We start from the raw sequence: 57671 nt of genomic DNA on the forward strand, positions 1-57671 counted from the left end.
GTAATACAGTTTTCCACAATAAAAATTGTACCATAAATATTCGATTTGAATAACTAATTTTTATCAAATTACTTTTTTTATATTATTTTTTTCGACATAATGGAACTTCTCATTATTCAAAATTAGGGGCTGCTAGCCAATTTATAGGGCTAAGAGCATGTAGTTATTTTACCCCGAATATGAGTACAAAATTAAAATCGAATAAGTAACTGTCAAAGTTAACTCTTAGTAAGCTTGGCTCTCCTATAAATTAGCTTCTATATAAAGTTAGCTTCTATAAAAATTACCTCTAAAAAAATACATTCCACGTCTTTCTTGTTTTCCCTTCCATGATTACATAAATAATCCAAGAATAATCAACAATATTAGTTTTCATCAAGAATTCTTTAGTATTTAAAAGTATGCTGTGGAATGCCCCCGAAAAGGAGAATGAAATGGGATCTGTAATTGAAGTCTCGAAACTGAACAAGAAGTATAATAATACAAGGGCAGACTAATCAGAAATTACGGGTTAGCCTGCCCTTTGTTGATCCAGTCATAAGGAGTCTTGTTCTCAAGGAATTTAGAATAAATGGTTATTAATTGTTAGCGCCTTGAGGCAATGGCACTGGCCTAAAACTAGTCGAAAGTTCACAGGGGATGATTAGAGGTGTATTTACCCCAACCAGATTACCATTTTCAAAACTAAACGTTTGCTGAAAAATCTCCGTGGATTTATACGAAGGATTTGAATTACCTCCAAATACAAAGTTCCCCAGACTATAAACGATGCTTTTTCCTTGATATACTTCGAGTGGTTGAAGAACATGAGGGTGATGCCCAAGAACTAAACTTGCCCCTTGCTCAACTGCCAGCCGTCCAAGTTCACGTTGCTCTGATGTTGGTGTGCTTATGTTTTCCGTACCCCAGTGGAAACTTACTACTATTAAAGTTGTCTGATCTTTAAGTGATTGTATTTTATTTGCTAAATCAAACTCAAGATTGATTAAGTTAACTCCTTCTTCCAATTTACCTAAAGTGTTAACCCCTATCAACCCTATCTTTGTCTCATTTTTTTCGTAAATGGCCACTTTATCATAACCAAAACTTTTTATTCCCGTCTTGTCTAGTGCCGTTACAGTGTCCCTAAATCCTTGATCTAAATAATCCATACTATGGTTATTTGCTAAGTCAACCGCTTCTATGCTGCCATCTTTTAATATAGCGGTATAGGATGGATTTCCCTTAAAGAAAAATGCTTTATCACCTTGGAAACGTTTATCAGGTTTCTCAGTTGCTTCTGTCAATGTTCCTTCTAAATTAGCAATCGTTAAATCATCCTCACTCAGTATTTTCTTTACGTCCGAAAAAAAATACCCTGCTCCCTTTTGTTTGAAATACTGATTAAAGCTCCCTGGATATAGGAACCTGTCATCCTGACCAAGAGTAACATCGCCAATGGCACTCAAAGTTATCTCATGTCTTTCATTTTTCGGCGGTTCTGATGGGGATGTTATCTTAGCTGTTTCGGTCGGCTCATAGACATTCGTATCATCGAAATGCCACCACTCCGTTGCCAAGGGTTTAAACCCATGCTTGACCATGATTTTTCCCAAGTATTTAGCGTTAGCGTTCGCATTGGTCCTTGCTGCTGCGGTTGTGAAGTTATCAAAGTCCGTAGGCATCTTAATTTCATTTCCTGCAAGGTCTACTAGAGATAGGTCAATGGCTGATCCCCGCGAGTGGTTGGAATACCCTCTATAAGGATTGGCGACATAACGAGAATCGGGTACAAGTTTCCACATTTTAAACTGGGCTTGAGGAATACGATACGCATCCCAAACTTTGAGGCGGAATCCTTTCTTTGCAACTTCATCAGCAACTTTTTTAAGTTTCTCAGCAGTCCCACTGCGCAGAAGAGCTTGCGAACTCTCATAAAGCTTCGTGTGCGTAAAATTATCCGTCGTCGCATATTTCATGTCCAACATCACAGAAGGAATAATTTGCTGAATCTCAACAAAATCAGTTTTCTTGCTTGTTTGTGTATCTGCCCGAGCTTGGTTTGTCAGTCCAAAAATGAAGGTTAAGGTTATTAGGATAGTCAGGAATCGGTTGAACACAAAAGACCACCTCCAGATTAAATGTGGCTTCTGAGACGACTGGTACCTGTGTGTAACTAAAAACCAAATTAAAACTGACTCATCGACTATATTTTCAAAAAGCAAACAAAACACATAATTAAAGTCCCCTAAAAGATGATACATTATCTTGTTATTGCATAGGTAAAATAAAGGCCAGATTGATATTTTAAACATTTCTAACAAGTTTTGATTTGATGTAAATAACACAATCTGAATATATGAATAATTATTGAGCTTGATTGAAATTTTCTTTGGAAAAATTTGAACCTCCTGATATGATTACACGTAGAAAGATAATCATATCAGGAGGCGAAAGTTATGAAACGTTTAAGGGTTCTCCTTTTAATTCTTGTTGTTACCTTAACAACAATCGGCTGCACTAAAACACCCCAATCAGCCCCCATCGATCAGAAGCCTCCCCAGACTGAAATAAGGCAGACGACTCCCCCACCCGAGGAACCCTCAACACAGACTGCTCAGGAAGTCCAGGTCAAAATCTTTCTTATTGCTTTAGACGATAAGGGAAAAAGCGGCCAAGACATCGGCACCGGTGATAGCCTAGTACCTGTAGTAAGAACAATTCCAACTCCTAACGCACCTTTAATGGGCGCCTTTGATGAACTATTAGCACTAAAAGAACCTTACTATGGACAATCCGGCTTATATAACGCTTTATATCGATCCGATTTAAAGTTGGTTAAGTCTATGATTACTAATGGAAAAGCCGAGATTTATCTCTCCGGTTCACTGACTTTAGGAGGAATCATGGATAATCCCAGAGTTGAAAACCAACTCAACGCGACTGCTCTTCAGTTTTCTACTGTCCACGAGGTACAAATTTATTTAAATGACAAGACCTTAAAGGATGCTCTTTCACTAAAGTAAATGTCTAATGAGGGCAGCGAGACCATTAATATTGGTCTCGACTGCCATTCCCATTTTTTACAGAACCTTTAGAGGTATTTGCAGCGATCCGTTCCTATATTACTTGGGTTTCCCCCAAGGACAGGCTGAAATACAAACCCCGCAGATGGGTTTGCCAATTTCAGGCCGTTTGGCAAAATCTTCATTCACTTTTTCCACACAGCGCGAGAAATAAAGGGCATCCTCCCTCGTTTGAGGATGGTCTTCCCATGAACCCCCTTTAATAGCAGCTGCTGGACAGGCATCATGGCATCTTTGACATGTACCGCATCGATTAGCCAACATAGAATCAGGCTCAAGAGGTGCATTGGTTAGTAAAGTAGCTAAGCGTACGCGTGGGCCATACTTTGGTGTTACAAGCAAAAGACTTTTCCCCTGCCAACCGAGACCAGCAGCTTTTGCTGTCGCTTTATGTGAGATATGCCCCATCCAGTTACCCTTATCTACAATTTGAGAAGCAGGGACAGCAAGAGCGCGGAAACCTGCGCGCATGATCTCTCTTTGTAGACGTAGGTTAATATCATCTAAAAGGATATTCGCAGCTAGATAATGATGAAGGTAAAGTGGAGTTGGTTCAGTGGCAATTTGTTCAAAAACATCTGGAGAAATGGCCACAGCAATCACGACTGCATGAGTGTAAGACTCCATAAGATCTTGAGGTACCGTAGGTAGCCCCTCAACGCGCTGCAAATCTGCAATGCCGACCAAATCTGCCCCGAATTCAATGGCTTTTCGTTTAATCTCTAAAGTACTAACCACAATATCACACTCCAATTAATATTTCTCAGATTTTAAATAGGCACGTTTTCCTGGTAATGAACGTACTTTGATAAATCCCATTGACCGATGTTTGTAATTACATAATAATCAAGCACCCGGGAAATATATCTTTAGCATTATATTGCAGAGGAGATTGATAAAAAAATGGACCGAGTCGAAGGCATAATAATGAGCAAAGATGATTTTCTCAATAACGTCCCGTACACTAAGGAACCCTATGAGGGAATTCTAGTCAGCGCAGACACTGGGCATAATCAGTACAAGATTGCTGTGCAGTTAAGTGAAAACCAAGTATTGCTAGTAGATCAAGTAAATGATAAGGAAGTTCTAGAAAAATTACGAGAATGGGTGCCCCGTGTCAATGAAATTCAGATGCAATATGGTGTGAATAATGATCCAGGAAACTATTCGTAGTGTAGTTTCTATAGTAAACAGGCACTGCTCAGAAGCGATTAAGCCCTTTAGACCATACGTACGACGATCTTATGTAACACGTCGGTTGTATAACCTAAGTAAACCTCTGCATCTTTAATATGGTGGTAAACTTCTCGATATTTCAAAGCACGCATCGGATCTGAACCATTAAATAATGCCACCATACCTGCTCGATATTCATCTTCTATCGTTAACTGGACCTTGCGAATTTTCCCTATTTGTATCTGAGACTTGCGTGGATCTTCTTTTAAGAGATGGATTGCTTCAGTTAGCTGATCTGTTCCTACTTGTAATTGTTGAACCATGTTTTGAATTATTGAATCTTCAACCACTCCGAAAGCTTCCATTTCAGTTAGTGTCGATTTCGCATACTCTACAATCCTATCCATTTCAACGGAAAGAGAATAGATATCCTGTCGATCAAACGGAGTGGCAAAGGCTTCGATTAGATTATCTTCCATAGTAAACCGACATTGATCAGCTGCGTCCGCTTCGCGTAACAAATTCCGGTAATCTTCTTCTGATCGACTATTAAGCCAATGACTTAAATATCCTACCACATTGCTAGATGCTTCTGCCTGATCTGCTATCATCTTATAAAAATCTCGTTTTACAGGAAACAATCTCTCCCAAAAATTAGATCTAGCCATGATTTCTACCTCTCCCCTGTCTACGATTTACCCCACAATACGCATCAAGTAAAAAACCATTGCTGCAACGATTGCTGAAGCTGGTATTGTAATACACCAAGCAATAATTATTTCTTTACCGATCTTCCAGTTAACCATTCGAAATTCATCTGCTCCACCAACTCCTGCAACGCTCCCTACCACAACATGAGTAGTGGAAACAGGTGCCCCAAGGGTTGTCGCTAAAACAATACAGCCACCCGAAGAAAGCTGAGAATTCAAACTATGAATTGGACGAATCGTGTAGATACCTCTCCCAATGGTTTTCATAATAGGCCAACCACCAAGCAACGTACCAGCAAACATGACTGCGCCGGCAAAACCTTTAATCCAGATGAGCCCAGCCTGACCACCTGAATAACTTGCTGACGCTAAAGCTAGTGCTATAATCCCAACCGTCTTTTGAGTATCATTAGCACCATGACTATAAGCTAATAACCCGGCCATTAGCCATTGTATCTTTTTGATCCAATTGTTGATTGAGAAGTTAGCATTTCGCAAAACAAGGTTTGATATTAACTGAAGAATAAACGCAGCGATGAATCCTAGAGCAGGAGACAATATTAAAGCTGCAACGATTTTTGTTACTCCCAGTAATTGATGACTTGGGCCAATCAGCTCACTCCATCCCCACAAAATATAATCCGAACCACGAGCAACCCAAACCGCCCCCACTAATCCACCAACCAAAGCATGAGTAGAACTTGATGGGAAACCAAATTTCCAAGTAATTAGGTTCCACACGACGGCTCCAATCATAGCTGCTAATAATACTTTAAGTAAGGATGCTTCCGTAGGTATTGTTACAATTCCTGAGACAGTATTTGCTACAGCGCTACCACTTGTCAATGCACCGAAGAAACCACAGATTGCCGCCAAAGAAATCGCATGAATCGGGTTTACAGCCCCACAGGAAATAAACGTTGCCACAACAGAACTAGCATCATGAAGACCATTAGTTAACGTAAAAATAAGCGTAGCAAAAATAACAATAGCTAGAATCAGTACCGTAGAAATTGTCATTTTCCCCTCCTACAAGCTAATTTATTCTCTTATGTAATATTTTGGTCAAGTATTCTTCTTATTTTACTTCATCCTATAAGGAATATAAAGCCGTATGTATTTTCTTTGTATTGAAACTTTAAAAATCACATTTCTATTTAATAAATTTACTTAGCTGTTCAGTGCACAATAGTTGTAATATAAATAATAGTTTGGTAGAGTCTTATTTAGAAAGGAACGTTTGGTATTATGTAAAATTGAAAGGTTATGTTGTTAGTGTTGGATATTGCGATAACAGGTGGTTTAGTATTGGATGGAACAGGTAACCCACCCAGTCAAACTAATGTTGGCATCAAGGATGGGATAATTGTAGAGATAGGTAAAAGTCTGTCAACTGAAGCTGGGCTCATCATTGATGCCACTCACCAAATGGTTACTCCGGGATTTATTGATGTGCATAGTCATTGTGACTTGGTACCGTTTATGTCTGGTTCAATCCGTGAAAGTAGGATTCGACAAGGAGTTACCACGGAATTGGTTGGTCAATGTGGTCTCGGGTCGGCTCCGTATAAGGAAGCTATGCAAGACTGGCGAAACTACCTAACTCCAATCTTAGGAAATAGGCCACAAAATTGGAATTGGCCTGATTTTTCAACGTTTATGAGCGACTTAAATATACAAAGGATGCCAAACAACTCTGCCGTATTAATCGGTCATGGAGCTGTTAGGGCCCACGTTTTAGGGCTAAAAAACATCTACCCTTCCACAAAAGAACTCACAACCATGAGTAGGATCGTGGAAGAAGCTATGTCACATGGCGCATTAGGAATTTCCTATGGTTTAGCTTACCTGCCAGGAATGTTTGCCCCAAAACAAGAACTTATAGCGCTCAGCTCGGTAGTGGCGGCTCATAATGGTATTATGATGATTCATATTCGCAGCCACTCTCGCCAAGTTCGTGAAGCAATGACCGAAGCCCTAGCCATAGCAAAAGAGTCTGGGGTTAAACTGCAAATTTCCCACATGCGTTCTTACGGAAATCTAACGTTTGGTATCACTGCTCAAGAATTAATTGAGATGGTAGAACAAGCAAAGTTTGAAGGTGTCGATGTAACTTTCGATGAACACCCATATCAAGCTGGCAGTACACTTTTATCTCAAATTCTACCTCCTTGGGCTAAAGAAGGCGGTAGTCCAGAAATCGTTCGTAGACTAAAAGATCCACAACTGCGGGCAAGGTTAAAGAAAGAATTAACTGATCAAGGACCCGATTATCCTGGTTGGGATAACTTTGTTGGTATGGTTGGATGGTCTAATATTATGATCAGTTCGACATTTAAGCAACAAAATAAATGGGCAGAAGGTCAGTCAGCAGTTCAGCTAGTCCCCAGAACATGCTTAGCGCCAACAGAACTCGATGCTAAAATCATTGATCAAATAGCCGAACTATTGATTAGCGAGGATTGTCGGTGTTCCATGGTCATGCACAACCTTTTTGCCGAAGAAGATATTGTTGCTTTGATCAAACACCCATTATGTCAAATAGGGTCGGATGGAATTCCTACTGGGAAATCTCATCCTCGTTTATATGGCACCTACCCTAAGTTTTTGGGTGAATATGTCCGGGATAAAAAGCTAATGACTTGGGCGGAAGGTATTAAAAGAATAACTGGCGACCCAGCCCGTAGGTTGAACCTAATTAATAAAGGCTTTATTAAAACGGGGTATTGTGCCGATCTAGTAGTCTTTGATCCGGAAAAAATTAATGCACCTGAAGACTATACCAAGTCTTTCAATTTACCTATAGGAGTTAATTTTACTTTAGTTAACGGCCATGTCGCTGTGTCAAATGGAGAAATTCTTACTACAGAAGCCGGGAAATTAATCTATCATACTATTTAAATACGATAAAAAGTTGGCATAATTCTCGTTTTACCAAATTGATTTTCCAGTTAGTATGTCCTAATATATTATATTAGGCACATGTACAACATGCTGAAGGATGTAACAACTTGACATTGAATTACGAAAGGAGCGCAAAACCTATGTTTGCTACAGTAAATGCAGATTGTATCGGGTGCGGTGCCTGTGAAACGATATGTCCTCAAGTTTCAGGATGAATAGCTATGAAATTGCCGAAGCCTACTTAAATCCGGTTCCTCTTGATGCCGAAGATTGCACTAAAGTAGCAGCAAAAAGTTGCCCTGTAGCAGCAATTATTTGGGAATAACGGTTATTACATTAATGGAGGTGGAAAATTGAATATAGCAATTACGACAGATGGTGAAAGTCTGGATAGTCCAGTGTCTGAAAAATTCGAACGATGCTTATACATGTTAATTGTTAATATGAATGATTTGAGCATTACTGCTATAAACAAAGACCAACTAATTGGGACAGCCCTCGAAGAAAGTCTCGCTCTCAAAGTTTTAGAGTATGATTGTGAAGCCATAATTACCGGAAATATTAATCAAACGGCATTCAATATACTTGCAGATGCTTATGTAACCAGATATTTTGGGGCGGGACATTCCGCAAAGGACGCTCTTGAACTATCTGAAAAACAATTATTAAAATTGATTAAAGAAGATTGTACTAGCCACCATCAATAAATTAATATTTAATTAAAAAAGAAGACCATCGGTCTTCTTTTTTAATTATCGAGTCCAATAATTAATACCGTAAGAACATTGAATATCACTTTTAATACAAAACAGAGTTCTAAATCTAGGTAGGCAACGGCTTGGGAATTTGGTAAACTATTGAAAAACAGGAAGAGGTGGTCCCGATGCCGGACGAAAAAATTATGGCTCTTCCCCAGGAACTCTTACTCATTGGTGCGGCAGTGAAAACAGGAATGGTCGAGGCTTTGCGACAAGACACTACTTGCGCTGGTCTGGCTGAAAAATTAAACCTTAACGCCCGAGCCGTTTGGATGGTTGTTGAAGCTTTGGCCGCTCTTGGTTATGTGAGCAAGCAAGGGGAAGTAGTAACTCTATCAGAAGAGGCGCGAAAAATGATCTTTGACCCTACAGCGCCCAATTATTTAGGATTTGCATTCATGCACCGCTATAATATTATCCGTTCCTGGGCCCATTTACCTGAGGTTCTGGCCAGTGGACAACTAGCATCCAGAGACCAGGACCCTGAAAACACTCGCTATTTTATGGAGGGCATGCGTCATGGCGCCGAAAAACATGCTCCGGTCATCGCAGATTTTCTGCTTAAGGACACCGTCAGTGGGACACGGGTTCTGGATATCGGCGGTGGCCCACTGATATACGGTAGTGCCTTTATTGCCCGAGGGGCTAAAGTGACTGTGCAGGATCTGCCTCCAGTGGTGCAATTAATGCAGGAGAAAGCAGAAAAGGTCGGTATCACAATGATCTCGGGTGACTTTAATCAGGGGTTAGCACCCGGGCCCTTCGATCTGGCTTATCTCGGGAATATTTGTCATATTTTTGGCGAGACAGAAAACCGAGAACTGTTCAAAAAGGTAAGCCAAGTAGTAGTTACCGGCGGACGTATCGCTATAGTTGACATGGTACGTGGTACGAATCCCTTTGCAGCTGTTTTTGGAGTGAACATGCTGATCAATACCACCAACGGCGGCACCTGGACCTTAGAGCAATATACCACTTGGCTGTCTGACGCTGGCTTTGGAGATGTGAAATTCAACGAAGTTGCGGGCTTGCAAATCATAACCGCGGTGCTGTAACATGAAAAACAACGGTCGGTTTATAAACTGACCGTTGTTTTTCACATCACCCATTCGTTTTTGAGAAAATCTCTTCCTTTTACATTTACCTTATCAGCAAAAACTTCTACATATAAGCCCTCGCTTTTATTAGGGACTAGGGTGTATTTCATATCAAGAGTCCGGCATGTGGAAGAATCATTGTACTGCGTAAAAACATCTTGGATAACCGATGCTTCGCTACCCAACTCCAAATGTAAATGACCGGAAAATTTTATGACCTCGGGATACTGTTTAAGAATATCATTCAATTCTTCATGCTGTATTACAAAGTGATTTTTGTTATTTGAAGTACCTAAAGCTGGTTGATGCAGAAAGATAAAGATCGGCTTACCAGGAACATAGTTTTCTCGTAGTTTTTCTTGTAACCAGTTTAGCTGCTCAGAGGAAAGATAGGCTGTATCACCAATACTTTTATTAGACATAGCCGATTTTTCAGAACCAAGAAAGATTAAATGATACCCTTTAATATAGGTGTCAGTGTACACTTTGTCACGTTGTGTAAATTGGAGAAAACGTTCGATTGCCATCATATCAGTTTCTCCGTTAGGGAATGTTTCTGGACTCCATGAATTGGTATTTGGATTATGATAGGCCTTATAAAATTCATGGTTGCCAATAGTAAAATATAATGGAATAGTTGTCCCGCTGCCGCTTAACTCACTTTGTAGTATTTTTCTTAATGTTACATAATCTGCAGGTATTCCATTCCCCAAGTCGCCATTAATTACTTGAGCCCTGCGGTCATTGTTCCGGACATGGATATCACTAATCACAGCAAACCGAAATATAGAAGAATTCATCCCTGCCGAAGTAATAGGAGCAGCAAAATTGAATTTAACACTATAAAAACCTGCCGCTGCTCCAATAAATGCTTTTAAGAATTGTCTTCTTGTTATCATTTTATAAAACCTCATTATTCGACAAATTCCAACATTTATTCTTATTATATCTTTGATTTCAGAATTCGTATATAGTTCAGACTTTGACAAGTTTTGGTATCGGTCAATTAAACAGTTATCATCAATGTGCATTTTACACAATATTGTATGCATGCTACTCAATTTAGACACAAAAAAGGAACCCTCGCGAGTTCCTCGTAAATGTACTTATTCTTATTAATGGGCTCTCACCTTTTGGCTAGATAAAGCCGATGAATCTCATTATTGTCAATTTCCAAAACTGATCGGAAGTGTTTCTAACCCGCTGCCATTTGACAGGGTTTGTTTTGTTTTCGTTCCAGACAAGTCCCATGTAACATCCTTCAAGACATCTAGAGGGTACCTCAGACGTAGAAAAACGTAAGTAAAGGTTTAGAAAACACTCTTTCTAACCCCATTTACTTACAGTCCCCTAGAAGCTTACTTATTGTTTATATCCCGTTCTTTCTTAATTAAATCAGATTAAAATAGAGATTTATGCAAACCACTGTGAGGTGCCGGCAGTACCATTTGATCTACTAAAAATCCACTAGCCTTAATGGCCTCACTACCTGCCTGAACAGCGGCATTCACCGCCCCTACATCACCAGTCATAGTCACCATAGATTTACCGCCCATTCCTCTCGCCAAACGAACTTCAATTAATTCAACGCTTGAGGCTTTAACGGCTGTATCGGCAGCCACAATGGCTGAAGCGACTGAATAACTTTCAATAACCCCTAAGGACTTTATCTCATGGATCGTAGTACAGCCTGTCAAAGCGGAAAAAACGCTGGCATGCAAATTAGGAAGTATAAATTCATCCACTACATTGTCTGTACCAGCAGCTGCTTGACCACTTTTTACCGAACTTTGTACTGCTCCGACATCCCCCGCTACCATAACGACATATTTCCCGGGACACATTGGCTGAGCCATGATTATTTCCACATTAGCCGCTTTGAGCATGGCATCTGCTGCCAAAATTCCTTTGGTCATGTTTTTTAGTTCCAGTAAGCCTATAGCTCTCTTCATGGTCGTTGTCACCCCCTGCTGCTTTATACCTTTCTAATGCCAATACAATGATTGTCCACCATAACGATCTGTCCCGAAATACTGGCATGCAAATTGACGCCTAGGCTTGCTCTCTCAGGAATAACTGCGATTAAATCTCCTTTTGTGACGTTATCTCCTACCTTCACAACAGGTAGCGCTGGTGCTCCTATGTGTTGAGATAGAGGCAGCTTTACTTCACGCACCGGGACCTCTTGGTCACTAAGAGGCGCTTTGACATCATAGGCGGAAATCCCCAAACGAGCAATTAGTCGTTTTGTGGGAATCAGATGATATTCACGATTTGTTCGTACCTGCTGTGGTTTAGCGTGATGGGGATTTTTTATCCCTTGCTTAGATAACTGCTTTTTTATTTCAGCATTAACTCTGCGAGGGGATAACCCCATCGTACAACCATACGTATCACAAGCGCCGCATTCTGAGCAGAGAAAGGCTCGTGAATAGATTTCTGATTCACCAATCTGCCCTTTGCCAATCGCCTGCATGACACGATGGGGCTCTAGACTATGCCCGAGCAGATTCCGAGGACAAGCTTCTGTACAAGCCAAGCAATTACAACACACGGCTTTGGCTCTATTAACAATCATCTGCCAAGGTGTATTTTTATTTGTCACTAAGGACTGATCTAATGGCAAGACAAGGATACCGCCTGTCGTCTTGGTGACTGGCGAATTGGGGTCAATCACTTTTCCCATCATGGGTCCACCGTCAATGACGGCATAAGGCTCCACCACAGCTCCTCCTGCTATATTGATCAATTCCTGAACCTTGATGCCAATAGGCACTTTGAGGGTTACCGGTTTCTTAACAGCACCGCCAATCGTAACGTATTTGTCAGTAACCGCCTTACCTTCCAGAGCATTGGCAACATTCACCAAGGTTTGTACATTCGAAACAACCACGCCCACCTGAAGTGGAATGCCACCTTCCGGCACAATTTTACCAGTCACTTCATGAACAAGCACTTGTTCATCGCCGGCTGGATAAATGTCAGGTAGAAAAAATAATTGAATTGAAGTTTCGCCCATTTCTTTGATATCTCTTTGCAGATTGCTCACTGCTTCCTCATATTTACGCTTCAATCCAATATAGCCTTGACGCGCTCCCGTCGCCAACATGACAGTCTTCAATCCTAAGATAAGTTTCGTACTTAGCTTAGCCATTAACTGCTGGTCTGCCCTCAATAATGGTTCACATTCTGCACCATTGGCAATCACTATCTCAACACTGGCATTTATCTTGACATGCGTGGGAAAGCCTGCCCCTCCTGCTCCCACCACGCCTGCAGCCTTTACTGCAGCAACAATCTCGTCACGCATCTTTTCGCCTCCCTACCTATCCGGTTTCTCAAATCTAAATGATGGAAAACGAATCAACTAGAACGCAACGCCTTTGGCGGGTAAAGCTTCGAGCAGTTGTCAAACCTTCTCCTGTTGGTCCGGCAATGGTAAAGGTACAAAACCCTTCTCCACCTACGCCAATTCCGGCATAAGAAGGAGCGTTCTTCACAAAGATTGTTGTTTCAATGGCCTTGGCAAACCGGGTCATATTATCAACGTTTTTAGAATGCATCATCGCTGTGTGACGATTACCATGCTCTACTTTCACAGCCAATTCAATTGCTGCGTCGATATCTTTGACCTGTACCACCGGGAGAATAGGCATCATTAGTTCTTCAATAACAAAGGGGTGATCGGCCGGAGTTTCGCAGAGAATCACCTTAATTGTATCCGGCACATCCAGACCAATCTGAGTTAAGATATATTTAGCGTCTTTGCCGACAAAGTCTTTATTGATACCATATCTTTTTATCGGTTTTGCCGTACAGCCTTCTGCCATTTTCTCTTCAGTTGCAGTCATGACAACGTCCAACATCTGATCAATCTTTGAACCAGAAATCAAATACGCTCCGTACTTCTGCATATTACTGATCAGTCTATCAGCAATGCATCCTACCGCGATAACTTCTTTTTCGGCGATACAAGGTAAATTATTATCAAAGGAGCAACCTGCAATAATATCCCGAGCTGCTTTTTCAATATCCGCCGTCTCGTCCACAATGACTGGGGGATTCCCTGCTCCAGCGCCAATAGCTTTCTTACCAGAAGATAATACAGCTTTAACAACCCCAGGACCACCCGTTGCTACCAGCAAATTAATTCCCGCGTGTTTCATCATCGCATTTGCTGCACTAATAGAAGGATCAGCTACAGAAGTCAATAAATTCATAGGGCCGCCAGCCTTGACAATGGCTTCATTGAGCAAGGTTATCGTTTTAATGGAAGTATTTTTTGCTGTGGGATGGGGACTGAAAAATACCGCATTACCCGCAGCGATCATACCAATTCCATTACAGATGATCGTTGCAACAGGATTAGTCGTTGGTGTTATGGCCCCAATAACGCCATAAGGCCCCATTTCTACTAAAGTGAGCCCAGAGTCACCACTCCAAGCCTCGGTGCGTAAGTCTTCTGTTCCAGGAGTTTTAACAGCAACAAGCTTATGCTTGATGATCTTATCTTCTACCCTACCCATCCCTGACTCTTTTACGGCCATCTCGGCCAGCATTGTGGCATTCTCCAGAGCAACATTCCGCATGGCCTTTATCAGTTCTTCCCGTTTCTCAAGTGACAAAGTTCTTAACTCTTGATAGGCAATCCGAGCTGCAGCCACGGCTTCATCCACCGTAGTAAAAATACCATTACAATCCTGACAAGCGGAAACCGTCCGATTCTGCATCTTAGCTAAAATTTCCGAGGTTATTTTCCTAATCAACGCTTGATCAACGCTCATATATACTCCTCCTTGTACCAACCACTACTGATTAAATACCCAAACCAGCTCTAGCAACCAGCATATCTTCCTCAACCGAACCGCCACTAACTCCCAATCCACCGATGACATTGCCGTTCTCCACAATTGGGAAACCGCCACCAAAAACAATGAATCTTCCACCATTAGCGGTATTAAGGCCACACAATGGCTGCCCAGGACGCACCACTTCAGCAACTTGATCGGTAGGCATTTTCAAGGCAACGGCAGTATAAGCTTTATCCAGAGCTAGGGAAATACTGGCCAATAGAGCTCCATCCATTCGATGATGCGCTACCAGATTCCCCCCTATATCAACTACAGCGATTACCATAGGCACCCCAATCTCCTGGGCTTTTTGTTCCGCTATGGCGATCATTCTTTTGGCTTCAACTAACATAGTGCGTTGATCCTCCATTATAGTCTTTAATTTTCCGGCCTCTAAGGTCGCCATTACTTTACTTGTAACAGTAGCCACAATCTCCTCTTGTTCAATATAACGGGCCAGAACAAAGAGCAAGTCCGAAAGGCGATTTAAATATAGTGAAACAGGTACCGTTACTTCCCCCGTTCTTTTTAGTCGAACAACACAGCGTTCTGCTCGACGCGCCATTGTTCGGGCTAAATCCAGGGCAGCACTTGCTGTGGAAACCCCGGGCGTTACAAAACCTCTTTGCGGAATACGTCTTTGTTCTATGCAATCAATCAGGGATTCTAACCTTGTAACATGTTCCTGGGTTATGCGATAATCAATAGTAAACAGAGAATCCGTTGCCAGATCTGCATTTAAAGAAATCAATTCTACCTGAACTTGATGAAGGATATCAATAACCCAGGATGTTTTGATAAGGGACTTTGCCAGGCCCATGGCTGAATTCACCTCATCAACTGTGCCATAGGCCTCTACCCGCGCATCATCCTTGAAAACCCGTTGTTTGCTCAACAGGCTTGTTTGTCCTTGATCACCAGTTTTGGTATAAACTTTCATAACATTACTCCTCGAGTAACCATTTTGAAAAATACGGTTTAACGACACAATCTCTATACTATAATCTCTATACCATAATCTCGAGCGACATCCCGGGCCAAGGGAGTGATAATCGTTCCTGGCGAAACCGTAATACTCTTCAGACCACTTTCTGCAGCAACTTTTATAGCTGCAGCGTCCAGGACACTCTTTTTTGCTGCCGGGACACTTAAGAAGGTATTTAGCTTACGATTTAATATTTTTTGGCTTCCCTCTGCTAAGTCCTCTACTTGAACGAGCTGAATTCCGTACCCTTCAACTTTACGCAAATTCTCGCGCAAGGCTTGCAAGAGTCCCGGAGGGCATTTCCCCATATTCCCCTTTACCCGCCAGCTATCCTGAGGATCAGCTGCATTTATGGCCGCTATAACGGGCTTGCCTAGCATTAAGGCTTGCATTATCAAAGTCGAAACGAGAGAATCAGACAACGTATAAGCCAACTTGGCAGCCGTGTTTTGGGTAAGCACCGGGACGAGGACGATATCGACCTCCCGTAATAACTTACCTGGATAAGAAGACTGGGTAGTTATCACGTTTGTGTCACTACCCAAGTAGTCTCTAATTCGCTTGATCCCCACAATTTCTTTAGCAGCCGCTGAAAGAACCACAGTTAGCTCAATATTTAGGGCCTGTAGTTTCTGCAGCTCTCCCAGACTTTGCTCAAGTCCAATGGTTCCCCCTGTATATATGGCCAAAGCTTGCTGGCGGCGGGGAATAGCTTTAGCCTGAGTTACCGTAGACACCTGTCCTAATTGGCGCATTACTTCAGCCGTCACTAATTGCACCAATTTTTCATTATCCATGCTACACCCCCTCACCCTGTGGCAACCTTACTTGATCGCCATTTTTCAGTCCAACGGCGTTAGCTTCATCGGTATCGATATGAAACTCCAAGCAAAAGCTGGGATGTACGCGTACCAAAACATTCTTAAAAAGGCATCCTCGCGGACCGTCAACCTCAGCCGTAACACGATCTCCATCGGAAACACCAAACCGTTGGGCGTCAACATTACTCATGTGAATATGCCTAGCTGCACAAATCACGCCTTCACTTAGGGTAATAGCGCCTGCGGTACCAACAACAATAAGACCAGCCGACCCAACAATCTGACCCGAATCACGCAAGGGCGGCAAAATTCCTAAACTAAACCCGTCAGTATGGGAGATTTCTACTTGAGTAATCTTGCGAGCCGGTCCTAACACCCTAACACCTTGAATCACGCCCTTGGGTCCTATGAGAGTGACCGTTTCGGCAGCAGCAAATTCGCCCACTTGTTTTAACTCTTTCTTCGGGGTCAAAGTATGACCTTTACCAAACAATACTTCAACATGATAGGCAGAGAGGTGGATATGGCGATTGGATATACCTACCGGGATACCCAATATTTCCTCACCAGCCGCTTCTGGATTTGACCCAAGTGTTAACACTTGGGTCACAATTTGCTCAATCATAGTCCTATCCATCATTGTCCTGACCATTATCTCACCTCATTCTGCCGCTAGTTTTAAATCATTAAAATCAGCTTAGACTTAAATACCTTCAACCTTAGGAAGAATCTTTTCAATATCCGTATGAGGACGTGGAATAACATGGACAGAAACTAGTTCCCCAACTTTTTGGGCAGCCGCCGCACCGGTATCCGTGGCTGCCTTCACTGCACCGACATCTCCTCTTACCAAAACAGTTACTAATCCGGAACCAATTTTTTCATAGCCAACTAAGATAACATTTGCTGCTTTAACCATAGCATCAGCAGCTTCAATGGCAGCGATTAATCCTTTAGTTTCGACCATTCCCAGTGCTTCTCCGCGCATATCTATTCAGCCTCCTCATTATTTTTTCCATAGTGAATACAATTGACCTTGGGATCACCTTTTTTGCGGTGACAGGCTGGATCGTGACAAAAATTGCAAAGTTCCGCCGGAGTTTTAACCTGCTGAGCACCAATAGCAACTACAGAGAACTCATTATTCCCACTATCCAACTCAATGGAAGCCAAATCCTTCTCCATTTCCTCTTGCAATTCTTGACTTGGCAGGAGCGGGCCTTCAGGTTCTTCAGGAATTTCAGCCTCAATATTTGTTACTGGCTGACGATCAATTACATATTCCGCTGCAACTGCCCCCAACTGAAGGTCAGTCTCCATTTCTGTAACTACCTGAGCTTTTTCCTTGGGTATTTCCTGAACCTTAGCGGTCAAAACACAAGACAGCTGTTGATGAGGCCGTGGTATAACATGGGTAGCTACTACCTTACTAACCTTTCCGGCAGCTAGACTTCCGGCTTCAACAGCCATTTTTATAGCTCCAACGTTGCCACTGAATCTGACAAGCACCATTCCCCCACCGTTCGTCAGTTCATAACCCATAAACTCAATATTGGCTGCTTTAAGGGCTGCATCGGCTGCTTCAAGGGCCGCAACCAAACCTACTGTTTCAATTAGACCTAACGCTTTTCCGACCATGTTTCACCTCCTCATGGCCTTGGTCCAGTCTCTCGAAGAACTTTCTGAACGATACCATAAATTAAGTCATACAGTGCCTTTGAATCCATCTGCTGCTGAACTAGTTCTTCTGTCGGCTGTACTTTAAAAGGAATGCCTTTCACTAAACGAGCCGCATTATAACCAAAATAACGCCATTGTGCGGAAGTTCCCGGAACATTTAGGGCAAAGAGAGGGTGCTCAGCGGGCAACTTATGATAATGAATACATAAACTTTCAGCCCCGATTCCTAATCCTACCCCCAGTTTTGATGCTATGGCCCCTTGGTAAGCCAGAGCAACTGCATCAAATTCCTCGGCTTGCACTACAAGACAGGGTATGCCTTCTTCTTCCATGCCCGCTTGTACTTCTCTGATTTTCTTTTCCCAGCCAAAGTGCGGGGAAACACAAATCAGAACACAAGGTTTATTTGAGCCTTTTTCTGGCAGCATACTGTTCACGCCTCTCCGCCAAGATAGGATAGCACTAATCCGGTAGCTACAGCATTTCGTGGACCTTCCGAGCCCCGAATGTTACCCCTTCCGCAGACGATTCCATACTCTGCTAAGGCATCGGTGACCATATCCGCTACTTCAAAATCCAAGGCTGAGCCTCCCACCAAAACGACGAAATCAATGTGACGAATATTACCAGTAGGGGCCACTCGCGCCAGAGACCGCAACGAATTAATGACAAAGACCCGTTTCTTAGACTCTCGTCGCACATGTCGAACCTTATCCAAAGGATGATTCGTAGGAATAGGAACCATTTCTCCATCTTTTAGGATTACCACGCGAGAAAAAACCTCAGGCGGCAGATGATGCTCATAAAACTGGACTGTTCCATCCTCTAACCTGATATGAAATAAACTTTCGACCTTAGCCAAGGGGTATTTTTTGATATCTTCTGCCAAATTAAAGTCATTAAGTCCCAATTCGGAATTAATAAGCATCGTGACCATATCGCCTGCTCCAGCCAAATGGATCGACAAGACCTGTTCATCCCTAGTGATAATGGCTGCATCCGTCGATCCACCACCCATATCAAGAATGGCTAACGGTTTAGCCGTCCCCGGAGTCGTAAACGCCCCGTGGATTGCCATCCCGGCTTCAACACCAGCAATCACAACTCGAAGGCCCAGACTTTGCATTAACTGATCCGCAATTTGCTGCATCGGCAGACGGCTTGTTTTAACCATCGCCGCCAACGCCACTGCATTCTCTAGTGCGAATTCCCCGGCTAAACCACCTTGGACTTTTTTGGGTATAAACGTGTCGACAGCCAGCACATCTTGGATTTTCATTTCTCCGAGCGGTTGAGCTGTAAGCTCACTCATCACTTGGCGAACTCTTTCCAGCATCCCACTAACATTCGTTCCAGCTTCCCCTTGGACATCCAAAACAGGCTGTACACGTTCTACTGTTTCCATTATTTTGGCGGCACCGGCATCAACTTCAATATTAGCCTTACCTCTTTGGCCAAAGACCGTGATAAATCCAGCTGAAATAGTCCGTGCCTTGACATCTCCTTCAGGGGTACGAACAACGACTGCCGATCGATTACCAATTAGAGCCCGCGCAATAGGAACCACCATCTTGGTCTCCTCAGCAGATAAGTTAAACACAGTGGCAATCCCGTAAGGATTGGATAAGGTCGTAATCGTTTGCCCTGCCTCAGCGACTTCCACTGCTGCCAGCATTCCCAAAGGGACCTTATCAATAAGGGTCACTTCGTCCACGACGGGTATAATCCGATGGAGTCGGTTCGTAATCAGCACTGCGTCATCTTGCTTAACGATAACTCCTTGAACATCAATCCCTCGAGCCATTGCTTCATTAAGCACCTTAGCTGCATCCTCAAAATCTATGCCCGAGGGAATAACGCAGAGGACCTTTTCTCCTGTATGAAAAGAAACTAGTTGGCTTAGTAACACCGTCGTGCCAACCCCTAAGCCCACTCCGCCGGGAGTCGATGGATTGTGACCAATCATTGTTGATTCGGTAATAATGGTTTCGGTGATCGTTTCCATTGCCAAATCGCCAATTACCGGTGTTGCTTCATTGAGCCGTATTTCATCTAGATCAGTCAATTTAAGCCCAGATTCTTTCAATGCTTCCTCTAAAGCAATGACAATCCCCGGTACATTAGCTACTGTACCTTTGATCCCAGTGGTCTTAATAATACTGCTTGTCAAAAAGTTAATTATTTTTCCGGAATCAATGCTTGCTAAGCAGACTTCTGTCGTGGAATTGCCAATATCCACACCCGCAACGATTGTCATGAAAATCCCACCTACTCTGCTCTGAGACGTTTCCGACGTTCGTAAACCCCTGCCGCTTCTCGAACATAAGCGGCACTTAGAGTTGCGTTATATTTCGTTTCCATTTCTTCAGCAATCAGAAATAATTCCTCTTTAGTCGATCGATAAGGACGAAGAGCATTGTACATTTCCAAGATCCGGTTGTCAGGAATTGCCGTTAATTCCGCTGCCCTACGCAAATTGTTGGCCAGCTGAGTTCTCCCAACTCCATCCGCGATTTCAGCTTGCATGCGCAGGGTTTCGGGCGCAATACTCACATCTTTGGGTGAAACTTCACCGTTGATCACATTCTCCAACGTAATATCAGAAAGCTTTTTCCCCGTCGGAGTTTTCAATAATTCCGGTCGTTTAGCTGCTAAAGGGTAATCATGGTCTGGAGTCAATCCTTGAACGGCAGCCTTAGAAGGCGCCTGGCTAGTTTGGGGAGCTTGAGTCATAGACTTTAAAACTTCACGTACCATATCTTCGATCAATTTTTCTTGAGACATTTAAGGTCACCTCCACCTAATTAAATTTAACGTCAATTCCGACTGCTTTAGCACTAGGAACCACGTGTTCCGTTTCTTTAATATGAAGCACTGCCGCTTTTGCCTGAAACTTAGGTCTGGCCATCTGATCATTCTTCGTTGGTACTGGCGTTGGGGATTCACCTTTAGCATACTTAGCAGCATTACTGCCTATTGCCCGATACGCAGCTAAATCAAGTAAGGGAGATTGAGAGAAAAGTTCGAGATTACTCAAAGGTGGCAATCCTTTTTGGTGAATTACCGTCGTACCTCTGGACTGGATACCAATAGTAATTCCTGAACCGCTCAGTTTAGTAGCGTCATGAGCCACAAACGCTACATCAGAAGTACGTAATACCCTGATCACTCTGGCCTGTAACCCCTGTTCCTCAATACCAGCAATCATTTCCCGTAGTACATCGCTGTGTGGAACATTGACGATGGTTTTATTTTGATATTTGCCAAAAGCTGGAGCTAAAGCAATCACTACTTCATCCGCTCTCGTTCCCGAAACCGCTTCACCTTTTTCCACCAAAGTCATCGGGTGCCCAGTAGCCACAGGTATAGTACGTTTGGGTTGTTCAGTTCCTTGTATCCCCTGCATAACTTGCTCAACAATTTCACGAAGCATTTGCGCGTTAATATCCATCACGATACACCTCTCTTCCTAAATCAAACGTCAAAGTCAGACGGTTTAATGGCCTGTCTTATGGTTTTAATTTCATCCCAACGTTCGTCACTCATGCGATAACCAGTTCCTGGCCCACGATAGTTATTCCGACTATTAACTGCACTGATAACGTTAAAGTTTTTATCGAGAATAGCTGATGTGTGGAGATAATCTCCTGAAATACGTTGTTTCAAAAGATTGAGGACATTGTCCGCCAAATCACTGAACCCATTATTAGCCAAGGCTTTAACAATGTCTAAGCCCGTGATGCCGCGACTCATCAGTTCTTGAGCAGCTTTAATATCTTCAACAACATTACGTTCTGGCATATCGTTACTACCATGGGCATAGGTTGCGGCTTCGACTTCTTCATCCGTGATTTCCGGGAAACCGAGGTCTTTAAACACTGCTTGCAACGCGCGGGCAGCTTTATTACGAACAGCAATCGCTTGTTCTTCAGATATTGGGCGTAATCCGCCATCCACTTTCAAGTCACGCTGAATGATATTCCAATCGTCATAGTCGTCAACATCCCAGTTTGAACCAGCAAACATATTATCGGCGTTGGGAATGCCACCAAAACCGGAGCAAATAAAATCAGTACCGGGGAGCATTTGCATTAACGTACGAGCAGTACGACGAATGTCGGAGTGAGTAAAGGTCTGGTCATTGCTCGAAGCAACTTCCAAATCCAGCATGGTGGTGCAAAGATTTTCTGCCAACACCGCCCGAATACCTGATGGAACAGCTGCCGGTATACCGATACAACTTACAGATCCGTTTTGCAATCCCTGAGCTCCAGCACCCCTGGCGACCATAATACAACGAATTTCTAAATACAACATGGATTTACCTTCGGCATAACCCATCTGCACTTCTGAGCCGGTACCAGACGTAAATCTCATTTTCAGACCTCGTGAGGCATAGGCCGAAGCGAGAAATCCTTTTGACCAAGGTGTATCATCACCGTCAACGAACACATTTTCTGTACCGTAGACAGAAATTGTTTCCGCATAGGCAGTAATACCACGCATTCCAAGTTCCAGTTCAGTCGCTTCTTCCAGCGCACACTGAATCAATGTGCCACCTCGACCAGTTTGACCACCAATCAGCAGCGCCAGGGCATTGAAGGGGGCATACCGGACGACGGCGACTGTCGTTTCCATTTCATCAAATCCACGCAAGGATGCTTCCGCTCCGTCAGCAGCAATCAAGACTGGATTGTCCTTAACGTTGGTAATATGGCACTGATTAGAAGGAATCTTACGAGCCCTCATTTTTTGCATGGCCATCATCATTTCGACAACATTCATAGTGTTGAATACAGACACTAGTTTAGCTGCTGTTAAGCCACGTACAAGGTTTACTATTTCATCTCTCGATACATTAATATCGACCAGCATCTTAGCGATATCGGTACTATCCATAGCCATAGACTTTTCAGCTACTGTAACGTCAATGGCATAATCTGCAATAAACTGTTCAATAAAGTCAAAGTTACTACGTGATACCCCGTCCATTTCCACGATTTTCCCGTTTTCAATTTTAATACTCGGTTCCGGATCATTGGGGCTACCCATGGCTATCATACCTACCTCTGGCCATTCCTCTACGAAACCATCCTGATTGACAGGGCGTTCAGCCAATACCTCAAAACGTTTTGATCTTTTCATTATTTCGCCCCTCCCTCCTTTTAGATATATGGTGTTGTTACTGATGGAGCCGAGCCACCCATTGCTTCCAGCAATTTTAGACCGACATCTTTTGCTGCTAAGACCGATTGACGCACTGCCCCAGAGTCTCCAGTAATCATAATAATGACTTCATTAGAATGACTGCCTCCTCCAGGACTTCCATATCCGACCAATTCAACGTTGGCAGTTTTCACTGCAACATCGGACATCAGTACGCCGATGGCTGCAGGAGCTCCGACAATCAATCCAAAGGCTTTACCGACTGGTGCGCCGAAGGCTTTATTGACAGCAATACTTGCCCGTGCAGTATACTGAAGTTCAAGATGACCAGCATCATTGGCATAAACATCACCAAAGGTACGATCCAGCTCTTTCAGGGCTACTTCAATTGCTCTGCGAGCGTCTGAAACTTCTTCAGCTCCGAAAAGGATCAAACAACCGTGTCCTGCTCCGCCTTTAGTGTCGCGTGGTAATTCAATGCTTAGAATTTCTGTATTCGTTGCCTTAACAGCTTCATCAGCCGCCATAATATGAGGACCTGCTCCTGTACGAGCACCAAGGATACCAATCGAACGATATTTAGGGTCTATCTTCATCATTTCATGCAACATGGGATCAACATTAGCAATTACCAATCCGATGGTATCACCAATTGCGGTGCCGACAAACTCAGTCAGGCCAATGTTTGTAGGAGCTTTTGGCTTTTCCACTACCGTTTCGACAGGAGTTTGGCTTTCCATACGCTTTTTAATTTCATCCATGACCTTATCAATTAATTGATCTTGCATAATATATTGTCCACCTCCTAATTATTGTCTATTTAACTTGGGTAGAATTTTTTCCACATCCGCATGGGGACGAGGGATAACGTGAATGGAAACAACTTCGCCCACATTGCGAGCAGCAGCGGCACCAGCATCTGTTGCCGCCTTTATAGCACCAACATCACCCCGAACCATAACCGTCACCAAACCGGAACCAATTTTTTCATAGCCCATTAGTTCGACATTAGCAGCCTTGACCATCGCATCAGCTGCTTCAATAGCCCCGATAAGTCCCTTTGTTTCAATCATTCCTAAGGCCTCGCTCATGATCCATACCTCTCTTCACTTAAATTGAATTTTTCAGAAATCCTTAGCTGCAATAAGAATCCCCCCTGAATTCCTCATCTGGTTTTAAGAAAATCAATGTTAAATTTTTGACTTGTCTAAATATTAGCCTTTTCTTTACGTTTTACCATCAGCAAATATTGCTTACCCAATGGAATTATTTGCGGTCTTAGTCTGAGATGTCCCTGGACAAAAATGATTCATTTCGATTTATCAGTTCATTTTTGCATTCTCTTGCCCAAGTTTTTTAATTAAAAAAGCAAAAAAGGACTGTTTGAGCACAGTCCTTTTCACGCTTATACGACATTACAATCATAAAAATTTACGTTGTTTGCTAGTCTTCCTTTTGACGCGCCTTATTACGATACTGATTAGGTGTCATGTCTGTCGCTTGGCGAAATACACGACTAAAATAACTAGCATCTTGATAACCTACCTCTGCAGCAATACGTACTCCATTGTAATCGGTATTTTTCAAAAGCAATTTAGCCCTATCAATTCGAACATTCGAAATGTAATCCACAAAGTTACAACCTTTTTCCTGCTTAAATAAGCGGCTAAAGTAAAAACGGCTTAAATGCACAGTTTGGGCGACCTCTTCTAATGAAATGTTTTTATGGCAATTTTCTGCTATATATTCACACGCTTTATTTATAACCCGAATATTAACACTACTCCTATTTTCTAACATATTGTCCATAACGCAATCCAAGGATTCCAACATCCACTTTTCCACCTGTTCTTTGTTGCAGCACCCTATTAAGACATTAATGGAGTTGAAATTCAATAAAGTAAGCTGGTCTAAATTAGCACCACCTTCTACTGCCGCTCGAGATAAGACGATCAATAACTCAAGCACACAAGCCTTCACCGTCTCAATGCTCGCTTTACTCGCAAATATTGCCTCCAATAACTCTTTCAAAGCCAGTTTGGCTTGGTTTCTATCCCCACAACGTACCTTATCTAGTACTGTCCGCTCGTCATGAAAAGGATAATTAAAGGGTCCTGTACTTAAATGAGGTACATCTTCAACATGAATAATTTGACTATCCCCAAGATAAAATCTCTGACGCTGGGCATTTATGGCTTCACGGTAAGACTTTTGCATATCCAATGGATTAACGTAATAACGACCAATTCCAACCGTTATACTGACATTCATGTTCTGAAGAATACAGTCTCTTATATTCGTTGCAATATTCCAAACAACAGCCTTGATAAGGTCTTGTTCCACTACTTCCTTAAATCCTAATAATATAATCAAATTATCACTGCTAAAGGGAGTTACTATACCATTCTCGCCCACAACATTGCAAATCAGCTGATAGACTCGCTGCTTGAGCATTTGCTTTTCCAGTTCGCTATTACTGGAAGTAAGTTGTTTAAAATTATCGATATCAACAACTAAGGCAACCCCAGGATCAACTGGCATCCCTAGAAATCTTGATTGCTCCGTAAATTGTTTTAGATCCGAAATATTACCAGAGACCAAATCATGTACAAAAGACATCTGAATAAATGGTTTGGCTTTTTCTATATTTTCACGTAAGAGTGCTTCTTCTTCTTGTTTCAACTTCAACTCGTTTATCTTATCTGTGATAGTCCGTAAAGTGCGCACTAATTCATTAGTGCGCACAGGTTTTAACAAATATGCCACAGCACCTATTGTTAGGGCCTGCTTGGCGCTACTAAAATCGTCCATAGCGGTAAGCATGAGAACACTCGTATTAGGAAGCCCATCCAGGATACTCTTAGCCGCTTCCAAACCGTCCATTCCCGGCATGCGAATATCCATCAACACAATATCTGGTTTTTCGCTCAGGGCAATACGAACAGCACTTGCGCCATCCCCAGTATCGCCGACTACCTCAATTTCCGGGAAATTTGTCTGGATAATAAATTGAAGTGCTTGGCGTTCTAATTGTTCGTCATCTGCAATCAACAATCGATACATTGTTATACTCCTTGTACATTTTATGACTGACTGTAGGGAAGACGAATGTGGCTGCTGGTGCCTTCACCCACTTCACTTTCCATCTCCAGACCGTATTTAGGACCAAAATGATGTTGAATCCGTTTATGAACATTAATAATTCCTAGACCTGTTGTATGCCCATGAGTTTTCGTCCGTTTTCCCGCACTGAAGATGCTCTGAATGTGTTCCATTTGTACTCCAACACCGGTATCCCTCACACTGATCACAATCTCCTCTCCTTCGATCCGTCCACTAATATAGATTTGCCCTCCTTCTACCTTTTTTTCCAGTCCGTGAATAATAGCATTTTCGATCAAAGGCTGAAGGGTTAGAGCAGGAATCATTATCCTCATTATTTTGGGATCTATGTCAATAAATGATTGAATGCGATCCCCAAAACGCACCTTTTGGATCGTTAGATAGTCTTTGGCAGATTTCACTTCTTCTTCTAAGGTTCGGGGAACGTCAATATCGCGTAAATTTTCCCGGACCAAGTCAGATAAGGCATAGACGATTTCCTGAGTTTTACCAGCACCTTCCAATAGGGCCAAACGAGCAATGGTGTTTAATGTATTGAATAGAAAGTGGGGATTGACCTGAGCTTGCAACGCTTTTAATTCGGTAACATGCAACGTGGCTTCCAAGTCAGCTTTGGCTTTTAACTCCTCCACGAGCTGTTGCTGAACAATATTGACAACTCCTATTTCCACAATATAATTTGACATAATATAAATGAGATCAGCTGCAGCTTTAAGTCTCTTTTCTGGCACAACTTCAATGACATCAAAGAGCTCTGCTAAAACCTCCGTCTCCATACCTAAACCAGACAAACGCCGAATCATTTCCGCTTTGGCATCATAATCCTCTTTTGCCAAAACAACTTGCCCAGCAAGAAAAGCACCGATATATTGGTTTTGCACAATAATGGGGGCCGCTAAATCTGTTAATCCACTATGACAAAGATACACAAAAGGCTTTTGCTTCTCCATAGCCATGCGACCTGCACGATTGTCACAGCCAACACATTTAAATAGCCCCTGGGGAAAAGATCGAATATAGGTACAAATTTTTGTAAAGTTACTCGGTTTCGTAATCGGGTTTCCCCCAGCATCGACAATTACTGCTGCCAAGCCAGTTGCTTCCGAAAACTTAACCTGGATTTCTTGTAAAACATCGATGTCCACAATTTCGCCTAAGTTAAATCGACTCACTGCTTCCAATTGACTCCCCCCTCGTAAACGCCATTGAGTTTTTACAAATGTATCACGCTATTCCCACTTTTCTTCAATGATAGATTATTGTGTGAATCATTCACAGACTATTTCCTGTAAGCAGCAATTATATTCAATATTACAGCAAATAATTATTATTCATTTCTTCTTCTCTTATTTCCTTTTCGTATTTCCTTTTCTCTCTTGGAATTCTTAGATTATCCAGTTCTAATTAATTGATGCTTAATTAATGGTATAGCTTTTCCCTTTGCCAACTCTATTATTAAATCAAACTGTCTTTGTATAGTTTAATAATGGTTATAATATATTAGCCTTCTAAAGTAACTATAAATTTTTAAACAGAGAGTCATAATTTATGCAACAGAACAACAATAGCCTATGTTGGCACAAAATTATGCAAAGGATATTTGTATAATTCGTCAAATAACCTTAGTCAAAAGAGAAATTGTACAGACCGTTGAAACTAGGTTTACTATTTTTGTATTATAGGGGGGATTTTCATGTGGCTTGGCAAGGTGGTAGGAACTGTTGTAGCCCCTACTAAGAGTGAAAGTTTAATTGGTAGTAAACTCTTAGTGGTTCAACCGTTGAATTTAGATGGTATGAATACCATCAGTTTGCAGGTTGCCGTAGATACTGTAGGTGCAGGCAAAGGCGAAACTGTATTAGTATGCACTGGAAGTTCTGCTCGACATGTAACCGGAAATGAAAATAGTGCTGTCGACGCAGCGATCGTCGGAATTGTGGAGAATATAGACCTTGAGGGTCTTTCCAAAGCACAATATTGGGTACAGAAAGGATAATGTTTTAACAACAAAGTTAGTTTTCAGAAGGAGAATTTTATGCTAACAGCATACAAAACGCTAGAAAGTAGGCTCCAGGAAGTAACATGGGATCCCTTAAGTAAAGGAGTTTGGGTTAAACTAGTCAACCCAACACCCGAAGAAATCATCCAAATATCAGCTACAGCTCAGATACCGGAGCATTTTTTTCGTTTTGCAGTTGACGAAGATGACAGCCCTAGAATTATTTTGGGCAAAAAGTGTATTCTTGTCATTATTAATGTTCCAGTTTCTCATAGTGATGATCGATATGAGACCAGCCCACTCAGTATTATTTTAACACCAGAATTGACCATAACCATCAGTGAAAGCCGGATACAAGTACTTCCAGATAGCAACAAAGGCAGTAGGTTTTTATTCGATACCACTAAAAGGACCCAATTCTTCTTTCAAATCTTGTATCATGCCGATACCGTCTTTTTAAAATTTATTCGTCATATTCGCCAACGAACAGATGAGATTGAGTTTTGCCTACGTAAATCAACAAATAATCAAGAAGTTTTCCAACTTCTTGATCTTGAAAAAGGCTTAACCTACTTTACCGCAGCTCTACGTGGCAATGTGATCGTAGCAGAAACAATTCTCCGCATGCGATCTGACCCACAGATGCGATATTTACTGGAGATGCATGAAGAAGATGAAGATGTTTTGGAAAGCGTTATTATAGAAAATAAGCGAGCTTTGGAATTAGCTCAGACCTACAGTGACATAATGAGTAGTATGATGGATGCATTTTCTTCTGTCATAAACAATAATTTAAACCAGATCATGAAGTTTTTAGCTTCTGTAACTATTATATTAGCCATTCCAACTTTGATTTCAAGTTTTTGGAGCATGACGCTCAAGGTACCTTGGCAGGGTACAGAAATAGGATATTGGCTGGTTCTTATGTTCGCCCTTATTACAAGTGGTACTGTGGGTATTATTCTACGAAGAAAAGGAATGTTATGATACCCCTTCTAATTTTTGTACAAAAGGTGGTCCAATGTCCTAAGATCATAGGCTTTGGTCCACTTTTTTACTATTTGAATAATTTTTCAAGAAAACTCTAACGCTCCCCGCATGGTTAAACACTATTGCAGAGTAAACAACGTCAATTTCTTACAAGTCCTACAAAATGCCTTAAAAGTTCAACTTGGCATTAACGGTTAAATGAATGTATCTAGACAAAGACAAATATCTCCTATTTTAACAGTGATTATCATAGTTCCAGTACATTATGGATATATGCAAAAAAACAATTAGTTTTAGGAAGGCAATAATGTAATATATGCAGGCAATTTTATATAGAAGTCGTTGCCTAGATTTCTGGTAAGATATTTATAGGCCTTAATTCAGACTATTGAGAATAGCAAATTCCAGATATTAGAGAAAGGAGCGTTTATATTAAGTTTTTAAAACCTGTATCACGACAGTTTAGGTAAGATAACCTAAAACTTGTTAATACGCAGAGGTAGGTAGAAAATAAGAGGAGGGTTATGTAATGGTAACTCCATTTTTAGGAGAATTTCTTGGGACAGCGACACTTATTATTTTTGGAAATGGCGTAGTCGCAAACTCTTGCCTAGCAAAATCAAAAGCTGAAGGTGCTGGCTGGGTGAATATCATCGCTGGTTGGGCCATTGGGGTGATGATGGGGATTTTTGTTGCAATAGCCTGTGGAGCCCAAGGTGATCTTAACCCAGCGGTAACCTTTGCCAAAGTCTTAAACGGTGTCTATTCAGTATCAGACGCCCTTGTAATTATGATTTTACAAATAGCGGGTGGCATTGTCGGTGGTTGCATTACTTGGTTGCTCTTCCGCGGACACTGGGAGCTTACAGACGATAAGGCCACAAAATTAGGTGTATTCTGCACTTCTCCCGCAGTTAGAAATTATGGTCAAAATTTATTCTTCGAAGCTATTGCTACAGTTATGTTGATTTTCGGAGTTTTTGCAATTTTTTCAGCAAAGGTTGGGTCTATGACCCCTGGATATGGTCCTTTTATGGTCGGCCTTTTAATTTTCGGATTAGGTGCATGCCTGGGTGGTCCTACAGGATATGCTATGAACCCTGCTCGTGACTTAGGTCCCCGCATTGCTCATTTCATCTGCCCCATTGCTGGCAAGGGCGATTCTGATTGGGCGTATTCATGGGTCCCTATTGTCGGACCAATGATCGGCGGAGCGGTAGCCTTTGCTTTAGCGAAGGGTATTGGCATTCTCTAATGCTTATCAGTTAATAGTCCAACACTAATAACAAATCCTGCGAGGAGTGCTATCCTTGCAGGATTTGTTATGTAAAGCCACTCTTCAGGTTTATGCCTCACTTTAACTAAATAAGGCTGTTGGGAATTTGATAAACCATTAAAAAACAAGAAGAGGTGGTCCCGATGCCGGATAAAAAAATTATGGCTCTTCCCCAGGAACTCTTAATTATTGGTGCGGTGGTGAAAACCGGAATGGTCGAGGCCTTGCGACAAGACACTACTTGTGCTACTCTGGCTGAAGAATTAAACCTGAACTCTCGAGCTGTTTGGATGAAGAGATAGGATATTAGTTAGCGGGTTCCCATTTGCATCGTACAGGCGAGGTAATTGAATTTTCCTTTTTCAATTCTTTAAAGGCTTTATCAATTTCTTTACGGTCTAATCCCGTTAATTTCTCAACTTCACCTGCACTTACAGGTTTACCTGCTTCTCTCATTGCTTTCAGTACATCTTCTTTACTACTCATAACTAGTCATTCCTTTCAAACTCTTAATTTATTTTAGTGTGTAGCAAAATCTACTACACCAGCCACCCGTAACCCTGCCCGGAATCTACGATATAGTCAACATATACCGACTGATCCTTGATCTTGATACAGAATCAAATATCATTTTCCAACGAACATTTTATCATATTTATTGAGTCAGAGTACAGAAAAAGAAAACGTTCCGGCATCCTATAAAACGACCTGATAGCGTCCATCAGGTCGTTTTTGACTTTGAGGGCTGTAGAAGTAGCTTGCCCCATTATTATGCAATTGAGTGATTACCGCATTTCTATCTTGCAATAAATCATGTTAATAAGGTTGATGAATCCTCATACTTGTTACATCACGAAAAATTGGAAGAAGGAGAAAGTTTTGATCGAAATTTAAAAATATTTCTAAGATCTATGCAGATGGATTTCATGCCATAGATGACCTAAACTTCAAAATCGAAAAAGGAGAATTGTTTGTTCTGATCGGGCCTAGTGGTTGTGGTAAAACTACGACTATGAAAATGATCAACCGTTTGATAGAGCCAACTAAAGGTGAGATTTGGGTCGATAGACAAAACATTAATACCCAGGACCCAGTGGAATTACGGCGTAATATTGGTTATGTCATTCAACAGATCGGTCTTTTACATCATATGACCATTGGAGAGAAGTCGCGCTGGTTCCTAAACTGAAAAAATGGGAAAAAGGGAAATACCTCAAGCGGGTTGATGAGCTACTTGAATTAGTAGGTCTGAATCCGAAGGTATATAGGGATCGATACCCATCTGAACTTAGCGGTGGTCAACAACAACGTGTTGGAGTTATCCGGGCGATGGCCGCTGAACCACCAATAATCCCGATGGATGAGCCTTTCAGCGCTTTAGATCCAATCAGTCGTGAACAACTGCAAGATGAACTGATCAGACTACAACAAGAAATCTTTGTCACTCATGACATGGATGAAGCACTGAAAATTGCCGACAAAATCTGTATCATGCATTCCGGTAGGATTGTTCAAATAGCAGCACCAGAACAAATATTGAGACATCCTGCTAATGAATTTGTACAATCTTTTATCGGAGAGAAACGCCTAGATCAAGCGGGTATTTTACCTGATTTGGAAGAAGTTATGGTAAAGGCAGTGACCGCAGGACCAAACAGAGGACTTGCTGCTTCAGTAAAAATCATGCAGACCCATAGGGTTGATAGCCTACTGGTTGTAGATGGGCCCAACTTCATTGGGACTGTTCGAATTTGGGAGATACAACAAAATTTCCAAGCAGAGAATCTGGTTTTGAAGGATATTGTTCTTATGGACACGCCACGCATCGAACTGGGAAAATCTCTGGCTGAGGCTATCGAATTAATGAGCAAGTATGGTGTGGCTTATCTGCCAGTTGTTACTGCTGATAATAAATCCTGCAAGGAGCGCCATTCTTGCAGGATTTATTGATTTTTCCTCCTTATTGTTTCTTATATCGTTGAAATTAGAACTTTAACTACCTATTAAAATCGTTTTTCCAGCGAGCTGGTTATTGTTTTTAATGTACGAACAAGCTCTAAATAGTCCTCTTTATTCAAATCAGAGATGCACGCTTTATTTGCATTGTCTGAAATACCGATAAGTTGCTCAAGGACACTTTCGCCTAAATCCGTGAGAGTTATGCTATAAATCCTGCGATCATTTATATCGATATTTCTAACAACATATCCTTTTTTTACTAACAAATCCAAGATCCTCGTTACATTTGTTTTATCTTTAAGACATGCCCGAGCTAAGTCAGTTTGTGATGCCCCTGGATTGTGATACACAGCGTTTAGGATTGCCCATTGTTCTGTTGTTATGTTCAAATCGTTGTCTTTAATTAACTTGCTAAAATAAGACTTCATATAATAGTTTGTTTTAGCAACTATAAAACCTAAAGAATCATTAATATTAAAATCTTTCATATATACCTTCTTCTATACCTTCCTCATATATACCCTCTTCATAGGCAAACGTCCAATGACTAATAATAGCATAAATAACAACTAGCATACACATCGTACTAAAGGCTATCCCCTCAAAAACTAAAGGGATAGCCTCTTTCCTCGCTAGTTAGATCCTTTCCGCAATCTTCAGCCACGTTTCCTTCGTTAAAAAGCTTTCTTCCACTTGCTCTTCCAGCTCCAAAAAGCGCTTAAATGGGATACTAAAGGAAAGGATATCCTTGTCAATGAATTTACGTGCTGAAGGATCGGTCAGACCGATAATGCACTTTGGATTCTCAGCCTCCACTTGTTCTAGAGCGTAAAGTACGGACTGATGGCAACCAGCACCAAAATTAATCATAACGTTGTCTTGGGTAGGTTTATCGTAATTAGCGAACCACATTAGCGCGGATAGTTGATCAGCATTGGCTAGAAAAATGACAACTTCAGGTATTTCCCCTGCAACTAATTCTTCCAAAGGTTTAAATACAATATACGTCTTGGGGGTGACTATCGGTAATCCTGTTAAAAACTTCGCGGCTAGCTCAGGATTTTTCTTGTAGAATTCACCTTCCTTGCCACCTACCCCACCGGTAGACAAGAAATACTCCATGAAACCCAATTCGAATTGTTTATAGCCTAGACCCACTGCTCCACCCTGACATCCAGTTGTTTTAGCGTCAAACACTGCGCTGCGACCCTTAGTTGCGACAGCATTTAACATTGAGGTCACGCAGCCCCACTTTCCCTCCAGAAATTGTAGCGCTCCCTCAGGCTTTACATCTGTTCGAAAGACGGCAACTGGTTTTGTTTTAAGCTTAATTGAATTGGCAATCTTACTTTTCACCTCAACACTTCCTCTCTCATAGTTTAGTATCTCTTATGCTAAGAGAATGTAGTTGTATCAATAATAGATATAGCAACTATATTTGTCAAGATATTAATCAGTGCTGACGTGAAATTTGTTATTCATCATCATCTCGAGCAATGCAGACGCATCTTATCAAAGATTGTTCTTGATCATTGAGGAAGTCCATTCCACTTCAAACTCATGACTGCTTTTAAGCTTTTCCACAAGGGGAATATCCGCTGGGGCAAAGTCATATAGGCCTAACTCATGCCGATTAACCCAAACGATTTGGCTGTGCACTTTTAAAGTAACTTCATCTGATATCCACTTGCACCAGAAAGCCATCAGCTTAATTGTTCCGCTAGGATATGCAAAGATGCTTTCACCAAAGAAATTTAAAACTGCTATGTCAACATCTAGTTCTTCTTTAATTTCTCGCTTTAAGCACTCCTGAGGAGTCTCGCCAAGTTCAATTTTGCCACCGGGGAACTCCCATTTACCCGCTAATTTATCACTAGGGGCTCGTTGGGCAATTAGCACCTTGTTATTCTTTAAGATAATTGCAGCCGTTACTTCCTTCATAAATGATTAAATCCTTTATTTTAATTCTTGGTAATAATACCTATGCAATCATTCATAGCAATTTTGCTGGATCAATGTTTATTATTTGTTCCCTTTATTTAGGTTACCTTTCCATTCTTTGATCCACGCTCATCAAGCTTATTACATCTATTTTCGAAATGTTGAATGCAATGCGAGGTTATAGACACAATGTTCTTTATATTTGATTATACTCTGTTATTACAACGCGTCAATTTGTTACTTGCAAGATTAACAACTATGGCTCTATGAAAATACTGTGGAAATTTCTATAATTTATTTTCCAATTAGCTGACTCTCAACATTGTATATAACCTCACAATCACAATGCCCACCATTTTTCTTAAAAACCTCTAATATTTCGTTTATTTTTCCTCGGTTAAACTGCATCTGCGTTAGAATCTGCTCACTCAAGCGGAAGGTATGATCACATGCTAGTCCTGAAAGTCTCTCATTCAACCTATAAAAAAACATTCTCTCAAAAAGCAGGCTTAATAGATCAGCATTCTTATTTAAACTTGCCTTCTCATAATTAAAGAGAGAATCATACTCTAATGTTGTTGATTGTACTCCGGAGACAAGCCTTCGCTTAACTTCATCTTTAATTAATTTTTTGTCCTTTAAGACCTCGTTATCAGGGTTTAGCTCTTCTCGTTCTCTTCTTTTATCCCTATTAGCCGTTCTTTTAGCATGACCTAGTGTCATGGCAATTGCCCCCTCTTTTCATCGATGATGATGTGCGAATGTTTACCCTTCTTCATTTAATGATTCCCTTTCGATAACCTTTAATACATGAAGTAAACTTGAATCCATTGATTTGATTGTCAACTTTAGGTTATAAAACTATCATTATCCAAACCTAAGCAATCTGCCGACTGCTTAGGTTTGGGAAGGGTATTCCGAGACGTCATTCAGCAGCTCGCTTCGGAGCTCATTGTATCTGACAAGGGCATGATCTAAGTGATTTTTGTTGCCTCTTGTACATTATGCGTAATAATGTGGTCTAACGTAAAATACAAGATATTTTTCACGGATCATTGTGTTCTTTTGTTGTATTTTAAGATAACTAGGCTAAATGTAATGGCTTTCCATCTATTCCGTGAGCAGCCTCCATGATAATTTCCGACAATGTAGGATGAGCATGTACCATGTGTGCTAAATCTTTCCCCAAGAGTTTCATCTCAACTGCCAAAGCTAATTCGTGAATAAGAGTACTGGCCTGAAAACCCAAAATGCTCGCCCCAAGAATAACACCTTGTTCATCAGTCAACAGTTTAACGTTCCCAATAGACTCTCCTAGCGCCAGAGCCATCCCATTCGCGCTATAGGGAAATTTACTCACCTTGTATTTGGTACCCTTTGTCTTAAGCTCTTGTTCAGTTATCCCCACTGTGGCAACTTCTGGATGGGTAAAGCTAACACTGGGGATCGCTCTGTAGTCCATTTCTACGCTGTGACCCGCTATATGTTCAACCGCAATAATACCTTCCGTCGAGGCGACATGGGCAAGCATAATTCCACCAACGACATCTCCAATAGCATAGACATTCGGAAGATTCGTCTGCATTTGGCGATTTACTACAATTGCTCCCCGCTCGGTTTGAAGACCCAACCCCTCCACATCAATCCCTTGTAAATTCGGTCTGCGACCGGTAGCTAACAGGACCTTATTTGCTAGGATTTCTCGGGATCCTTTGTTGTCTTCGACCACTATAACCAAACGATCTTCATTTCGAATCTCTTTAACAGCAGTCTTGGTTAAAATATCAATGCCGGAACGTTTTAATAGTGGAATTAAGCGTTTGGAAACCTCTTCGTCCCCATTTGGGAGAATACTTGGTAACATCTCTACCACGGTTACCTTAACACCAAAGGCCTGATAAATAGAGGCAAACTCTAAGCCGATCACACCTCCGCCGATGATAACTAACTGTTCAGGCAATGAGGTGTCCGTAAGTATTTCATCACTGGTTATAACTCCGGGTAAATCGGCACCGGGTATCGGGATTCGGATTGGAACCGAGCCAGTAGCCAAAACAATGTGATCCGCAGTAATTATTTCGCTCCCGTTTTTAGTTTTAACCTCCAGGCAACCGGGTTGCTTAAATTCTCCAAAGCCCTCTATAATCTGAACGTTTGATTCCTTCAAAAGCTTACCAATACCACCCAACAAAGTGCTGACAATATTATCTTTGCGAGCCATAACCTGAGCAAAATCCACAACGGGTGCTTCGACTGAGATACCGAATTCTTCTGCCCGTTGGATTTCCCGTAAAACCTCTGCACTTTTTACTAGTGTCTTAGTGGGAATACATCCGCGGTTTAAACAGGTACCACCAACCCGGTCAGTCTCTACTAGCGCTACCGACAGGCCAAGTTGTGCCGCCCGCAATGCGCCAACATACCCCCCCGGACCTCCACCTAAAAATGCTATTTGGAAATGTTTCATTGCATTACCTCCTCTAGTCCTATACAGGCTTACCTCAATATGGAATCATAAGTTTAACTTTCTAATTAGAAATAAAAAAACAGAGGGTGCACTTTACGCACTCCTCTGTCCTTTAACCTGAGAGATTAGACTTCATTAAGTCCTTCCCCTTTGGTGTTCTCATTAAGAGAAACTCTCCAGAGCTCCGTCTCATATCGGTACTTTTGCCTGAGAGCTTCCTCCCCCGTTGCGAACAGGGGAATTTCTCCTTCGGCGCCTAAACAAGGTCTCTCCCGATATAGTCATCCGGACCTTATATATTCCATTTATTCAATGATAAATTCCTGAAAGCTATACATATAGTATACCTTTTTAGTCAGACAGTCAAATAGAAAAGTGAGTAGGCGATTTAAGTACTTACTTCTTTTGCTGGAGATAGCATTGTCGCCATAACACAGCGCACAGTAATCGCTGAAAGTACGATGAAGCCACCTATTATAGCTAATAGCCCTGGGGCCTCGCCTAATATTAGGAATACCCAGACTGGGTTCAAGAGAGGTTCAATTACTGGTATAAGAATTGCTTCCAATGCTGTCGCATGCTTGATGGCCCGTGAAAATAAAATGTAGGGAATCCCCAGCTGAACAACCCCCAAGATGACCAAAAATAACCATCCTGTTGCATCCGGTGCAGACCAAGCCAAAAATGGAAGACCGATTGCTGCAGTGAAAACATTGCCTAGTAAAACAGATTCTAACGGAGACCCATCCTTTTGCATCCTCATGAACATAATAAAAAATGCAAAACTTACACCGCTTGCAGCAGCTATTCCATTCCCTAAAATACTTTTTGTACTTAAATTATCAAGAAAAAATAAGACCATACCACCCATTACAAGAAAAACTGTTATCCAGTCCAGTAACTTCGTCTTTTCTTTCAACAGCCATGAGCTAAAGATTGCGACATAGATTGGTGCCGTAAATTGAAGTAGAACAGCGTTTGCAGCGGTAGTTGTTTTAGTCGCGGTAACAAACAACATCGAAGTGGCGGCATAGGCCAGAGCAGCCCCGATTTGAGCAACAGACCATGTAAGTTTAGGTTTTTTGAGGACTAGCAGTAATAAAACCACAGCAATAGCGCTTCTCGAACCTGCGATAGATAGGGGGCTCGCATTGACAGATTTAATAAGTAATCCCCCAAGACTCCACATCGTTGCTGTGCCAGCTAAAAGTAGTAAGGCCCTTGGTCTTTCCTTCGAAAGATTTGTCATAATGACCTCCTTAAGAGTTTATTTTTCACTATATAACACACAGAAAAAGGGCTGGTTACCCAACCCTTCTGATGAACTAGCCTATTTCTGAAACTTTGGATCAACGATTTATAACTTCCGGAGGACGTTGTATGTAACATTACAAGCTATGTCTTCCACCGAATCATTATTTGCGGACTTTGGCCAAAAGCTGTGATCGTTTATTGGACTTAGCTTTTTTATATTCACTCTCAGTAACATTCACAATATCGGTGGGAAGATTATTAGCTATCAGGTCCGCCTGCATCGCATTTAAGGTACTGTTAAATTGGCTGTCGACGTTAGCCTCAAGCATGGTTCCGGCTTGGATATATTTTTGGGCTAATTCTGAACGGTTCAAAGTGCCAGCTTTACTGCGCTGCAAATACTCCTGGATTGCCGCTGAATATAGGGTATCTAAGCGGCTCAAGGCCACATTCTGCAAATAATTAAACTGAGGCTTATATTTCAGAGCGATTTTGTCTTCAGTAATCTGTCCCAGAGCATTATTTTCATTCTCAGTCGTTGGTGTTGTTATTTTGGGATCACTACTCTTCGCTGAGGAATTACCAATTGACTCCAGATCACTCGGTAATTCATTATCACTTGATTTCTGGTCACCATTTGCTGCTTCGTCACTGTTTGGTTGTGTATTATCATTAATTGCTCCCAAATTATTCGCATCTTCTATATGATCAAATGAGCTAAAAAAGTCTGCCCCAAACTGGCTATTAAGCTCTTGTTGGATTACAGGGTCAGGCTTGAAATATTTATTGTAACCCCAAAAGCCCCCCAAGCCAACAATTATAACTATACTACCTATAACTTTTAGAAAATTCTTTTTCATAATTACTCCAAACATATTATTTTTCTAAACTTTGCAACACTTATTTTTTAAACGAGCTATAGGTAGCATTCTACAACTTTATCGTTATTCCTTCCAAGAACACAAATTAATTCTCATATTTATTGTTGGAACATTTATTTTCGAATAGGTGGACGAAAATCCATATCACAAATGACGATAGCCCAAACCATTGTGATGATAGGTTTAGACTCCTTGCTATAGCCTCTAATAAATCATTTTTTCTAATAACCAGTTACTATTTTCTTTATGCATCTTAACGTTAATACTAATATCTTTTTGACCTGCCGGTGAATTGTCTGTCGTCAAAATATTGAGTGTTGCGGATCTTTCGGTCATATCCTCAAGTTCATATCTATAGTCATTCCAGTTAACATAATAGCCCACACTAGCGTCTTTGCTCATATCTCCATACACTTTACCGTTAACATTATGATACTTCCCATTGTTCAACAAGGAGTCGGCTTCGCTCTGAATATAAGTACCTTTCACGAATTGTTCAAAATCAGCAAAGTTTACAAAGCGTTCATCAGTTACTGGGAACAGAACCTTATCCACGGCTCTTTCTTCTGGAATTTCCATTTTAAGCATGGATAATCCAAACATATTAAAATACGCTTCCTTATTACGATCAATAAGCTTGCCTGCTTGGTCATAAAGTTCGTTTTCAAGTTGATTTTTAGGAAGTTCCGAAATGGTTAAGCCAGGCGTTTTTATCTGATTATAGGGAAGTTCAAATAATGGGAAACCTGCCGCATAAGCCGCAATAGCATATGGCTGATAGTAAAACGTTACGCTGTTGTCAGTCAAGATAAAGTCATCTTCAGCATAGTTTTTTCGAATATTCTCCGAATAGCCGTCCTGATAAACAAAGTCGTCTGTCCCTTCGGTTGCTTTAATTTTGTCAAGGACCGTCTGATAAACTCGGGTCAGGGCTTCTTCTCTGCTTCCGCCTAATATATCGTTAAGTGCTAATTTTTTTCCGGTCTTGACGTCAAATGTTTCGGAAAGCCAGACTGAATTGGGATGTGCACCACCAGTATTTTCATACTGTAGGCTTAAAATTGAGAGTAGATTGTGCCCATTATAATAAACTTCGGCACTTCGTTCATAGGCATGAGGACGAAACTCATAACCACCACTTTGGGCTGCTTCTTTATCTTCTCTAGCAATTTCTAACCCTTGAGCAAGAATATCGCTCATAAAATCATCCAGTTGTTTGCCATAGTATTCATTAATTTTGGTGATACTGCCGAGATTTTTGGGATTTTTTATTTGGGGATAGGTTATTTTTAAGTCCAGTAACGCAGTCCCATCTCGATCATCACGGAGCGTTTCCGAATGCACCTTGCGCTCTATGGCGACTGATCCTGTATTTTTGTTTTCAGCTGCAATATTTTGCGTTTGTTCTTTTTGGGGCGTACCACATCCGGTAAGCATGAGCCCAAACGTCACTAACACTACCAGTATATTGATTTGAAAAGACCATTTCTTTCGCATAGTTCTCCCCTCTTTCGCTTGCTGCTCTTTTCATTTCATTTTCATTTATATTTATATTTATATTTTAAGAGAATAGATGGTTGACATTTCTAAGCAAACTGCACCCTGCATTACTTATATCACAAATCCGGATCTTCTAATACTGTTTTTCATTTTTTCACCTAAAAGCAACCTCTCCTCTCTCTCAATTCTTTAATTGCCTCGTTGGCATGTTAATTTCACTAGTTGTTAAAAATACCAGTCTGACAAATGTTCGCTTTTTGCCCTTTGACAAGAACATACGTTTCATAATATAGTATTAGTTAGTTGCTAAGTAGGCGGTGTTGATTATTGATATTTATGATAAATTGACCATCTTGTCAGACTCAGCTAAATATGATGTGGCCTGTACATCCAGCGGCGTAGACCGGAATGGCAAGCTGGGCAGTATTGGTAATGCGGTCAAAGCTGGCATTTGTCATAGTTTTTCGGCCGATGGGCGGTGCATCTCTTTACTAAAAGTACTGATGACGAATGTCTGCATTTTTGATTGCAAATACTGTGTTAACCGTGTGTCTAACGATACTCTCAGAGTTGGATTTACGCCTTCAGAGCTAGCGGAACTGACGATAAACTTCTATCGACGTAACTATATAGAAGGTTTATTTCTCAGTTCCGGGGTGATTAAAAGCCCTAACAATACTATTGAGCAAATGATTAAGTCTCTGGAGTTGTTGCGTAATGTTTACCATTTTGGCGGTTATATTCATGTCAAGGCCATACCTGGAGCCGATAGCGAGTTAATTACGCGCTTGGGACTATTAGCCGATCGGATGAGTATCAACATTGAACTACCCTCTCAGGAGAGTTTAAAACTTTTAGCGCCGAACAAGACGAAAGAGTCTATCTTGCGTCCGATGGGACTGATTAGTACTAAGATCCAGGAAAGTAGTACTGATCTAGTGAAATTCCGTCATGCTTCCAAGTTTGTACCGGCTGGACAGAGTACCCAGCTCATTGTGGGAGCGACTCCTGATACAGACCATAAGATAATAACCCTTACCGAAGGACTTTATAAAAAATATCATCTGAAAAGAGTCTTTTTCTCTGCTTATATGCCGGTAGCTGAGCATTCACTGCTGCCTTCTGTGAATACTAAACCACCGCTCTTGCGTGAACATCGACTTTATCAGGCCGACTGGCTCTTGCGCTTTTACGGCTTTGAGGCCAAAGAACTGCTTGATGAGCAGCATCCTAATTTTAATTTACAGGTTGATCCCAAGTGCAATTGGGCTCTCAATCACTTGGAGCAGTTTCCTCTCGAGATTAACAAAGCACCCTATGAGATGCTTTTACGAGTGCCAGGAATCGGAGTGACCGGTGCCCGGCGTATTCTTACAGCCAGAAAAAGTAGTTCGATTGATTTTTCCGGACTAAAAAAGATGGGCATTGTCCTGAAACGCGCTCAGTATTTTATTACCTGTAAGGGAAAGATCCTAGACGGTTTAAAAATAACGTCAGATGGAGCCATCAGAGCGCTTATGGCCAATCAGTACTTGCTGCCGTCACCTTATCCTGAACAGCTGTCACTTTTTAATGAACCTTTCATCACAAGAGAGGATGTGCAGCAATGCCTGACAGGACAGATTTAATCTACGCTTATGATGGTAGTTTTGTAGGACTGTTATGTTGCGTTTTTGAAAGCTATGCTCAAAAGGAAATTCCCAGCGTTATCCGACCCCCAGGTGTACAGCAGAGCCTTTTCGATACAGCGAAATGGATTGAGTCGGACGAGCATAAGGCAGACAGGGTTTTTAACTCGATTCCGGCGAGAATTTCCTCTCAAGCACAGGAGTTAGTCAAACTCGGCTTTTTAACGTGTGCTCCACACAAAGAATTACTAATCTATCAATTCCTGCGTTTAGGGTTTACGTATGGGAGCCAGGTCATGACAATGCTCACGAATGATACGGTATGTGCCCTGCAAAAAGCTGTCCACCACTTAACCTCAGAAAGCCATAAATTCAAAGGATTTGTGCGGTTTTCTGTTTATGGTGAGGCGCTTGTGGCGGTGATCGAACCTAAAAACTTTGTGTTGCCTCTTTTATCACTCCATTTTTGTGATCGATTTCGTAACGAAGCGTTTATGATTTATGATAAAACCAACAGTATGGCCTTAGTTTATCGGTCACAGAAAGCAGAACTGATATCGGTTGATGAGTTAACGTTGCCAGAGGTCGATGCTACTGAAGTTGAGTACCGCCGCTTATGGAAGCAATTCTACACAACAGTTGCCATTGAAGGCAGGAATAACCCCCGGTGTCGTATGACTCTGATGCCCAAACGGTATTGGGGGCAAATGACTGAATTGATGCACGACTAACTCAATTCAGCAAAAAGATATGAAGCAAGAAGCAATGAAAAATCTCAGGATTATCATTGCTTTTTTGCGGTATTCAAGTTATCCTTGTTAATATTACATTATTATTTTTGCTTCACTCCTGAAGGCTTTAGGAGTGTTTTCATTTTAAGAAAGGGAGTATAACCATCATGCAACTCTTAAAAGATAAAATCCGTACCAACGCGAAAATCGTAGAAAATCGCATCATCCAAGTCGATAATTTCTTAAATCACCAATTAGATATTAGTTTGTTTAACGAAATAGGCAAAGAATTCAAACACAGATTTTCAAATAAAGAAGTAACAAAAATAGTGACCATCGAAACGTCTGGTATTGCCATTGCCAGCATAGCTGCGCAATACTTTAATTATGTTCCCGTCGTATTTGCGAAAAAACACGCGGGCATCAACATGAACCAGGATGTTTACGAAGCAAAGGTATATTCTTATACTAAAGATCAGGAATATTCCATTAAAATATCCAAAGCGTTCTTAAGTCCGAATGACAAAGTACTGATTATTGATGATTTCCTAGCAAGTGGAAGTGCTCTCATGGGATTAGTCAGTTTAATCGCTCAAAGTCGAGCGGAGATTTCCGGAGCGGGTATTGTCATAGAAAAAACATTTCAAGAAGGTAGAAAAATCATCGAGGAAAAAGGCATTCAGGTAGAGTCGTTAGCCATTATTGACTCAATACATGACGGCCAGGTTTTCTTTAAATAAATCAAAGTACACAGTACTTAACACTTGAACCTTGCTGAAAAATATTACCGACTCTTTTTATAGGGAGTGTTGCAAGCTGCTTTTTTATTAAATAGCTTGGCAACACTCCCCTTTTTTAGGCAAGCAGAAACTGTATCATGATGTGACCAAGTTTTGTTTTCTGTCCAAGGGAAAAAGGATGTAAATCAAGAGTACTCTTAAGGTTTCCAGAAGCACGCTCTAATTTATTTTCAAACTCAAATAGTTACTGTTACATTAAGCATTTCCGAAAAGATGACCAGACCTTTGTACCCGATGTGTTTCCCTTTGCTGTCCATTACCAAAAGGACGGGAAAGAGTGGTCTTAATTAACTATTTGTTTAAGACACCATAATAAGTAATTGTTTTATCATTGAAATTCAATATTTCCTGAGATTGTCTGGTTTGCTGATCGTAATAAAATAAAGTATTCGGTATTATAGTATCGCCACCGTCATTGACATAAGGTTTTGAATCAGGCGCATGAGCCATAAAAAAGCTCTCCCCGTCGGCAGTATATGATAGGCCAACTCATCCTCGACGATACGTTCCTTTTTTGGAAAGTATTGTTCAACCGCTATTAGAGCTGTTGGACCCGCTCCTGTCTTAGCCGCTTTTTTTGCCATCACAGCCATTCCCTTCGATTTAGATCTAATCAAACAGTCAATCATTTATAAGACCTCGCTGCTTTCACGTTCAACCATTTCTTTCAACATTTTGGCCGATGCAGTACGAAGTCCGGTGATAAATGGACTGTTATCAATCTCCATCAGTAAACTTATCTGACCATATTCCGGTTTAGCCTTGCTCCATTTATTGGATGCCTTAGTTGTTTGCATTAATACTTCACAAACATCTGCATCCGGATATATCTTCTGCGCTATGCAAAATTTCTTGCTTTTCTGTTAAGATTTCTTTAAATACATAAAGAAAAAACTGCCTCTGGGTATACCTGCTGTTTTAACGATTAGGTTAATTGACGCTTCACTGAAACATTTAGTTTAAAATTCCTGCACCGCTGCATTAAAGATTATCCTTTTTTTATCTTCACTCAGGTTATTAAAAGTTTCTTTCAGCATATTATCGCTCCCTCTATATTACAATAGCAAAAATGACAAGTATGTCACAGGACAAACTCGTCACTTCTATTATTCCCCTCTTTGGTGAAGTCAAAACCGTAATTCCCATATTCATCTACAAAGGCATATTGATCTTGCATGTTTCTCCTCCCCAAGAACTTCTTACCTGGAGATTATTTCGGCAATCAGCTTATCCACACCTAAGCATTTCATAGATTCCCTTGAAACGCCCATTTGGTTCATTTCCTAATTCATCGGAAATTTATCCGGATAGGTCGCAATTTTGGAAAAAAGTGCTGCCTGATAAATACCGCCATAAGAAAAATCCCTTAAATTTCTCTCTTTAAAACTCTCGGCTTTCGAACTATTTGAGCCTGCATAAGCCAATTCAGGAGTAACGGTATTATTTTTATAAACGAGTGTTACATTACCAAAATCACCGTTTTGTTTATCACCGGTATGATAATTAATGTTGATTAAATTGTTCGCACGATAATAAATTTCGTCGATAATATGTCCCTGTTCGGTAATTGTATCAATTATTTCCTGGGTGCCTTTCACTTTTAACAACTGTTGCTGCGTGATTTTTAACCCACCATATTCCTTAAGACCATCCGTTGTCCAATAAAGGTAATAGAGTTTATAAGTATGCCCTGCTCCTATCCCATCTATAAAACCTGAATCAAAATTATCGCCTATTGTTGTAAATTGACCGTTGCCAAAATATAAAAGGTTCATGCCCGTATAAGGCAATTCAACGGGTTTTCCGCCTTTTACATACCAAGCATAGGATCTTGAACTGCTGCCGCCTGCACTACTTTCGCATTTAAAAATTTTGGTGTTATCGACAGTCCAAAGAAAAGGCGCATTAAACTTATTGTCCGCTGAATAGGCAATATTACTTTTCAATTTCTGAGCTTCGGAGGCGGTGATATACCAAACATCACCTCCCTGTACTATGGCAAATGCGGCGTTTTGCTGGTCGCCAATAGTAAGGCTCTGAAAAAATTTGATTTGATGGGTAGTGTATTTGGCGAGGATAGCCTTTAATTGGGCAGGCGAAGTTGAACTGTTTAAAATGGCTGATGCTGCGGCGGATTCAGAAGGGCCCGCACTGCTTGTTATGGTTGGGCCCGACGACGATTGCCCAATCTGTTGAGGCATACTCTCTTTCGCACATCCCGCCAAAAGCAGCCAAACTGTCATTGTTGATAATAATATCATTATATTCATTTTGATCTCTGCTTTCATCTAAGATAAATAATCTTCTGTACCCATTACCTAATGAAAATGAACAATATATAAAGACGCAACCGGCGTGGGGCATTGGGATCAGGGATAGGCCGGAATGGGTACTCAGCCTTATTTATGATGGAATAATATAATCATCAAGGATATTTTGTACGCTGTTGGCAAAGGAATCTGCGGCACCCCAATCAAAGTTAAAAATCATCCCTTCGGAACTTCCCGTAGATACTGATCTCACATCCGTTTGGCCATAAATATTATCGATTATTACAACGAGTGCCACTCTATTCTTCACCCGCATATAGTATTTCTCAAATATTAAGGTCCCAATGTAAATTCCATTACCCAAATCATGAGTTTCCTCATGCACAAGATCAGCATTTTCATTTTGCTTGACTAAATCTAATGCTTCGATCGGCGAAATGCTTACTTTGAAATTATAAGTACTCATCTTTTCCTCTCCTTCGCAATAAACAAAATATCTCAAATTGCAACTCGCAGCTATCTGTTCAACCAAACCTTCACAAACTGTTCAGTCCACGCTTTGTATAATACTTGAGGTAGAAAGGCATTGTTCGCTCCACGGTAAGACTAAATGGACGCGATGATAGTTCGGGAATACTAATTAGTTTAGATTGGCTCATAATTGCGTTCTCCTTTATTATCCAGTATATATGATTTGCTTCTTGAAGCCTAATCCCACCCCAACGCTCCTGCCAGCGATTATAGGTTCTTAAATACTAAGCCTACCGGATAGATAAATGATATTTTGGTTTCAAACCAATAAGCCTGAAGGTTCCATAACCATAAAAAATACATTAATGGTCTTACGAACGTAATGTCGATTCATTGGTATAATTTATACGACATTATTAAAAAAAGGCCCCGAGGGGCCTTAAACTAGGGTGAGGCTAGTGTTGAATTAGTTTTTTCCTATCTACTCTTTTGGGGTTTGTTCTTTTTCTTGAGCTGACTTAACGGATTCCAAAGCTCTTTCAATACTGACTAAGGGAGTCGTTTCTGTCTCAAGAAAAGGAAATATAGGAGATTGGGATATTAATGTATGAAGTTCCTCGACAGACTCGACATCCCAAATAACACAGCCACCTTTTCTACCAGCAAACATCCCTTGTGCCAAAATCTTTCCCTGTTTCTGATAGCCTATAACTTTTTCCCACCCTTCTGCCATTATTTCTTTGACCTGTTGAGGTGGGAATGGGGGTAATTGTTTTAATTCACTTGTAACGAGAAATAGCATGGTTAACCCTTCTTTCCATAATTATTTTGGCTGTTCGATTGAGACAACACAGCCTTATCTGCTTCACCCTAGTTTGAAAAGATTCGAATTGATGGACTGGAAATTCCAGCTTCAACCCGAAACAAACAAAAAGAGCAACCGACCTCTTATAAGGCCCATTGCTCTTTTCATCTATTTCGGATGGAATTTTTTAACTAATAATAAAGAATCGGTTGTATACCGATTCTAATTATATTTTACTGCCTTTGAACTTTTTCCATTTATTTATTAACGGTACTATATCTTTAAGTCTAAATTTTGTCAATGGGAATTTAAATATTTTTAAAAATTTTTTCCACATTATTTGGAACATTATCTGAAACACCCAAAACGCTTCGGTGGTTACAAAATAAGGTTCAGGCTAATGCCAGACACAGAGGTAAATAACAACCCACTCACCGGGTTTATACCCGGATTTTTTATTTCGCGCCCCCAACGCTCCTGTCGGGCTGATTTGTTATCATGGAAGCATTGATCCTCCTAAACCACTCCGAATTTATCTGTCTCCCTATTAGTAACTTTACGCTCTACCCCTTATTTTATAAAGCGGCACAAGAACGCACAGTCGTCCTTTCAGGACACACTTAGCCTAACGGGTATATGGATAATTTGAAGCACGTCGGAATCTATTAACCTGCCATTATTCTGATACCAAGGCTTGCTTGATGATCCAATAATGCCCGACCATGATATACTTCGGGTATTCCCGATAGCCGCTAAAATTGCGCGAAACGCTGATCACCTTCCTTGTCTATAACCAATAATAACTCCATCCGAAATATATTCTTTATGACGCGACAGCCTTTTACCTGCCTCACCCTAGTTAGTATAAAATTCGAGTTCACGGACTGGAATTTCCCAGTTTCAACCCTAAATATATGCAAAGAGCAACCGACCTCTTTAATAAGGTCCATTGCTCTTTACATATATTTGAGCAGGGCCTGCTGGAAGCGGCGCAGAAGGAGCAGGATCTCCTGAACCGTTTGGCCCAGCTGCCCAGCGGTAAACAAAAGGCCAAAAAGTAATAATAAAAGAAAGTACTTAATGGTCATCGGATTAGTGCAACGACACCCCTGAACTTTTATAGTAGGGGTTTAAGTTCTCATTTCCTGCGCTTGTTGTAGGTGCGCCCCTAAAGCACAGGAATCCACAGAAAGCGAAAAGGGTCCGATTATTATCGCTAAGGAATATGAACCCTTAGATAAAACTATATAATTCGACCTGTCACCAGGGCGCATTTAAAAACAGGAAAAATAAGGGGAAAACATTTAATATAAGAAATAAGGAGGGGCTTTATGGATTGGCTTGACGCAATGAACAGGGCGGTAGAATATCTAGAGGCTAACCTTACTGAAAAGTTGGATATTGAGAAGGTAGCGAAAATTGCCTTATCATCCCCATTTCACTTTCAGCGTATGTACCATATGATGACCGGTGTTACTATAGCTGAATATGTGCGCAGAAGAAGGCTTACCCTCGCTGCCCAGGATATTTTATCCGGCAAAAAAATCATTGATGTAGCATATAGGTATGGCTATGAAACGCCCGAAGCCTTCACTAAAGCTTTTGGGAAAATGCATGGAATATGCCCTTCGGCTGCGCGCGGGCTGGGAGCAAATCTCAAGGCATATCCAAAACTCTCCTTTCATATTTCAATAAAAGGAGATGAAGATATGAATTACAAGATTGTTGATAAAGAGAGCTTTACCGTAGTAGGTAAACAAAGAAGGATGACTATGGTGAACGAAGAAAACTTTATACAAGTTGCTAAATTCTGGGACGATTGCGTGAAGGATGGTTCATACCAGTGGATCAGCTCAAAGGCAGGCAAGCTTGGTGTCCTGGGTATATTTAAGGATTTCGACAAAGATGAATTTAATTATATAGTAGGAGTTGAGGAAATCAAAGATACCCTTCCGAAAGGATATGTTTCGGCAACTATACCCGCTGCAACCTGGGCAGTATTTGAATCAGTTGGAGCGCTGCCTGAAGCTTTAGTGGATATAATCCGAAGGGTATATTCAGAGTGGTTCCCAGCTACAGGATATCAGCATGATTGTTGCACACCAGGGCTTGAGGTTTATCCTGAAGGTGATAAACACTCTCCAGATTACAGATGTGAGTATTGGGTTCCGGTTAAGAAGTAAAAGACATGAAACTAAAGATAAGTATGGCTATATATCGATCGAATACAATTAGCCGTACTTATCTTAGTTTGATCCACGAATTTAAGACTTTAGTTGTTTAAAGGCTGTTCGAGAGGGAGAGCTGATGAGTTTGAAGGCGAAAGTATTAATCGGGTTGGTCTTAGCGCTTCAAGGCAATTGTGCGATCTTAGGTAGTTCGTTTTAGTATGCTTTTCTTTCCATTCTCGCACTATCCATTTATCGAGCTTGTAAAGAAATGCATTTGCCAGTAATGGCGAAATTATACCCCCTTGGGTGTTCCGACTTCCGTGATTGCCAGCTCATTCATGACTCCTGCGAGAAGCCTTGCTTCAACTGTGGGTGCGAAAAATCCCTATGTGTACAGAGAATATAGGTATGATTCTGAAACTGGGCTATATTATCTGCAGAGTAGGTATTATAGTCCTGATGGGAGTAGGTTATTAATGCCGATGCTTTATGTGGAAAAGTAGAAGATTTATATTTCAGCGTTCTCTCAGTCTTTACTCAGGAACAACTCAGTTTGTGAAGTTATAATCAGTAATCGGTGCTAGGCGCAAAAGTTAATCCAAAGAATTGAATGTTACAATACTTCTAAGGATGTGCTAACGTGAATTTAAAAACAATGGCAGGAACTTTAACAATCATTGTGATGTTAACAACACCAACATTGGCTCAAGCAAATGTTGCTTCAGCTAAGCCAGCGACATCGCTAATAGACCAATCCAAAATAGTTGGATTAACGGCTGAAGAATTGGTTAACGATATAACAAGCCCGAACGACGATGAACTTAGTATACAGCTTAAAGCAGCAAGACAAACGAAACAACTTGCAACTCTTCTGACCCGGGCCAAAACCCTTGATGTTGATATTACAGGCCTGACTAATGATCAAGCAAGAGTAAGGATTAAGGCAGCGGAAAGAGCAAATACTCTTACCCGTCTTTTGGCTGATGCTAAGACGCTAGGCATTGGTATTAATGAAAAACTGGTTTAAATCATGGTTCCCCGTACGTTTACGAAAACGGCAATTCGGAAAAAATGAGACGACAGTTTAATGCTACAAGACTTTAATATTAGTTGTTGAGGAGATCTTTATGCTAGATGTTTGTTTACTGGGAACTGGAGGAATGATGCCGCTGCCGGACAGGTGGCTGTCATCCCTACTGATAAAGTGTAAGGGAAGAATGATCCTCATAGATTGTGGGGAAGGAACTCAAATCCCGCTCAGAATGGCCGCTTGGGGTTTCAAAACGATTGATGCCGTTCTATTTACTCATTATCATGGGGATCATATAGCCGGATTACCCGGGCTGCTTCTAACCATAGGTAATTCAGGGAGAGAAAAACCATTAACTTTGCTCGGGCCTCCAGGACTAAAAAAAGTTGTTGAAGGCTTAACGGTCATTGCACCCCTGTTACCCTTTGAACTAGACTTAATTGAACTATCAGACATGGAAAGTGCCGAAACACACATAGGTGATCTTAATATAAAGAGTATCCCTGTAGAACATACCCTTCCCTGTTTATCCTATTGTCTAGAGCTTAAAAGGCAGGGTAGATTTAATGTTGAACGTGCTAAGCAACTAGGCATTCCTGTAAGCTACTGGAGTAGGCTTCAGAAAGGTGTAACAATAATACTTGAAGACCAGATAGTTAGCCCTCAAATGGTTCTTGGTGAAACAAGGAAAGGGATTAAAGTTTGCTATTGTACTGATACAAGACCAACAGAGGGTTTAATTGAGTTTATAGAAGGCTCAGACCTTTTTATTTGTGAAGGGATGTATGGTGATGAGGACGACTTGTCCAAAGCGATCCAGAAAAAGCATATGATGTTTTCTGAAGCTGGATTACTCGCTCAACAAGCCAGTGTAAAAGAACTATGGCTCACTCACTATAGTCCGTCGTTAACAGAACCTGAGAAATATATTGAGTCTGTGAAAACAACTTTTTCCAATACCGTAATTGGGAAGGATTCACTAATTAAGTCGCTAAAATTTACGGATTAAATTAGGCAACCGGCGACGTTGCTTGAAGATCTTTATGGTTGAATATGCCTCGACTTGATCTTTTCAAACATCGTCAAAAGCCCACCGCAAAGACTATAGATTAAGTCAACATTGAGATTATCTCCTGCTGACGAATCGAAAAATACATTGAGTTTGGATTCTAGATCCTCTTCTGGTTTGCTGTAACAAATTAACATGGGCACCTTGGGTAGCGGATACAGTACGAGCGAAATATCGGACGAGTAACTTTTTTCCACCTGCTTTCCGCCAAAAATGTGGATCATGTCCTCTAACAGATCCGGATAAATATCGGCAATTTGTTTGAGAGGTTTTTCAAACTTGTGCTCAAAATATGAATCCCATATCTTCTCCTTGCTAAGCTCCCTGAACGTAACCCATTTTCCAGTAAGATCATTTCCTGCACAGTGAATAATATAGTTAAGCAATGGTACCGTCACCCATATATTGACATGGCAGTCAGAGATGATATTTCCCTTCGCATCAACCGTGAAGTCCTTTCCCAAACACTTGATTGATAACTTATCGCCAGAAAACGTAGCCCCCAATCGTTGCACTGAGGCAGAAAAATCGATTGAGGCTATTTCTCTTTGCAGCGGTACGAGTATTTGTTTCAGTTGCTCTTCAGGAGCCATTTGTTTAATAATCTTACTATCGACTTCCTCAATGATCTGGCTCTCTAAATGAGGACATTCACCAAAACGTTTTTGTCCCTTAATTACCAAATCTGCAAATGCTAAGCATGTTGCCATCCCACACAGTTTGCAATTTGATTTTGGGAGTAACTTGTATACTTCTAGAGGATTGTTAAGCTGTGACATCTGATATTACCCCTTCCTGAAGTAATTGTAGTGTTAATATTCTTCCATCATCAGAATTCTCCACGTTTCTCTTTTCCCCTGCCGTAATATTTCGTTTATTACATATTTTCGAATATTCTATTATATTACGAGCTCTTTGGGCTGTTAGCTAAAACTTTTTTCCAGTTCCTTCTTTAGAACATCTGCTGGGAAATACCGTCCTGGGCATTCCGTGGCAGCCCCAGGCACGTCCCGGTGCAGCTCAACGTCTGTCGGCTTTAGAGAAAAGACAGTCAAAAGTTGTACGACTTTATTAATCAACCCAACGAGTTGGGTATCCGGTACTTCCTTTTCGCTGAAATTTCCTACGAGACAGATTCCGATTCCCACTGGAATTGCGATGTCCTGCTTTACAATGCGCTCCCACTCGATCTAAGGGACGCCCATCCTCACAGCTTCCGTTAGGCATAATTACAAAGTGATAGCCAATACGCTCCACCCCTTAGTTTGGTGCCACTCACGTATCATCTCAGCATTTACCGAAACCGTCTTTCCCGCCCTCCTCACTTCTGTAGGGCTTGCTGAGTGATGGATAACTATTTTTCGCCAATCCATTCTATTCTCCCCTCTCCCTCAACTTCGGGACGACAACGGCTTTACTAATAGCCCCAATCCAACTATTCCTCGTAACAACCTCTCAGGAGAGCAATTTCTTCGGCATAGCCTGAAAGCTCGTTGGGTGTTTCGAGAAAGAAAGGCAGGTGCCGAAGTTTAGGGTGATTGATGATTTGGGTGATGGCTTTCAAACCAATAGTGCCCTCACCGATTTTGGCATGGCGATCTTTACGACTGCCCTTAAGATTCATGCTGTCATTTAGGTGGATCGCCAAAAGCTTCTTTAAACCAATGACCTCATCAAACTTATCAAGCACACCGTCCAGATCATGTACAATATCATAACCTGCGTCATTGATATGGCACGTATCCAAGCAAACACCGATTTTGTCTGATAAAACGACACCATCTATGATCTGCTTGATTTCTTCGAAGGTACGCCCCACCTCTGTACCTTTACCTGCCATGGTTTCAAGCAACACAGTGGTCGTCTGTTCGGGTTTTAAAAGAGCGTTAAGCTGCGCAATAATCAGTCGTATACCCACTTCTGAGCCTTGCCCACCATGGCTGCCCGGGTGGAAGTTATAGAGGTTGTTAGGTAAATACTCCATACGAACCAAATCATCAGCCATAACTTGGGCAGCAAACTCTCTAGTTTTTTCCTCAGGGGAGCAAGCGTTGAGGGTATAAGGGGCATGAGCTAAAATCGGAGCAAATTGATTTTCCTTCATCAGCCTAAGCAAAGACTCAGCATCCTTCGGATCGATTGCCTTCGCTTTACTGCCTCTTGGATTACGGGTGAAAAACTGAAACGTATTGGCATGTATTTTCAGAGCATCTTTACCTATAGCTTGGAATCCTTTAGAAATCGATAAATGACATCCAATCTTTAACATCGTAATCCTTCTTTCTCGTGCAAGACTTCCAATGCATTATATTCCAATTTCTGACCTTATTCAAAAGTTCACCCCGAAGCTTCATTAGACATTTCTAAAAAACGGCAATCCCACCTAGACAAAGCTTTATATTCTGGGAGTTGAGTATTACTGATATAATAATATATAATGTCAATATATAATTTATAAAGAGACAACTATTTAGTAGAAAGGATAATGTTTATGTACCAGATGAATTAATCTACATTCTGGAGTTATGTAATAAAGAAAACTTGGCTGGCGCCCACGAAGACACTGTCTTTGCACGTATTAGCCTTTCTTGCAGAATATAACGTAAGTTTATACTTTCTGATTGTACAAGCCAAAGGTTATGCCTATATTAAGCCTTAATTTGGTATGTAATGTTCGTGTGAAAAGAAGTATAATGAAGGGCTCAAAAGGAGAGGGGTAAACCATTGGGCTATGCATCCACTGCAAAGAAATCAACAGTTCCTGCCGGGGGCTGGTCCGACCTTTGGAGACAGGAAGATTATTGGGCTATGTGGCTGGGTCTAACGATCATTCTGTTAGCGATCGTATTTTGGAGTATTGGGAATAACTTCATGAATTGGATTGTACTTAAGATACCAAGTTATAGTGACTACAGAACTGCTATAAGTTATCTTACTAGCCATAAGAGCGCTATCTTGGCACTCTATTTGTTTTTTCTCATACTATTTTCAATTGCGGTTAAGGTCCTTAGCGGAGAAGTCCAACGATTTTTAGTAGGATTCACTTTTCTTTTTTCAATGAGTATTCTTGTTTCGGTGTGGGGTTCTTGGGATGTCATGAAACGATATAACTTTGAAACTCCGTTGCTCGCACTCGTAGTAGGCCTTGTTATAAGTAATTTTTTAAAGATTCCCTATTGGCTAAGTACCGCACTCCAAACCCAATTTTACGTAAAACTTGGCATTGTGTTAATGGGTGCTTCCCTCCCATTTACTTTAATTATCCAAGCAGGTTCAACTGCTTTTGCTCAAGCAACAATTATTTCCCTAGCTACCTTCCTCACTATATATTGGACTGGAACACGGGTATTCGCGTTAGATAAGCGCTTTGCTGCTACACTGGCAGCGGGAGGATCGATCTGCGGAGTTTCTGCTTCTATTGCCATTGGCGGTACAGTAAAAGCAGAAAAGCAACACGTGTCAATTGCAATTTCTCTGGTTATTCTATGGTCTATCATTATGATTTTTATCCTCCCCTTAGCAATTAAAGCCTTAAATATTCTACCCGGTCCAGCAGGTGCTTGGATTGGTACAGCCGAATTTGCTGATGCTCCTGGTATGGCCGCAGCGGCTGCAATAAATGAACAAGCAATCAAAACTTTTACCCTCATGAAGGTTGTCGGGCGTGATATGTTCATTGGGATTTGGTGTTTTATCATGGCGCTTACTTCGATTACAAGATGGGACAAAAGGTATGCCGGCACCAATCCCAATGCTCTCGACATCTGGATTCGCTTTCCGAAATTCGTTTTAGGGTTCATTGTAGCCTCAATCATTATAACTATCTTAGCTGCTTCTGCTAATGGAGTAACCTCCAAAGCGATTGATAATAACATTATTAACCCGATTAGCGAGTTAAGAAATTGGGCCTTTATCTTTACCTTTCTCTCTATCGGCCTATCCAGTCGCTTGAAGGAACTTGCTTCAGTCGGTTGGAAGCCGTTTGCAGCTTTTACTGCGGGCGTATTAATAAACATTCCACTCGGATATCTTTTATCTGTTGTAATTATGGGTAACTATTGGATTACAATCAAATAAATCTTTTTCTGCTAAAAAGGGATTAATAAACATTCTCAGATAGTTTGAAGATTAAGGAGAAAAAAATATGCACAAAGATAATGAGACTTGTGTCCAAAGAGCTCGGTTTTTTTTCTATTTTTTTGAAAAGCCCAAGGAGACCCCTCCTTTCGATCAGATAGTGAAGGTAAAGCAGGTAAAGCCTGAAGCAATTCGTAATTTAAATAAGTTCTTGACCTCAAGATTAGAGCGGATTGCTACCATGATGGAATTGCTGACTGAAGTTCATAAGGACTGGGCAATCACAGGTAAAAAGGATTACATCCTCATGGAAACCGAATCCTATGATTTTAACGCCTCCCTCCAGATTTTAAAAGAACATGGCTTCGACGATAGCGAGTTTATCCTTAAAGTTGAATATACTCGCAAATGGGGAGTCTTATAAATTTCATCTTTAGTCTCTCTGCAAAATTTTTGCAGAGAGACTTTTTTATTTTCGTCAGCTGCCACTTCGCCAAGGCTAACAAGAAGGCTAATACGTGCGAAGACAGTGTCTGCATGAAGGGTTAATACGTGCGAAGACAGTGTCTTCGTGTGTGTGTGGGTGGGGGGGGCTGTCAAGTTTTCATTATGTTTGTAGCTTCGAGACATTTTGTCATGACAATTTGGCACAAGTGACAAATTGTCAGATCTCTTCATCAATTTTAACCTCCTCCGTTATGGGTTAAAAGCGTCTGTTTACGCTAGTCTTCACCAGAACAGCTAGTTGGCATAGTAATTGCTTATAGGTTTATATAAGTATTTAAATAATGGGACAAAATTGGGATTCATAAAGGAGATGAACTATCCGGTCTTGATCCGTAAAAAGGGGGGTGAACTCGGGAAGGGAATTATTTCTATATTATTGAGTTCGCAAAAGGGTTTCTAGCTATTTTTAAAAAGGAGTGTAAACAAATGAGTGAAGGATGCATCATTGAAACGCCACCAACCACACCATCCGGTGGCTGGTCCGATCTATGGAAAAAAGAGGATTATTGGGCAGTCTGGTTAGGCTTAGGGGTCGTAGCAGCTGCAATATTACTTTGGCTCACAGGCAGTACCTTTATGAAGTGGGTAGCAATCAGCGTGCCTAGTTACTCTGATTTTGGCAAGGCAACCACTTACCTCAGCAGTCATGTAGGTGCGATCTTCGGACTATATCTATTTTTCTTAATATTGTTTTCCGCAGCAGTAAAAGTCCTTGGTCACAAATTAAGTCAATTCATTCCAGGATTTACCGTTTTATTTATTATGAGCATTGTTGTCACGGTTGTGGGTTCTTGGGATGTAATGAAAAAATACAACCTAGAAGCTCCACTTCTTGCTCTTGCAGTTGGGCTTATTATCGGCAATTTTGTTAAACTACCAAGATTTATGGATGCCTCGTTACGGACAGAGTTCTTCGTCAAAACTGGTATTGTACTAATGGGTGCGACCCTTCCTTTTACCTTAATAATGCAATCCGGCCCGATGGCATTCCTTCAAGCAACCATAATTGCTGTGACCACGTATCTCACGATCTACTGGGCCGGAACCCGTCTCTTTGGTTTAAATAAGCGATACGCAGCCACACTTGCAGCTGGAGGATCGATTTGCGGTGTATCCGCTTCGATTGCTATCGGAGGTGCAGTTAAAGCAGAGAAACAGGATGTATGTGTTTCTATTTCCTTAGTCATCGTGTGGGCCATCGTCATGATTTTTGCCCTCCCAGTCTTTATTAAAGCTTTAGGAATTGCTCCCGGTCCTGCAGGAGCTTGGATTGGAACCTCTGAGTTCGCCGATGCAGCTGGAATGGCAGCTGCTGCATCCATTAACGAGCAAGCGATTAAAACCTTTACCTTGATGAAAGTTGTTGGCCGCGACATGTTCGTTGGAATCTGGTGCTTCATCATGGCTTATATCTCGATTACAAAATGGGAGAAGAGAGAAGATGGCACCAAACCTAAGGCTGGTGAAATGTGGACCCGCTTCCCAAAATTCGTTTTAGGCTTCTTTGTTG

The 57671-nt window shown here is 41.2% G+C and carries 61 protein-coding genes, 3 pseudogenes and 1 riboswitch (1 of these 65 running past the window's edge); of the genes and pseudogenes, 24 read left to right on the top strand and 40 right to left on the bottom strand.

All coding sequences use genetic code 11. The features are described 5' to 3' along the window. Window positions 1-578: 578 nt before the first annotated feature. Window positions 579-2099, bottom strand: a complete 1521-nt coding sequence (locus tag DOT_RS26795) for a CapA family protein (protein ID WP_009624778.1) — start codon at window positions 2097-2099, stop codon at window positions 579-581. A gap of 339 nt (window positions 2100-2438) precedes the next feature. Between DOT_RS26795 and DOT_RS28090 the strand changes: the two genes are divergently transcribed. After that, entirely contained in the window at window positions 2439-3005 is a 567-nt protein-coding gene (locus DOT_RS28090) for a GerMN domain-containing protein (protein WP_009624779.1), read from the top strand. 99 nt (window positions 3006-3104) lie between these two features. Here the strand turns inward: DOT_RS28090 and DOT_RS26805 are convergent, their stop codons facing one another. Continuing rightward, entirely contained in the window at window positions 3105-3803 is a 699-nt protein-coding gene (locus DOT_RS26805; protein ID WP_040413553.1) for a 4Fe-4S double cluster binding domain-containing protein, read from the bottom strand. A gap of 165 nt (window positions 3804-3968) precedes the next feature. Here DOT_RS26805 and DOT_RS26810 point away from each other — a divergent pair, with 165 nt between their 5' ends. After that, complete coding sequence (locus DOT_RS26810; protein ID WP_009624781.1) at window positions 3969-4238, top strand: hypothetical protein; 270 nt, start codon at window positions 3969-3971, stop codon at window positions 4236-4238. Between the two features lie 47 nt (window positions 4239-4285). Here DOT_RS26810 and DOT_RS26815 read toward each other — a convergent pair whose 3' ends face one another. Both DOT_RS26815 and DOT_RS26820 read right to left on the bottom strand, forming a co-directional pair. Beyond that, window positions 4286-4909, bottom strand: coding sequence for a DUF47 family protein (locus DOT_RS26815; RefSeq protein WP_009624782.1), 624 nt, complete (start codon window positions 4907-4909; stop codon window positions 4286-4288). Between the two features lie 27 nt (window positions 4910-4936). Then, window positions 4937-5971, bottom strand: coding sequence for an inorganic phosphate transporter (locus tag DOT_RS26820; protein WP_009624783.1), 1035 nt, complete (start codon window positions 5969-5971; stop codon window positions 4937-4939). A 246-nt stretch (window positions 5972-6217) separates the two neighbouring features. Between DOT_RS26820 and DOT_RS26825 the strand changes: the two genes are divergently transcribed. From DOT_RS26825 to DOT_RS26835, 4 genes and pseudogenes are all read left to right on the top strand, one after another. Further along, a complete protein-coding gene (locus DOT_RS26825; protein WP_083824309.1) occupies window positions 6218-7852 on the top strand; it encodes a D-aminoacylase in 1635 nt (544 codons plus the stop codon). Window positions 7853-7995: 143 nt separating this feature from the next. Further along, window positions 7996-8180 (top strand): annotated as a pseudogene (locus tag DOT_RS29230) (ferredoxin). A 28-nt stretch (window positions 8181-8208) separates the two neighbouring features. Continuing rightward, window positions 8209-8562, top strand: a complete 354-nt coding sequence (locus DOT_RS26830) for a NifB/NifX family molybdenum-iron cluster-binding protein (RefSeq protein WP_009624786.1) — start codon at window positions 8209-8211, stop codon at window positions 8560-8562. Window positions 8563-8738: 176 nt separating this feature from the next. Then, window positions 8739-9668 (top strand): methyltransferase, encoded by a 930-nt coding sequence (locus tag DOT_RS26835; RefSeq protein ID WP_009624787.1) that lies wholly within the window; start codon window positions 8739-8741, stop codon window positions 9666-9668. A 41-nt stretch (window positions 9669-9709) separates the two neighbouring features. Here the strand turns inward: DOT_RS26835 and DOT_RS26840 are convergent, their stop codons facing one another. The 18 genes from DOT_RS26840 to DOT_RS26925 all read right to left on the bottom strand — a co-directional run bounded on the left by DOT_RS26840 (window position 9710) and on the right by DOT_RS26925 (window position 27507). Next, complete coding sequence (locus DOT_RS26840) at window positions 9710-10699, bottom strand: metallophosphoesterase (protein WP_157998528.1); 990 nt, start codon at window positions 10697-10699, stop codon at window positions 9710-9712. Window positions 10700-11110: 411 nt separating this feature from the next. Next, on the bottom strand, window positions 11111-11662 hold the full coding sequence (locus DOT_RS26845; protein WP_009624790.1) for a BMC domain-containing protein: 552 nt from the start codon (window positions 11660-11662) through the stop codon (window positions 11111-11113). A 23-nt stretch (window positions 11663-11685) separates the two neighbouring features. Then, window positions 11686-13020, bottom strand: coding sequence for a 4Fe-4S dicluster domain-containing protein (locus DOT_RS26850; protein WP_009624791.1), 1335 nt, complete (start codon window positions 13018-13020; stop codon window positions 11686-11688). 34 nt (window positions 13021-13054) lie between these two features. Continuing rightward, window positions 13055-14494: an aldehyde dehydrogenase family protein gene (locus DOT_RS26855; RefSeq protein WP_009624792.1), complete on the bottom strand. Its 1440-nt coding sequence runs from the start codon at window positions 14492-14494 to the stop codon at window positions 13055-13057. A gap of 31 nt (window positions 14495-14525) precedes the next feature. Continuing rightward, window positions 14526-15500, bottom strand: coding sequence for a cob(I)yrinic acid a,c-diamide adenosyltransferase (locus DOT_RS26860; protein WP_009624793.1), 975 nt, complete (start codon window positions 15498-15500; stop codon window positions 14526-14528). A 53-nt stretch (window positions 15501-15553) separates the two neighbouring features. Then, window positions 15554-16342 carry a flavoprotein gene (locus tag DOT_RS26865; RefSeq protein WP_009624794.1) on the bottom strand — a complete coding sequence of 263 codons (789 nt, stop codon included), beginning with the start codon at window positions 16340-16342 and terminating at the stop codon, window positions 15554-15556. Between the two features lies 1 nt (window position 16343). Continuing rightward, complete coding sequence (locus tag DOT_RS26870) at window positions 16344-17018, bottom strand: phosphate propanoyltransferase (protein WP_009624795.1); 675 nt, start codon at window positions 17016-17018, stop codon at window positions 16344-16346. Window positions 17019-17069: 51 nt separating this feature from the next. After that, window positions 17070-17354, bottom strand: coding sequence for an ethanolamine utilization microcompartment protein EutM (gene eutM, locus DOT_RS26875; RefSeq protein ID WP_009624796.1), 285 nt, complete (start codon window positions 17352-17354; stop codon window positions 17070-17072). A 2-nt stretch (window positions 17355-17356) separates the two neighbouring features. Further along, window positions 17357-18004, bottom strand: a complete 648-nt coding sequence (locus DOT_RS32590) for a BMC domain-containing protein (RefSeq protein ID WP_009624797.1) — start codon at window positions 18002-18004, stop codon at window positions 17357-17359. 11 nt (window positions 18005-18015) lie between these two features. Continuing rightward, window positions 18016-18474, bottom strand: a complete 459-nt coding sequence (locus DOT_RS26885; protein WP_009624798.1) for a glycerol dehydratase reactivase beta/small subunit family protein — start codon at window positions 18472-18474, stop codon at window positions 18016-18018. Window positions 18475-18479: 5 nt separating this feature from the next. Further along, the gene (locus tag DOT_RS26890; RefSeq protein WP_009624799.1) at window positions 18480-20303 is read right to left on the bottom strand and encodes a diol dehydratase reactivase subunit alpha; all 1824 of its coding nucleotides are present in this window, start codon (window positions 20301-20303) and stop codon (window positions 18480-18482) included. A gap of 11 nt (window positions 20304-20314) precedes the next feature. After that, window positions 20315-20830, bottom strand: coding sequence for a diol dehydratase small subunit (locus DOT_RS26895; RefSeq protein ID WP_009624800.1), 516 nt, complete (start codon window positions 20828-20830; stop codon window positions 20315-20317). 16 nt (window positions 20831-20846) lie between these two features. After that, complete coding sequence (locus tag DOT_RS26900) at window positions 20847-21497, bottom strand: propanediol/glycerol family dehydratase medium subunit (protein ID WP_009624801.1); 651 nt, start codon at window positions 21495-21497, stop codon at window positions 20847-20849. A 23-nt stretch (window positions 21498-21520) separates the two neighbouring features. Continuing rightward, the gene (locus tag DOT_RS26905; RefSeq protein ID WP_009624802.1) at window positions 21521-23191 is read right to left on the bottom strand and encodes a propanediol/glycerol family dehydratase large subunit; all 1671 of its coding nucleotides are present in this window, start codon (window positions 23189-23191) and stop codon (window positions 21521-21523) included. A gap of 20 nt (window positions 23192-23211) precedes the next feature. Further along, window positions 23212-24000 carry a propanediol utilization microcompartment protein PduB gene (pduB, locus tag DOT_RS26910; protein ID WP_009624803.1) on the bottom strand — a complete coding sequence of 263 codons (789 nt, stop codon included), beginning with the start codon at window positions 23998-24000 and terminating at the stop codon, window positions 23212-23214. A 21-nt stretch (window positions 24001-24021) separates the two neighbouring features. Next, window positions 24022-24306: a propanediol utilization microcompartment protein PduA gene (pduA, locus tag DOT_RS26915; protein ID WP_242833927.1), complete on the bottom strand. Its 285-nt coding sequence runs from the start codon at window positions 24304-24306 to the stop codon at window positions 24022-24024. Window positions 24307-24655: 349 nt separating this feature from the next. Beyond that, window positions 24656-26275, bottom strand: a complete 1620-nt coding sequence (locus DOT_RS26920) for a response regulator (protein ID WP_009624805.1) — start codon at window positions 26273-26275, stop codon at window positions 24656-24658. 20 nt (window positions 26276-26295) lie between these two features. Further along, entirely contained in the window at window positions 26296-27507 is a 1212-nt protein-coding gene (locus DOT_RS26925; RefSeq protein WP_242833928.1) for a PocR ligand-binding domain-containing protein, read from the bottom strand. Between the two features lie 521 nt (window positions 27508-28028). Between DOT_RS26925 and DOT_RS26930 the strand changes: the two genes are divergently transcribed. From DOT_RS26930 to DOT_RS30060, 4 genes are all read left to right on the top strand, one after another. Next, window positions 28029-28331, top strand: a complete 303-nt coding sequence (locus DOT_RS26930) for a EutN/CcmL family microcompartment protein (protein ID WP_009624807.1) — start codon at window positions 28029-28031, stop codon at window positions 28329-28331. Between the two features lie 39 nt (window positions 28332-28370). Beyond that, window positions 28371-29321, top strand: coding sequence for a magnesium transporter CorA family protein (locus DOT_RS26935; protein ID WP_009624808.1), 951 nt, complete (start codon window positions 28371-28373; stop codon window positions 29319-29321). 532 nt (window positions 29322-29853) lie between these two features. Beyond that, complete coding sequence (locus tag DOT_RS26940; protein ID WP_009624809.1) at window positions 29854-30579, top strand: MIP/aquaporin family protein; 726 nt, start codon at window positions 29854-29856, stop codon at window positions 30577-30579. Between the two features lie 164 nt (window positions 30580-30743). Further along, window positions 30744-30902: a hypothetical protein gene (locus tag DOT_RS30060; RefSeq protein WP_009624811.1), complete on the top strand. Its 159-nt coding sequence runs from the start codon at window positions 30744-30746 to the stop codon at window positions 30900-30902. A gap of 4 nt (window positions 30903-30906) precedes the next feature. Here the strand turns inward: DOT_RS30060 and DOT_RS26945 are convergent, their stop codons facing one another. Beyond that, window positions 30907-31086 (bottom strand): transcriptional regulator, encoded by a 180-nt coding sequence (locus DOT_RS26945; RefSeq protein ID WP_009624812.1) that lies wholly within the window; start codon window positions 31084-31086, stop codon window positions 30907-30909. Window positions 31087-31567: 481 nt separating this feature from the next. Between DOT_RS26945 and DOT_RS32595 the strand changes: the two genes are divergently transcribed. The 3 genes and pseudogenes from DOT_RS32595 to DOT_RS32605 all read left to right on the top strand — a co-directional run bounded on the left by DOT_RS32595 (window position 31568) and on the right by DOT_RS32605 (window position 32550). Continuing rightward, the gene (locus DOT_RS32595) at window positions 31568-31789 is read left to right on the top strand and encodes an ATP-binding cassette domain-containing protein (protein WP_009624813.1); all 222 of its coding nucleotides are present in this window, start codon (window positions 31568-31570) and stop codon (window positions 31787-31789) included. Next, window positions 31786-31911, top strand: a pseudogene (locus DOT_RS32860) (osmoprotectant); the annotation flags it as partial. The gene DOT_RS32595 and the pseudogene DOT_RS32860, both read left to right, overlap by 4 nt. 18 nt (window positions 31912-31929) lie before the next feature. Further along, on the top strand, window positions 31930-32550 hold the full coding sequence (locus tag DOT_RS32605; protein ID WP_009624814.1) for a CBS domain-containing protein: 621 nt from the start codon (window positions 31930-31932) through the stop codon (window positions 32548-32550). A 53-nt stretch (window positions 32551-32603) separates the two neighbouring features. Here DOT_RS32605 and DOT_RS26955 read toward each other — a convergent pair whose 3' ends face one another. From DOT_RS26955 to DOT_RS26990, 8 genes are all read right to left on the bottom strand, one after another. Next, complete coding sequence (locus tag DOT_RS26955; RefSeq protein WP_009624815.1) at window positions 32604-33047, bottom strand: MarR family transcriptional regulator; 444 nt, start codon at window positions 33045-33047, stop codon at window positions 32604-32606. Between the two features lie 148 nt (window positions 33048-33195). Then, window positions 33196-33915 (bottom strand): DUF169 domain-containing protein, encoded by a 720-nt coding sequence (locus DOT_RS26960; protein ID WP_009624816.1) that lies wholly within the window; start codon window positions 33913-33915, stop codon window positions 33196-33198. Window positions 33916-34071: 156 nt separating this feature from the next. Further along, the gene (mutT, locus tag DOT_RS26965; protein WP_009624817.1) at window positions 34072-34500 is read right to left on the bottom strand and encodes an 8-oxo-dGTP diphosphatase MutT; all 429 of its coding nucleotides are present in this window, start codon (window positions 34498-34500) and stop codon (window positions 34072-34074) included. Window positions 34501-34794: 294 nt separating this feature from the next. After that, window positions 34795-35223: a DUF2695 domain-containing protein gene (locus DOT_RS26970; RefSeq protein ID WP_009624819.1), complete on the bottom strand. Its 429-nt coding sequence runs from the start codon at window positions 35221-35223 to the stop codon at window positions 34795-34797. A gap of 361 nt (window positions 35224-35584) precedes the next feature. Then, a complete protein-coding gene (gene lpdA / locus DOT_RS26975) occupies window positions 35585-36967 on the bottom strand; it encodes a dihydrolipoyl dehydrogenase (protein ID WP_009624820.1) in 1383 nt (460 codons plus the stop codon). A 185-nt stretch (window positions 36968-37152) separates the two neighbouring features. Then, window positions 37153-37252, bottom strand: a riboswitch (glycine riboswitch). 103 nt (window positions 37253-37355) lie between these two features. Then, complete coding sequence (locus DOT_RS26980) at window positions 37356-38216, bottom strand: DMT family transporter (protein ID WP_009624821.1); 861 nt, start codon at window positions 38214-38216, stop codon at window positions 37356-37358. 166 nt (window positions 38217-38382) lie between these two features. After that, window positions 38383-39081: a hypothetical protein gene (locus tag DOT_RS26985; protein ID WP_040413555.1), complete on the bottom strand. Its 699-nt coding sequence runs from the start codon at window positions 39079-39081 to the stop codon at window positions 38383-38385. A 225-nt stretch (window positions 39082-39306) separates the two neighbouring features. Then, the gene (locus DOT_RS26990; protein WP_009624823.1) at window positions 39307-40599 is read right to left on the bottom strand and encodes a DUF3298 and DUF4163 domain-containing protein; all 1293 of its coding nucleotides are present in this window, start codon (window positions 40597-40599) and stop codon (window positions 39307-39309) included. A gap of 329 nt (window positions 40600-40928) precedes the next feature. On the opposite strand from DOT_RS26990, the gene DOT_RS26995 reads away from it, so the two are divergent. The 3 genes from DOT_RS26995 (at window position 40929) to DOT_RS27005 (ending at window position 43701) form a co-directional block, all read left to right on the top strand. Next, a complete protein-coding gene (locus tag DOT_RS26995) occupies window positions 40929-42230 on the top strand; it encodes a putative DNA modification/repair radical SAM protein (RefSeq protein WP_040413566.1) in 1302 nt (433 codons plus the stop codon). Then, a complete protein-coding gene (locus tag DOT_RS27000) occupies window positions 42209-42961 on the top strand; it encodes a TIGR03915 family putative DNA repair protein (RefSeq protein ID WP_009624825.1) in 753 nt (250 codons plus the stop codon). The genes DOT_RS26995 and DOT_RS27000 overlap by 22 nt, the downstream gene beginning before the upstream one ends. A 167-nt stretch (window positions 42962-43128) precedes the next feature. Further along, a complete protein-coding gene (locus DOT_RS27005; protein WP_009624826.1) occupies window positions 43129-43701 on the top strand; it encodes a xanthine phosphoribosyltransferase in 573 nt (190 codons plus the stop codon). 455 nt (window positions 43702-44156) lie between these two features. On the opposite strand, the gene DOT_RS31195 is transcribed toward DOT_RS27005, so the two are convergent. The 5 genes from DOT_RS31195 to DOT_RS27030 all read right to left on the bottom strand — a co-directional run bounded on the left by DOT_RS31195 (window position 44157) and on the right by DOT_RS27030 (window position 47304). Then, on the bottom strand, window positions 44157-44390 hold the full coding sequence (locus DOT_RS31195; protein WP_040413556.1) for a hypothetical protein: 234 nt from the start codon (window positions 44388-44390) through the stop codon (window positions 44157-44159). Then, window positions 44391-44558 carry a hypothetical protein gene (locus DOT_RS30900; RefSeq protein ID WP_009624828.1) on the bottom strand — a complete coding sequence of 56 codons (168 nt, stop codon included), beginning with the start codon at window positions 44556-44558 and terminating at the stop codon, window positions 44391-44393. A 486-nt stretch (window positions 44559-45044) separates the two neighbouring features. Further along, window positions 45045-46049 carry a hypothetical protein gene (locus DOT_RS27020; protein ID WP_192807843.1) on the bottom strand — a complete coding sequence of 335 codons (1005 nt, stop codon included), beginning with the start codon at window positions 46047-46049 and terminating at the stop codon, window positions 45045-45047. Between the two features lie 115 nt (window positions 46050-46164). After that, window positions 46165-46497, bottom strand: a complete 333-nt coding sequence (locus tag DOT_RS27025; protein WP_009624830.1) for a DUF6054 family protein — start codon at window positions 46495-46497, stop codon at window positions 46165-46167. A gap of 486 nt (window positions 46498-46983) precedes the next feature. Next, window positions 46984-47304, bottom strand: coding sequence for a muconolactone Delta-isomerase family protein (locus DOT_RS27030; protein ID WP_040413557.1), 321 nt, complete (start codon window positions 47302-47304; stop codon window positions 46984-46986). Between the two features lie 917 nt (window positions 47305-48221). Here DOT_RS27030 and DOT_RS30905 point away from each other — a divergent pair. From DOT_RS30905 to DOT_RS27050, 5 genes and pseudogenes are all read left to right on the top strand, one after another. Then, a complete protein-coding gene (locus DOT_RS30905) occupies window positions 48222-48368 on the top strand; it encodes a hypothetical protein (RefSeq protein WP_009624832.1) in 147 nt (48 codons plus the stop codon). 270 nt (window positions 48369-48638) lie between these two features. After that, on the top strand, window positions 48639-49490 hold the full coding sequence (locus tag DOT_RS27040) for an AraC family transcriptional regulator (RefSeq protein ID WP_009624833.1): 852 nt from the start codon (window positions 48639-48641) through the stop codon (window positions 49488-49490). 356 nt (window positions 49491-49846) lie between these two features. Continuing rightward, window positions 49847-49939 (top strand): annotated as a pseudogene (locus DOT_RS32165) (wall-associated protein); the annotation flags it as partial. A gap of 179 nt (window positions 49940-50118) precedes the next feature. Next, window positions 50119-50505 (top strand): hypothetical protein, encoded by a 387-nt coding sequence (locus DOT_RS27045; RefSeq protein WP_009624835.1) that lies wholly within the window; start codon window positions 50119-50121, stop codon window positions 50503-50505. 100 nt (window positions 50506-50605) lie between these two features. Further along, entirely contained in the window at window positions 50606-51517 is a 912-nt protein-coding gene (locus DOT_RS27050; RefSeq protein WP_009624836.1) for a ribonuclease Z, read from the top strand. A gap of 32 nt (window positions 51518-51549) precedes the next feature. Here DOT_RS27050 and DOT_RS27055 read toward each other — a convergent pair whose 3' ends face one another. The 4 genes from DOT_RS27055 to DOT_RS27065 all read right to left on the bottom strand — a co-directional run bounded on the left by DOT_RS27055 (window position 51550) and on the right by DOT_RS27065 (window position 53846). Next, window positions 51550-52356, bottom strand: a complete 807-nt coding sequence (locus tag DOT_RS27055) for a DUF3786 domain-containing protein (protein ID WP_009624837.1) — start codon at window positions 52354-52356, stop codon at window positions 51550-51552. 144 nt (window positions 52357-52500) lie between these two features. Then, window positions 52501-52725, bottom strand: coding sequence for an N-acetylmuramoyl-L-alanine amidase (locus tag DOT_RS32170; RefSeq protein WP_009624838.1), 225 nt, complete (start codon window positions 52723-52725; stop codon window positions 52501-52503). An 81-nt stretch (window positions 52726-52806) separates the two neighbouring features. Beyond that, window positions 52807-52950 carry a hypothetical protein gene (locus DOT_RS32175; RefSeq protein ID WP_009624839.1) on the bottom strand — a complete coding sequence of 48 codons (144 nt, stop codon included), beginning with the start codon at window positions 52948-52950 and terminating at the stop codon, window positions 52807-52809. A 62-nt stretch (window positions 52951-53012) separates the two neighbouring features. Beyond that, the gene (locus DOT_RS27065) at window positions 53013-53846 is read right to left on the bottom strand and encodes a deoxyribonuclease IV (protein ID WP_009624840.1); all 834 of its coding nucleotides are present in this window, start codon (window positions 53844-53846) and stop codon (window positions 53013-53015) included. A 455-nt stretch (window positions 53847-54301) separates the two neighbouring features. On the opposite strand from DOT_RS27065, the gene DOT_RS27070 reads away from it, so the two are divergent. The 3 genes from DOT_RS27070 to DOT_RS27080 all read left to right on the top strand — a co-directional run. Continuing rightward, window positions 54302-55654 carry a putative sulfate exporter family transporter gene (locus DOT_RS27070; protein WP_009624841.1) on the top strand — a complete coding sequence of 451 codons (1353 nt, stop codon included), beginning with the start codon at window positions 54302-54304 and terminating at the stop codon, window positions 55652-55654. A gap of 67 nt (window positions 55655-55721) precedes the next feature. Then, complete coding sequence (locus tag DOT_RS27075; RefSeq protein ID WP_009624842.1) at window positions 55722-56078, top strand: hypothetical protein; 357 nt, start codon at window positions 55722-55724, stop codon at window positions 56076-56078. Between the two features lie 509 nt (window positions 56079-56587). Continuing rightward, window positions 56588-57671: the 5' portion of a putative sulfate exporter family transporter gene (locus DOT_RS27080; RefSeq protein WP_009624844.1), read on the top strand. Its footprint extends 272 nt past the window's final position; the window shows 1084 of its 1356 coding nt (coding positions 1-1084); the start codon lies at window positions 56588-56590; its stop codon lies beyond the right edge, outside the window.

It is taken from the genome of Desulfosporosinus sp. OT, assembly GCF_000224515.1.
Lineage (GTDB): Bacteria > Bacillota > Desulfitobacteriia > Desulfitobacteriales > Desulfitobacteriaceae > Desulfosporosinus.

Bases quoted from the DNA above. Each gene is read 5' to 3' on its own strand.
- DOT_RS28090 (WP_009624779.1), top strand. From the start codon at position 2,439: ATGAAACGTTTAAGGGTTCTCCTTTTAATTCTTGTTGTTACCTTAACA.
- DOT_RS26810 (WP_009624781.1), top strand. From the start codon at position 3,969: ATGGACCGAGTCGAAGGCATAATAATGAGCAAAGATGATTTTCTCAAT.
- DOT_RS26815 (WP_009624782.1), bottom strand. From the start codon at position 4,909: ATGGCTAGATCTAATTTTTGGGAGAGATTGTTTCCTGTAAAACGAGAT.
- DOT_RS26820 (WP_009624783.1), bottom strand. From the start codon at position 5,971: ATGACAATTTCTACGGTACTGATTCTAGCTATTGTTATTTTTGCTACG.
- DOT_RS26825 (WP_083824309.1), top strand. From the start codon at position 6,218: ATGTTGTTAGTGTTGGATATTGCGATAACAGGTGGTTTAGTATTGGAT.
- DOT_RS26835 (WP_009624787.1), top strand. From the start codon at position 8,739: ATGCCGGACGAAAAAATTATGGCTCTTCCCCAGGAACTCTTACTCATT.
- DOT_RS26845 (WP_009624790.1), bottom strand. From the start codon at position 11,662: ATGAAGAGAGCTATAGGCTTACTGGAACTAAAAAACATGACCAAAGGA.
- DOT_RS26850 (WP_009624791.1), bottom strand. From the start codon at position 13,020: ATGCGTGACGAGATTGTTGCTGCAGTAAAGGCTGCAGGCGTGGTGGGA.
- DOT_RS26855 (WP_009624792.1), bottom strand. From the start codon at position 14,494: ATGAGCGTTGATCAAGCGTTGATTAGGAAAATAACCTCGGAAATTTTA.
- DOT_RS26860 (WP_009624793.1), bottom strand. From the start codon at position 15,500: ATGAAAGTTTATACCAAAACTGGTGATCAAGGACAAACAAGCCTGTTG.
- DOT_RS26865 (WP_009624794.1), bottom strand. From the start codon at position 16,342: ATGGATAATGAAAAATTGGTGCAATTAGTGACGGCTGAAGTAATGCGC.
- DOT_RS26870 (WP_009624795.1), bottom strand. From the start codon at position 17,018: ATGGTCAGGACAATGATGGATAGGACTATGATTGAGCAAATTGTGACC.
- eutM (WP_009624796.1), bottom strand. From the start codon at position 17,354: ATGCGCGGAGAAGCACTGGGAATGGTCGAAACTAAAGGATTAATCGCT.
- DOT_RS32590 (WP_009624797.1), bottom strand. From the start codon at position 18,004: ATGGTCGGAAAAGCGTTAGGTCTAATTGAAACAGTAGGTTTGGTTGCG.
- DOT_RS26885 (WP_009624798.1), bottom strand. From the start codon at position 18,474: ATGCTGCCAGAAAAAGGCTCAAATAAACCTTGTGTTCTGATTTGTGTT.
- DOT_RS26890 (WP_009624799.1), bottom strand. From the start codon at position 20,303: ATGACAATCGTTGCGGGTGTGGATATTGGCAATTCCACGACAGAAGTC.
- DOT_RS26895 (WP_009624800.1), bottom strand. From the start codon at position 20,830: ATGTCTCAAGAAAAATTGATCGAAGATATGGTACGTGAAGTTTTAAAG.
- DOT_RS26900 (WP_009624801.1), bottom strand. From the start codon at position 21,497: ATGGATATTAACGCGCAAATGCTTCGTGAAATTGTTGAGCAAGTTATG.
- DOT_RS26905 (WP_009624802.1), bottom strand. From the start codon at position 23,191: ATGAAAAGATCAAAACGTTTTGAGGTATTGGCTGAACGCCCTGTCAAT.
- pduB (WP_009624803.1), bottom strand. From the start codon at position 24,000: ATGCAAGATCAATTAATTGATAAGGTCATGGATGAAATTAAAAAGCGT.
- DOT_RS26920 (WP_009624805.1), bottom strand. From the start codon at position 26,275: ATGTATCGATTGTTGATTGCAGATGACGAACAATTAGAACGCCAAGCA.
- DOT_RS26930 (WP_009624807.1), top strand. From the start codon at position 28,029: ATGTGGCTTGGCAAGGTGGTAGGAACTGTTGTAGCCCCTACTAAGAGT.
- DOT_RS26935 (WP_009624808.1), top strand. From the start codon at position 28,371: ATGCTAACAGCATACAAAACGCTAGAAAGTAGGCTCCAGGAAGTAACA.
- DOT_RS26940 (WP_009624809.1), top strand. From the start codon at position 29,854: ATGGTAACTCCATTTTTAGGAGAATTTCTTGGGACAGCGACACTTATT.
- DOT_RS30060 (WP_009624811.1), top strand. From the start codon at position 30,744: ATGCCGGATAAAAAAATTATGGCTCTTCCCCAGGAACTCTTAATTATT.
- DOT_RS26945 (WP_009624812.1), bottom strand. From the start codon at position 31,086: ATGAGTAGTAAAGAAGATGTACTGAAAGCAATGAGAGAAGCAGGTAAA.
- DOT_RS32605 (WP_009624814.1), top strand. From the start codon at position 31,930: ATGGCCGCTGAACCACCAATAATCCCGATGGATGAGCCTTTCAGCGCT.
- DOT_RS26955 (WP_009624815.1), bottom strand. From the start codon at position 33,047: ATGAAAGATTTTAATATTAATGATTCTTTAGGTTTTATAGTTGCTAAA.
- mutT (WP_009624817.1), bottom strand. From the start codon at position 34,500: ATGAAGGAAGTAACGGCTGCAATTATCTTAAAGAATAACAAGGTGCTA.
- DOT_RS26970 (WP_009624819.1), bottom strand. From the start codon at position 35,223: ATGACACTAGGTCATGCTAAAAGAACGGCTAATAGGGATAAAAGAAGA.
- lpdA (WP_009624820.1), bottom strand. From the start codon at position 36,967: ATGAAACATTTCCAAATAGCATTTTTAGGTGGAGGTCCGGGGGGGTAT.
- DOT_RS26980 (WP_009624821.1), bottom strand. From the start codon at position 38,216: ATGACAAATCTTTCGAAGGAAAGACCAAGGGCCTTACTACTTTTAGCT.
- DOT_RS26985 (WP_040413555.1), bottom strand. From the start codon at position 39,081: ATGAAAAAGAATTTTCTAAAAGTTATAGGTAGTATAGTTATAATTGTT.
- DOT_RS26990 (WP_009624823.1), bottom strand. From the start codon at position 40,599: ATGCGAAAGAAATGGTCTTTTCAAATCAATATACTGGTAGTGTTAGTG.
- DOT_RS27000 (WP_009624825.1), top strand. From the start codon at position 42,209: ATGCCTGACAGGACAGATTTAATCTACGCTTATGATGGTAGTTTTGTA.
- DOT_RS27005 (WP_009624826.1), top strand. From the start codon at position 43,129: ATGCAACTCTTAAAAGATAAAATCCGTACCAACGCGAAAATCGTAGAA.
- DOT_RS31195 (WP_040413556.1), bottom strand. From the start codon at position 44,390: ATGATTGACTGTTTGATTAGATCTAAATCGAAGGGAATGGCTGTGATG.
- DOT_RS30900 (WP_009624828.1), bottom strand. From the start codon at position 44,558: ATGCAAACAACTAAGGCATCCAATAAATGGAGCAAGGCTAAACCGGAA.
- DOT_RS27020 (WP_192807843.1), bottom strand. From the start codon at position 46,049: ATGAAAGCAGAGATCAAAATGAATATAATGATATTATTATCAACAATG.
- DOT_RS27025 (WP_009624830.1), bottom strand. From the start codon at position 46,497: ATGAGTACTTATAATTTCAAAGTAAGCATTTCGCCGATCGAAGCATTA.
- DOT_RS27030 (WP_040413557.1), bottom strand. From the start codon at position 47,304: ATGCTATTTCTCGTTACAAGTGAATTAAAACAATTACCCCCATTCCCA.
- DOT_RS30905 (WP_009624832.1), top strand. From the start codon at position 48,222: ATGCAAAGAGCAACCGACCTCTTTAATAAGGTCCATTGCTCTTTACAT.
- DOT_RS27040 (WP_009624833.1), top strand. From the start codon at position 48,639: ATGGATTGGCTTGACGCAATGAACAGGGCGGTAGAATATCTAGAGGCT.
- DOT_RS27050 (WP_009624836.1), top strand. From the start codon at position 50,606: ATGCTAGATGTTTGTTTACTGGGAACTGGAGGAATGATGCCGCTGCCG.
- DOT_RS27055 (WP_009624837.1), bottom strand. From the start codon at position 52,356: ATGTCACAGCTTAACAATCCTCTAGAAGTATACAAGTTACTCCCAAAA.
- DOT_RS32175 (WP_009624839.1), bottom strand. From the start codon at position 52,950: ATGGATTGGCGAAAAATAGTTATCCATCACTCAGCAAGCCCTACAGAA.
- DOT_RS27065 (WP_009624840.1), bottom strand. From the start codon at position 53,846: ATGTTAAAGATTGGATGTCATTTATCGATTTCTAAAGGATTCCAAGCT.
- DOT_RS27075 (WP_009624842.1), top strand. From the start codon at position 55,722: ATGCACAAAGATAATGAGACTTGTGTCCAAAGAGCTCGGTTTTTTTTC.